The following is a 54999-nucleotide window of genomic DNA, read 5'->3' on the forward strand; positions in this document are numbered from 1 at the left end:
AACTTTGCACCCTTGGCGAAATCCGGCTTGCCCTTGCCGAATTTCGGCTTGGGCCGCCACACCGCAGCGCCCCCTTCCCCGGCGGGCGCAATGACGATGCCGCGTTCGGTGCTGCCGGGTTGTTTGAGCTGCTCGATGAAACCGGCCGCCTTGTCGGCGGAGATCTCGAAGCGCGTTTCGGTGTCGTCGATGCGGATCGAGCCGACGTCGCGCTTGGAGACGCCGCCGGCGCGGCAGATCATCGGCAGCAGCCATTTCGGATCGGCGCGCTGCTTGCGGCCGAGCGACAGCGTGAACCAGACGCCACCTTCCATGTCCGGGCGGCGCGGCTCGGCATCACGCCGGTCTTCACCTCCTCGGTCCCGGTCGCCTTTCTCACGCTTCGGCTTGCGCGCCTGCATGTCGTGGACCGGCAACGGAAACAGGTCCTCGGGCACGGGCCGGGCGGACAGCTGCTGGCGCAGAAAGGCGGCGGCGATGCGCTCGGGGCTGGCCTTGGCCAGAAGTTCGGTCACGAAAGCCGCTTCCGCCTCGTCCGGCTCGGCGGCCGACAGCACGGCATCCAGTATCTGGGCGCGATAGCGGGTCTCGATCTCGGCGATGCTCGGGGCGGCGCGCATCGTGGCCGACAGCTTGGCCAGCGCCAGCACGCGCTGGGCGGCGCCGCGCCTGGTTTCGGGCACGATGAGCACGCAGACGCCCTTGCGGCCGGCGCGCCCGGTACGGCCGGAGCGGTGCAGCAGCGTCGCCGGATTGCTCGGAACGTCGGCATGGATGACGAGGTCGAGGTTGGGCAGGTCGATGCCGCGCGCCGCGACGTCGGTCGCCACGCAGACATGGGCGCGGCCGTCACGCATCGACTGCAACGCGTTGGAGCGTTCCGACTGCGCCATTTCGCCCGACAGCGAGACGACCGAAAAGCCGCGATTGGCGAGCCGCGCCGTCAGGTGCCGCACCGCCTCGCGCGTGTGGCAGAACACCAGTGCGCTGGCGCTGTCGGAATCGAGCAGCGTGTTGATGACGGCATGTTCGCGCTCATCGCGCCGCACCAGCATCAGCTGATATTCGATGTCGGCATGCTGCTCGGTGGCGGCGGTGGCGGCGATGCGCACCGCATCCTTCTGGAAATTGCGGGCAAGTTCGGCGATGCCGCGCGGCACCGTCGCCGAAAACAGCAAGGTGCGGCGATCCTCGGGGGCAGCACCGAGGATGAATTCGAGGTCCTCGCGGAAACCGAGGTCGAGCATCTCGTCGGCTTCGTCGAGCACCACGGCGCGCAGGTCGCCCAGATCGAGCGCACCCTTGGAGATGTGGTCCCGCAGGCGTCCCGGCGTGCCGACGACGATATGCGCGCCGCTCTCCAGGGCGCGGCGTTCGCGGCGCATGTCCATGCCGCCGACGCAGGTGGCGATCCTGACGCCGGCCGCGGCGTAGAGCCAGTCGAGTTCGCGCTGCACCTGGATGGCAAGCTCGCGCGTCGGCGCGATCACCAGCCCGAGCGGCAGGCCGGCCGGCGGAAAGCGTTCGGCGCGGCCGAGCAGCGTCGAGGCGATGGCGATGCCGAAGGCCACCGTCTTGCCCGAGCCGGTCTGAGCCGAAACCAGCAGGTCGGCTTCAGGGTCGGCACCCGCCATCTCCATCTGGACCGGAGTGAGCTGGTGATAACCTTTCGCCTCCAGGGCGGAGGCGAGCGAGGGGTGGATGGGCTGGTCGGTCATGATCGTGGTTCTCTGTGTCGAGGCCGCGCATAACACGGTATCGCGCAAGTTGTACCGCAATTCTGGTTGAAACGTGCGGAAAGCGTTGGCGCCTCTTATCTCCCCCTCACCCAAACTCCGCGATCACCGACAGGAACGCCGGCCCGTAGCGGTCGAGCTTGGCTTCGCCGACGCCGGGCACGCCGGCCATCTCGCCGCGCGAGGCGGGGCGGGCGGCAGCGAGTTCGATCAGGGTCTTGTCGTGGAAGATCACATAAGGCGGCACGTTCTGCAGGCGGGCGATCTCGCTGCGCTTGCGGCGCAGGGCCTGGAACAGGTCGTTGTCCGCCTGCGGAATGGCGGACTGCGCGTTGCCGCGCACCACCTTGCCGCGCCTGGCGCGGGGCGGGGCCGGAATACGCAGCATCAGCGCCGGCTTCTCGCGCAGGAAATCGCGCCCGGCCGGCGCGATCGACAGGCCGCCATGGCCGACGAGGTCGACATCGATGAAGCGCAGCGCGATCAGCTGGCGCAGGATCGCCCGCCATGTGCGGTTGTCGTGCTCCCTGCCGATGCCGAAGGTGGAGATCTGGTCATGGCCGAACTGGGCGATGCGTTCGTTGTCCGCGCCCAGCAGCACGTCGACGATGTAAGCCTGCCCGAACCGTTCGCCGGTGCGATAGATGCACGACAGCACCTTCTGCGCGGCAATGGCACCATCGAACAGGCGCGGCGGCTCGGCGCAGGTGTCGCAATTGCCGCAAGGCTCGCAATGATCGCCGAAATAGGACAGCAGCACCTGGCGACGGCAGCGCGCCGTCTCGGCCAGTCCCAGCAGCGCATCGAGCTTCTGCCGCTCCATGCGCTTGCGCTGGTCGGGCGCCTCCGATTCCTCGATGAAGCGGCTGCGCAAGGCGATGTCCTCATGGCCGTAGAGCATGAGCGTATCGGACGGCAGGCCGTCGCGCCCTGCACGGCCGGTTTCCTGGTAATACGCCTCGATGCTGCCCGGCAGGTCGACATGGGCGACGAAGCGCACGTCGGGTTTGTCAATGCCCATGCCGAAGGCAACGGTGGCGACCATGATGACCGCCTCGCCATGCTGGAAACGTTGCTGGTTGGCCTCGCGCGCCGCCTTGTCCATGCCGGCGTGGTAGGCAAGCGCATCATAGCCGAGGCCTTGCAGCCAGGCGGCGATCTCCTCGGTGCGGCGCTTCGACAGGCAGTAGACGATGCCGCTCTCGCCTTCATAGCGCTTGAGGAACTCCTTCAGCTGCGCGCGCGGATTGTCCTTTTCCTCGATGGCGTAGCGGATGTTGGGGCGGTCGAAACCGGCGATGAAGGCGTCGGCCTCGTCGATGTCGAGATGCGACAGGATCTCGGCGCGTGTCGGTTCATCCGCGGTGGCCGTCAGCGCCATGCGCGGCACCTTGCCAAAACGCGCCACGACGGCATCGAGCTGGCGATAGGAGGGGCGGAAATCGTGTCCCCATTGCGACAGGCAGTGCGCCTCGTCGATGGCGATCAGCGACAGCTTCACACCTTCCAGCAGTTCCAGCACATCCGGCCGGGCCAGGGTTTCGGGCGCGACATAGAGCAGGTCGAGCGCGCCGGCGCGGATATCGCGCCACAGCGCGCGGCGATCGTCCAGGTCGAGGTCGGAGTTGAGCGCTGCCGCCCTGACGCCGGCCTGGCGCAGCGCCGTGACCTGGTCGGCCATCAGCGCCAAGAGCGGCGACACCACCAGCCCCATGCCGGGACGGACAATGGCCGGTATCTGGTAGCAGAGCGACTTGCCGCCGCCGGTCGGCATCAGCACGAAGGCGTTGTTGCCGGCGATCACATGCCCGACGATGTCCGCCTGCGGGCCTCGGAAGGCATCATAGCCATAGACGGTCTTGAGGATTTCGAGGGCGGCAGTGGTCATCTTGGGGTGGCGGCATGGAGAATCATGAGGAGATCCTTCATAGCAGCTTCGCCGGGCCGGGGTGGCAACGATCGGTCCGAAATCGGCATGGTTACCGCCTCGAACCGCGCTGCCGGAACATCGCAGGGCCTTCGGCGCGGCTTCACCGTGCCGGTGCGCTCGAACCCTCCAGGTCGCCGCGGAGCTTGTCGAGGATGGAGACCGCATGGGCGGCATAGCCGCTGATCCAGCGGTCGTGGATGCGCTTGATCGGCAGCGCGTCGAGATGGTTCCAGCGCTCGCGGCCCTCCCGCCTGACAATGATCAGGCCGGCGTCCTCCAGCACTTTCAGATGCAGCATGACGGTGCAGCGATCCATGTCAGCGAAGATTTCGCAGAGCATGCCGGTGGTGCGGGCCTCGTCCTTGAGGTGATCGAGCATGGCGCGCCTGCGCGGATGGGCCAACGCCTTGAAAACCAGGTCTTCCTCATGCTCGCTTGACATGTTATGTTTTTATAACATATTTGAAACGAGCACAACACGGAGCCTGCGGCCGAAGCGAAATTCCACAGCGGCGCCGTGACGTTTCGAACCGCGTCGCAAGGAGGTTACCGATGACGCTGCCCAGGATCGTCCCGGAGCAGGAGTGGCTGGCCGCGCTGCGGCAGCAGATCGACAGGGAGAAGGCTTTCACCCGCGCACGCGACGACCTGAACGCGCAGCGGCGGCGCCTGCCGATGGTCAGGATCGACAAGGACTATTCATTCGCCGGGCCATCGGGAACGGTGAGCCTCGACGACCTGTTCGACGGACGCCGCCAGCTGATCGTCTACCACTTCATGTTCGGGCCGGACTGGCAGGCGGGCTGCGACGGCTGCTCCTGGGTGGTGGATGCAATGACGCACCCCGCGCATCTCAATGCGCGCGACACCTCCATCGTCCTGGTCTCGCGCGCCCCGCTGGAGAAGCTGTTGAAATACCAGCAGCGCATGGGGTGGCGGCACCCCGGCTGGTACTCATCGCTCGACAGCGATTTCAACCTGGACATGGGCGCGACAGTGGCCGATCCGGACGATCCGACCAGGACCAGCGAACGCCACGGCGTCAGCGTCTTCCTGCGCGACGGCGGCAACATCCATCGCAGCTATTTCAACGGCGCACGCGGCGTCGAATATCTCGGCAGCCTGTGGACCTATCTGGACCTCACCCCTTACGGGCGCCAGGAGACCTGGGAAGACTCGCCGCAGGGCTGGCCCCAGACCGAACCCTACGCCTGGAACCGGCGGCATGACGAATACGGGAGCTGACCCGCACCGGGAGACCGCCGGTCCGGAGCGCGTCGCGCCTTGAACGCACTCAATCGTGTTTTTCGATCACCGCGTAGAGCACGTTGCGGTTTTCGCCGAAGAACACCTGCACGTCGACCTTGTTGCGATCGACGCTGGCGTTGACGACGTTCCACATGTCGGCCTCGGAACGCAGCAGCAGCACCCAGTTCATGAAGGTTTCACGGTAACCGGCATCCGGGTTGCCTTCCGCATAGTTGGCGAACAGGAAGGTGCCGCCCGGCTTCAGCATCTCCAGGCAGGTCTTGGTCAGCTTCACCGCGACCTTGTCCTGCAGGTAGTCGTAGAGGCCAGAAGCATAGATGAAGTCGAACTTGCCGAGCTTGTGGCCTCTCGTCAGCAAGGTGCGCACGGAACCGTCGACTGTTTCCACCGCTGTGCCGGCGAAGTCGCGCGAGATCAGACCGACGCTGAGCGGGTCCTGGTCGAGCGCGACCCAGCGCTTCAGGCGCTTTTCGCGCAGCGCGACCGAGAGGTTGGCTTCGCGCAGATGGCCGGCGGCGACCGCCAGGACCTCGGTTTCAGGCCCGCGCTTTTCGGCGATCTCGTCGACATAGCGGGCGAGGAGATCGCGTCTTTCCCGGGCGGCCACGCAGGAGGGCACGTTCTGGGTATAGGCGTAGAGCGCCTTGCCGATGTCGGACGAGTCGGCGACGGCATCGGCGACATGCGGATCGCAATAGATGTAGTCGAGCAGTTCGGCGTCGCCGGAATAGCCGCGCGGCTTCTCGAACGACCAGCGCGTCAGCGGATCTTCCAGGAAATAGTCGAGGACCGGATGGTTCTGGATGATCGGCGCCAGCGCATTCCAGGTGTCGTCATGGAGCCTGAGCCGCATCGCCTCGAGGCGCGCCATCAGCGGCTTGATGATCTCTGCCGGGCCCTTGTTGAGGGCGATCTGCTGCTGCGTGACGGACAGGATGAGCGCGAGCTCGGCGCGCGCCGTTTCGAAGGCCTCGCTGCGATCGTCCAGCCCTCTTCCGAGATTGGCCGCGATCGTTTCTTCCGTAATCAGACTCTTGCCGTCGAGGACCGTGGCCACCAAAACCCCCATGGTTAACAACTCGTTAACAACTGGCATGTTAATAGCGCGAAGCAGACCCCCTGCAAAGCACGCTGGGTGGCATTCTAATGTTATCGTTAACGCACAATTTACCGAATTCGATTGCGCCAGGGCATTTCGTTTCAGAATCCGTGGATGATTAACCCAACCTTGTGGCCTTAGGCCGCATTGTCTGCGAGGCGCCAAGATCGCCCGCGCACGTTGGAGTTGTTCTGCGTTGAGGCCGGAAGCAACAAACGGCTTACAAAAGCCCTTCCTGAGAGGTCTCTCGGCGATGAGCAACTATGCAATGTCGGCAGTGGCTGAACTTGCGCCGGTGGAGCCGGCCATCCAGGCGCAGGCCGCGCCGGACGCCAACAGCCTGCGCGCGCAATTCCACGAGGAATCCCAGGCCGCGCGCCGCATGGCGGCCCGGCCGGGGCTCTACATCGCCGTCATCATCTACCTACTGTTCGCCGCCACTGACATTCTGCTGGTGCCGGACGTCGCGGCCTACACCATCGCCGCGCGCTTCGCCGTCGGCGCGGCCGCGCTTGTGACGCTGGAGACCCTGCTGCGCTTCGGTGCCGCCACGAAATGGCTGGACATCACCTGCGCCGGCGCGATCATCCTCGGCTATCTCGGCTGGCTGCTGCCGACCGCGGCCAGCAGCAATCATGAAAGCGTTTCGTACTACATGGTCTTCGGCACCATCTTCATGATGAGCGCCAACCTGTTCTTCACGTTCCAGTTCAGCTTTTCCGTCGTCACGTCGACGATCATCCTGCTGATCCTCTATGCCGTGAACTATTTCGTGCCGTCGACGCTGACCTACAAGCTGGTTTTCGGCGCCTTTTACATCTCCTGCTTCGTCTTCACCTCCTACATCAACTGGAAGCTGAACCGCGAACGCTACAACGTCTTCCTGAACGCGCTGGAGGCGCGCAACCAGCACCGGGAAGCCACCGAACGCGGCAAGGCGCTGCTCAAGCTGTCGCGCACCGATCCGCTGACGGGCCTGGAAAACCGCCGCGCGGTCGACGAGCGGCTGCGCGACCTGTGGAGCAACTGGCAGCGCCATGGCGCCACCTTCGCGGTGCTGCTCATCGACGTCGACTTCTTCAAGCGCTTCAACGACTATTACGGCCACCAGAAGGGCGACCGCTGCCTGATGGAGGTCGCCGACAGCCTGCGCCACCTGGTCGAGCGGCGCAGCGCCTCGATCGGCCGTTACGGCGGCGAAGAATTCATCGTGCTGGCGCAGGCGAAAAACCACGAGGAGGTCATCGCGCTTGCCGAGGAAATCCGCAGCGAGGTGGAAGCGCTGGCGATCACCCATAACGAGCGACGCGACGGCACCCAGGTGGTGACGGTGTCGATCGGCGCCGCCTTCACCCGCGACGAGGCCGGCACCAAGCTCGAGAAGATCATCCAGGAGGCCGACCGGGCGCTGTATCTCGCCAAGGCCGACGGGCGTAACTGCGTGCATCTGTTCGACCCCAACGATCCGCAGACCAGCGACGAAAGCGAGAATGTCGCGGCGCTTCTGAAGATCGCCATCGAACGCGACCTGGTTTCGCTGGTGTTCCAGCCGATCGCCAACATGCGCAGCGGCAGGATCGAGGCGATGGAGGCGCTGATGCGCCTGACCATGCCGGACGGGACGGCGGTGCCGCCGAGCCTGTTCATCCCGGTGGCGGAGCGCACCGGCATGATCCTGGAACTTGGCCGCTGGGCGATCCGCACGGCCTGCCGCGAACTGATGTCGAGCGAGCACATCCGCACCATCAGCGTCAACGTCTCCCCGGTGCAGCTCAAGGCGCCGGGTTTCGCCGCTTCCGTGGCCGCCGCGCTCGGCGAAGCCGGGGTGACCGGCGATCGCCTCGCGCTGGAGATCACCGAGGGGCTGGAGATGGAGATGCATTCCGATGTGCTGCGCTGCATCAGCGACCTCAAGCTGCTCGGCATCAAGGTCTGGCTCGACGATTTCGGCACCGGCTTTGCCGGCCTGTCCTGGCTGCGGCTGATCGACTTCGACACGGTCAAGATCGACCGCTCCTTCCTGCACGACTGCGTGACGCCGCGCGGCCGCGCGATGTTCCGCGACATCGTCGGCCTGCTGAGGAACCGCGGCCCGAAGATCCTGGTCGAAGGCGTGGAGAGCGAGGAGCAACTGGAGTTGCTGCGCAAGCTCGACATCGACCACGCCCAGGGCTACCACATCGGCCGCCCCGCCCCGGCGGAACGCATCCGCGCCCTGTTCGAGGAACCGAAGCGGCAGCGGACGGCCTAGGGGCCGGCCTGAACCGCCGCCCCCATCGTTCCTGCGTGGATTGCGACACGCTCCGGTCACCCCGCTGCAACAGTCCTACGCCCGGCGATCGATTTCGTGTATCGACATCGGACCGTCCTGCCGGAACACCGCGCCATGAAACTAGCCCTCGCCGCCTTCGTCTTGATGCTGCCCGCCCCGGCACTCGCCGAATGCGCCATCACGGATGCGCTGCTTGCCCAGGCCTATCCGAAGGCCAGGCAGGGCGACAACGGCCTGCTGGTCGACGGCGGCGACTTCCAGCGCGCGATCCAGCTCGACGGCGTGGTCTGCAAGGCGTGGCCCTGGCGGCCGGAACTGATGCTGGCCGCCGTGCCGCTGCTCGAGGCAAAACCAGCCGACGAGGGCTCCAACAAGGGCGATGTCGAGATCCTCGTCACCACCCGCGCCGGCAAGCCGCTGGCCAGGCGCATGGAGCCCGGCATGGCCTTCTCCGACGCCATCCGCTTCGGCGACATGAGCCTCGACACGGCCCGCTATGATGTCGCAGACGGCCAACGCGCCTTCGGTCTGCGCACCGTCCAATCCGGCAGTTCGCGCGTCAACCCCTATGAGGAACAGGCGCTGTGGCTCTACACTTTCGACAAGGGCCGCATCGAGCGCGTGCTGGACGGGCTGATCGTCGAGCACGGGCTTGGCGAAAACAACGGCAATTGCGAGGGCGAATTCACCACGACGAAGCGCACCATCACGCCCGGCCCGAAGACAGGCGCGCGCTACCGCGCCCTTGAGGTGGAACAGACGGAGATCCTCGCCACCTCGACACGAAAAGGCGACGATTGCGTGAGCGACGAACGGCCGGGAAAGGCCGCACGGTTCGAACTGGTCCATGAGAAGGGCCGTTACGTACCGTCGGGCAAGGCCGAGATCGACCCGCTTTTCTCCACGATCGAAATCGGGGAACCGTAAGCTGGACAAGGGTGTCGTTGTCGCCCGCGCGGACGAGCGACGTCGTGACGGGTTGATCAGCCGGCGAAAATATGGTGGCTTCCCGTGCCATGAGAACAGCTTTGCTCACCGTGCTCGCGCTCCTGACGGCGAGTTCAACCGCCCACGCCCTCGACAATCGCCTGAAAGCAGGGCTCCTGAAGCTCGATCCGCAGACGCGGCTGGAGCAGCGCTGCGACGCGGAGGTGCTCGACCGCATCACGCATGACGATCCGCACTACAAGGCCGACCGCGTCGTCGCCTATGCCTTCGGCCAGCCGGAAATGACCGACGACTCGATCAAGAGCAAGGTCGCGGCCTTCCGCAGCCGTGGCGAGTGGTACCGGCTGAAGTTCAAATGCGAGACGGCGCCCGATCACATGGAGGTGCTGAATTTCAAGTACCGGATCGGCGACAAGATCCTGAAAGAGGACTGGTCGAAATATTATCTCTATCCGTGACCGCAGAAATCGCGCTTTCGCGATTGTCTGTCACCCAGCATCGCAAGCTGCAGTGGAACGAAGAGACTGATCGCCGGCGCGATGGTCGAGATCAAGCCGGCCGGAGCGGACCCGCACGACACGATCCGAGCCGCAGCCGGATCAAAGGACGCCGGCCCCTCTGAACCGCTGGAACCCTAGAGCATTTTGTAGCCAAGTGGAATCACTTGGCGTTACAAAAATGCGACGAAAACAAAAACTTAGAGCGTTTCCGCGTTTCCGTGAAAAACGGAAACGCTCTAAAGGCCGAGTGCCACCTTGCGCCCGTCATGGATGGCATAGGCGGCCTGCCGCGGCGCGGTGCAGTCGCCGATCGCCGTGAAGGCGATGCCGCGGGCCTGGAGATCGACGGCAAGGCCGTCCTCAGCCCTGTTGGTGCCGGCAAAGACGAGCGAGTCCGCCGGATGCTCCTGCCTGGTGCCGGTGAGCAGCGATGCGATCGCGGCCGTCTTGCCATCCCAGTGGACGACGGCGCTCTCGGTCAGGAAACGCACGTCAAGTCTCGCCAGCGCGCGCCGCAGTGGTGCGTCGGCAGCCATGCGCTGCAATTCCTTGCCGACGAGCGGATCGGGTGTCACCAGCGTCACCGCGTGGCCATCCTCGGCTAACCGCCAGGCCGTGCCGCAGCCTTTCCAGTTGCCGCCATCATCGAGCACGATCACCCGCTTGCCGGGCCTTGCCTCACGCGCCATCACGGCCTCCGCCGAAAGCATGACGCCCGCGCCGGGGATCGCGTCGAACTGCGGCAGCGCCCGCTGGAACGCGCCATCCGGCGGCTGCGAGCCGGTCGCGACGATGACGTGGTCGACACCTTCGCGCGCGACATCGTCGGCCTCGACATACTGGCCGTAGCGGATATCGACCTGGAGCTTTGCGAGCTGGCGCTGGTACCAGTCGATCAGATCGATGATCTGGGCGCGGCGCGGCTGCATGCCGGCAAGCCGGAACTGCCCACCAAGCCGGTCCGACGCTTCCGCGAGCGCCACCCGGTGGCCGCGCTCGGCCGCCACGCGCGCGGCTTCCAGCCCGGCCGGCCCCCCGCCGACGACAAGCACACGCTTCGGCTTCGGCGCCGGCGTGAACCGGTCGCCGCCCCACTCCCATTCGCGGCCGGCCGACGGATTGATGACACAGCTGATCCAGTAGTCGCGCGAGCGCCGGCCCCAGCACATCTGGTTGCAGGACAGGCAACCGCGAATGTCCTCGGGCCGCCCGGCGGCTGCCTTGTTGGCGAGGTGCGGGTCGGCGATCTGGCCGCGCACGATGGAGACGAGATCGGCGCGATCCTCGCTGAGCACGCTCTCGGCATTCTCAGGCGTGCGGATGTGGCTCTCGGCTGTCACCAGGGCATGGCGCACGGTGGATTTCAGCACCGCCGCCAGATCGGCGCCGAGCTTTTCCGGATAGAGGAAGGTCGGCATGATCTTGTAGAAGTCGAAATAGCTGCCCGAGCCGCAGGTAACATAGTCCATCAGGTGATCGCGGTCGTGCCGGTCGATGATCTCGGCCAGCGCCTCGCGCGACAGCGCCACCTCGACATCCGGGTCGTCATTGATGGCAAGGCCGACGATGAAATCGTCGCCGCAAACACGTCGGATGCGGCTCATTACCTCGCGGCTCATGCGGGTGCGGTTCTCGAGGCTGCCGCCCCAGGCATCGTCGCGGCGGTTCGACCACGGCGTCCAGAACTGGTCGAGCATCGAATGATAGGCGGCCCAGACCTCGACCCCGTCGAAGCCGGCCTCGCGGCAGCGCCGCGCGGCCTGGACGAAGCCGTCGATCGTCTCCTCGATATCGGTTTCGGTCATGCGGTGCGAGCCGTCGGAATCGTGGTAGCTCGGCAGGCCCGACGGCGACCAGCCGGCATGGAAGGAGTTGTCGGCATCGGCGTGCTGGCCGACATGGTAGAGCTGCTGGATGGCGACGGCGCCATTGCCCCTGATCGCCTCCGTCACCTTGCGGAAATGCGGGACCACACCGTCATCGGATGGCCGGAAATTGCCGCGGGTCAGCACCGCCGCCCGATGCACGGGCATCGGCTCGACCACGATCATGCCGGCGCCGCCGATGGCGCGCTCGGCATAGTAGCCGACATGCTGCCGGGTCGGCAGGCCCTCCACGGCCATGTTGGCGGTGTGCGCGCCAAAGACGATGCGGTTACGCAGGGTCTTGCCGCGCAAGGTGACCGGCGTGAACAGACGCCTGAATTGCCGTTCGGACATTCTGCCTCCCTGGGGCGTTGCACGCGCCGGTACCCGCTGCCATTTCGCCTGCCACGGCAGGACGATGCCGCCCATGGACCGACAATCGGGGCCGGCAGTCAATGTGAACGAAATTCCCGCGCGGTTGAGCCAGGGGCAACCGAGCCGAATAAGGGCAACCTGCCCTTCCGCATTTTTCAGGGTATCCGAGGGGTTTTCCGGCTAGAACAGGCTGAGCGCCAGGTAGGTCAGGGCGGCGATCGCGGCGGTGGCCGGCAAGGTCACCACCCGAGGCGATGACGATATTGCCGGCAATGCCCCAGCGCACGGCCGAAACGCGGCGCGCCGCCCCGACGCCGATGATCGCGCCGGTAATGGTGTGCGTGGTCGAGACCGGAATGCCGAGCCAGGTCGCCGCGAACAGGGTGATGGCGCCGCCGGTTTCGGCGCAGAAGCCCTGCATGGGATTGAGCCTGGTGATCTTGGAGCCCATCGTGTGCACGATGCGCCAGCCGCCGAACAGCGTGCCGATGGCCAGCGCGCTCTGGCAGGTGATGACCACCCAGAACGGCACGTAGAATGTGTCGCCGAGCATGCCCTGCGAATAGAGCAGCACCGCGATGATGCCCATGGTCTTCTGCGCATCGTTGCCGCCATGGCCGAGCGAATAGAGCGAAGCCGAGAAGAACTGCAGGACGCGGAAGGAACTGTCGACGGCGAACGGCGTCTGGCGCACGCACACCCAGGACACGATCAGCACAAGGACGAGCGCCAGCACGAAGCCGGTGAGCGGCGACAGCACGATCGCCGCCACCGTCTTCAAAAGGCCGCTCCAGACGATGGCGCTGAAGCCGGTCTTGGCGAGACCGGCGCCGACCAGCCCGCCGATCAGCGCATGCGAGGAGCTGGACGGGATGCCGGCGAGCCAGGTGACGATGTTCCAGACGATTGCCCCGGTGAGCGCCGCGAAGATCACGCCCGGCGTGACGATGTCGGCATTGACGATGCCCTTGCCGATGGTCTCGGCGACATGCAGGCCGAAGACCGTGAAGGCGATGAAGTTGAAGAAGGCCGCCCACAGCACGGCATATTGTGGCCGCAGCACCCGGGTCGAAACGATCGTGGCGATGGAGTTTGCGGCATCGTGCAGGCCGTTCAGGAAATCGAAGAACAGCGCGACGCCGATCAGCGCGACCAGGATCGGGAAGGCGATGGTCGGGTCCATGTCGCTCAGACGTTCTCGATGACGATGCCGCTGATCTCGTTGGCGACGTCCTCGAAACGGTCGACCACCTTCTCGAGCTCGCCGTAGATCTCGGAGCCGATCATGTAGGCCATCGGATCGGTCTTGCCGTGGCGGCGGAAGAGATCCTTCAAGCCCTGCTCATGCAGGTCGTCGGCGCGGCCCTCGACGCGCATCACCTGCTCGGCGATGGCGTTGAGCCGTGTCGCGTGGGTGCCGATATTGTTGAGCAGCGGGATCGCCTCAGCGACCAGCCTGGCCGCCTCGACGATGACGACGCCCATCTCCTGCATCAGCGGGTCGAATTCGCGCTTCTCGAACAACTTCACCGTCTTGACGGTCTTGTGCATCATGTCGATGGCGTCATCCATCGACTGGATCAGGTCCTTGATGTCGCCGCGGTCGAACGGCGTGATGAAGGAGCGGCGCACCGCCAGCAGCACTTCCGCGGTGATCGCGTCGGCCTGGTTTTCGAGCTCGACGATCTCCTTGCACCAGCGCTCGACATCCTTGCCTTGCAGCAGCTGCTGCAAGGCTTCCGCGCCGCCGACGACGGTGCGGGAATGCTGTTCGAACAGGTCGAAGAAACGGTCTTCGCGCGGCAACAGCCGCCTGAACCAGCCCAGCATGATTTCTCTCCGCATCGTCTGCAAGTCGGCAAGCCAATAACGCCTTTATGCCGGATAACGCAAACAGATAGCCGGCTTTTGAACATCCATTCGCCCACCCGGATCTGCGGCAGGCGGGACGGCTAAGGCCGCACCGGGTCATAAAATGGTCAAGTTCCGTATGCCACCATCGCTCCGATACCGAAGGGAGCGCATGCGCTCCGGCAGGCCATGGGACGGCAACGGGCCCGCCGAGGTGTCTGGCGCGAAGCACGCGCCGCAGGGCTATGGGGCTTGTCACGGAGATGAGATCCACCATGGCCTATATTCCCGGTACTGAAAAAGACGATCAGCTCTACGGCAGCAACGGCACCGACCAGATCCTCGGTTTCGGCGGCAAGGACCGTCTTTTCGGCTTTCGCGGCGACGACAGCATCAAAGGCGGCGACGGCGACGACCAGCTCTGGGGCGACGAAGGCAATGACACGCTGTGGGGCGATGGCGGTCGCGACGAGCTTCATGGCGGCGCCGGCAACGACACGCTGCATGCGGGCCTCGGCGGCGACGTGCTCGACGGCGGCGCCGGCAACGATACGGTGAGCTACGCCGACGCTCCCGGCTACATAACGCTCGATCTCGAACTGGGACGCGGTGTCGGCGACCCGTCATATTATCCCGACAGGGCCCAGGATACCTATTTGGGCATCGAGAATGTCGACGGCTCCGCCTTCGACGATTCCATGGTCGGCAGCACCGCAGCCAATGTGCTGCGCGGCGGCGGTGGCAACGACTTCCTCTCCGGCGAAGCCGGGAACGACACGCTCGATGGCGGCAGCGGGCGCGACCGGCTCTATGGCTGCGACGGCAATGATATGCTCGACGGCGGCGCCGGCGGCGACAAGCTGTGGGGCGGTACCGGCAACGACACCTATGTCATCGACAGCGCCGACGACCGCGTCGACGAAGCCGATGATGGCGGCATCCCTCCCGACGGCATCGACACCGTGAAATCGAGCCTGTCCGTCTCGCTCTCGAACACGACGATCTTCAAGGGCGACATCGAGAACCTGACGTTGACCGGCAGCGGCAATCTGAACGGCAGCGGCAACGACCTCGACAATGTCGTGACCGGCAACACCGGCGCCAACAGGCTGGATGGCCGCGCCGGCGACGACACGCTGGCCGGCGGCTTCGGCAATGACACGCTGGTCGGCGGCGACGGCAACGACACATTCGTGTTCGACAGCGCGCTCAACCCCGGTTCGAATGTCGACAGGATCGCCGACTTTTCGGTAACCGACGACACGATCTGGCTGGACAATGCCGTCTTCACCGCGCTCGGCGCGCCGGGCGCACTCGACGAGACCGCCTTCCATGTCGGCACGGCGGCGCATGACGCGAACGACCGCATCATCTACGACCCGGCCACCGGCCACCTGACCTATGATGCCAATGGCGACGCCGCCGGCGGCTTCACCGACTTCGCCGCGCTCGAAGCGGGCCTTGCGCTGACCAGCGCGGATTTCATCGTGGTGTAGTGCTTGCCCTCCGCCGCGCCGGGTGTGCCCGGCGTGGCGCTGGGAAGGACGCTCTGGACAGTTTAGCGCCGGCGAACGGGAACTCTGTCATTCCGGACGGTTTCCCGATCGCGCTCAGCCCTTCGCCGCCAGCACCAGCCAGGGCACGCCGAACCTGTCGGTGACCATGCCGAACCGCTCGGCCCAGTCGACCTCGGCCAGCGGCGTCGTCACGGTGCCGCCTTCGCCCAGCGCTTCGAAGATGCGGCGTGCCTCATCGGCGCCTTCGATGTGCAGGGAGACGTTGAAGCCCTGCATCGGCCTGTGCTGGTCGGCCCGCACGTCGTTGCCCCTGAGTGTAGATTTGCCGAGGCTGAGCTCGGCGAAGCGGACCTGGTCGGCGGCAGCGGCCGTCGATCCCGGCGGCAGCGCCTTGTCTTTATTGGCGCCGAACGTGTTCATCACCGTGATCACCCCGCCCATCAGCCGGGCATAGAATTCGAACGCCTGCCGACACTCGCCGGCGAAGGCCAGTTGTGGTGCGATGTTCATCTGCAGTTCCTCCATGTGCGGGCGGCACCGCCCTTCGCGGGTCGCCCTCGCCCGCCGCCCGCGTGCAACGTCGCTGCAGGTCGAACGCGGGGGCTAGCGCTGGGTTCCTGTTAAGTTGACCCTTCCGGGCCTTGACGAAAATCGCCGCGCCTGTTGAGACCGTGCCGGTGGAACAGGGCGGGGCAGCCGGTGAAGCGTGTTTTTCGTTTGCTCGTGGCGGCGGTCATGGCGTCCGGTGTGGCCGGCTGCACCAGCATCTCCTATTATGCGAAGTCGCTCGAGGGCCATGTGCAGATCATGGCCGCGCGGAAAAATGTCGGGACACTGATCAAGGACCCGGCGACGCCCGGGGCATTGCGCGCCAAGCTGCAATCGGCAAGCGCGATCCGGCGCTATGCGACGGAGGCGCTGGCGCTGCCCGACAACAGCAGCTACCGCAGCTATGTCGACATCGGCCGCGAGGCGGTGACCTGGGCGGTGTTCGCGGCGCCGCAGTTCTCGCTGACACCACGAACCTGGTGTTTTCCGGTGTTCGGCTGCGTGCCGTATCGCGGCTATTTCGACCGCAAGGAAGCGGCGGAAAACGCCGTCGCACTGCAGAAGGAAGGGTTCGACGTCCATGTCACCGGGGTCACCGCCTATTCGACGCTCGGCTGGTCGAGCGACCCGCTGCTCTCGACCATGCTGGGTCCGGACGACACCTTCCTGGCCAGCCTGATCTTCCACGAACTGGCGCATCAGCGGCTTTATGTGAAAGGCGATTCCGCCTTCAACGAGGCCTTCGCCGTGGCGGTCGAAACCAGCGGGGTGCGCAAATGGCTGCGCGCCGGCGGCAATCTCGCCGGGCTGCGCCGTTACGAAGCCGACCGCCGGCGCCGGGCCGATTTCCTCGGCCTTCTGGCGACGACCCGCGAGGAATTGCAGCAGGTTTATCAAAGCGCGCGAACGCCCGAACAGAAGGCGGCGGCCAAGGCCGCGACGATCGAGACGCTGCGGGCGCGCTACAGGCTGATGCGCGACAGGCGCTGGGCGGGATACCGGGGCTATGACGGCTGGTTCAAGGCCCCGATCAACAACGCCAAGCTCGCCGCCACCGCCGTCTATGGCGAACAGGTGCCGGCATTCCTGCGTCTGTTCGATCTCTGCTCCGGCGACTATCCGAGGTTCTACGCCGCCGTGCAGCGGATCGGGAACCTGCCGCAGCCTGCCCGCGGCAACGCGCTTGCGGCTGCAAAGTCGTGCCGTTGATCCGGGCGGAAGAAATCGGCAGCACTTTGTGCAAGCACGTGTGCCGTTTTAAGGTGCCGGGCGGCGGCCCTCCCATTCACGGTTCTCCCCATGCACCAGATGAGTGTCCAGAAACCAGCCGACCCCGAAAGCGAATGGCTCCGGCAGGCAAGGGCCGGTGACACATCGGCCTTCGACCAGCTGGTGAAGCCCTTCCGCAGGCGGCTGCACACGCATTGCTACCGCATGCTCGGCTCGCCCTTCGACGCCGACGATGCGCTGCAGGAGACATTGCTGGCCGCATGGCGTGGCCTGGGGTCCTTCGAGGCGCGCAGTTCGCCCGGCACATGGCTGACCAGCATCGCCACCCGCATCTGCCTGCGCATGATTGCCAAGCGCCCAAGGCGCCTGACGTCAGGCGATCGCGCCGCACCACTTCGCTCCACCGCCGAACTCGGCGAGCCGGTGGAGGGAGCCGTGTGGCTGGAACCGCTGCCGGATGGCGAACTGGCGGACGATGACGATCCGGCGGCGATCCTGCTGCGACGCGAATCCATCGGGCTCGGCTTCGTTGCCATGCTGCAGCAACTGCCCGGCCTGCAGCGCGCCGTGCTCTTGCTGCGCGAAGTGCTGGGCTACTCGGCCGCCGAAACCGCCGACATGCTTGGCACCAGTGTGGCCTCGGCCAACAGCGCCTTGCAGCGCTCGCGGCAGACGATGCGGGCCAGGACCGACATCGGCGAGAAGAAGCCCGTCGACCCGCAAGGGCTCGAACGGCTGCTGCAGGCCTTCGTCGCGGCCTGGGAAAGCCGCGACATCGCCGCGATGGTCGAGCTGCTCAGCGACGATGTCCGCTTCACCATGCCGCCGCTGCCGGCCTGGTTCGATGGCCGCGCATTCGTCGGACAATTCTTCGCCGAGCGCGTGTTCCAGACGCCCTGGCGGCTGGAGCCGCTGCGCGGCAACGGCCAGCCCGGCTTCGCCTGCTACATCAGGCAGGCAGGCGACGACCGTTTCCGGCCGGGCGGCGTCGTGCTGTTGAGCTTCGCCGGCGGCCGCATCAGCGCCATCGACAGTTTCATCGACCCCGTTGTCTGCCGCCGCTTCGGCATGCGTGACGAGATCGGCTAGGCGCGTTTCGGCTAGGATGAGGGAGGTGCCGGCACTCCCCCGCGCTTCAAAATAGAACGACCCTTGCACAACAGTCCTCATCCTTGTTCGACCGGGGAGATCGCGAACAGAGGTGCGTCCTTCGAGGCTCGCTTCGCGAGCACCTCAGGATGAGGGACGTGGGGTGAAACGGCGCTCAATATCTGAGACGTTCCAGAATTTTCACTCGAAAGGCACGACGCCCCTCATCCTGAGGTGCTCGCGAAGCGAGCCTCGAAGGACGCACCAAAAGCGGCTCTTCATTCTCCGGCCGGGCTCAGGATAGATTAGGCCTATCCAGCGGTTCGGGGTTGCCATGAGCCAGTTCGAGATGGTGGTTTACATTCTGCGCTGCATGGACGGTTCCTACTATGTCGGCTCGACCAGGCAAGACATCGAAGCCCGCGTCTGGGAACACAACAATCTGCCGATCGACAGCTATACAGCCAGAAGACGTCCGGTGACGCTCGTCTTTGCTGAAGCCTACGATCGAATTACCGACGCCATTGCGCGGGAACGGCAGATCAAGGGCTGGTCCCGCAGGAAGAAAGAGGCGCTCATAGCCCTGGCCTATGAAAACCTGCCTGAGCTTTCGCGCAGAGGGCATCTGGTTCCAAAACGACGGGATATGGATTTTTAGGTGCGTCCTTCGAGGCTCGCTTCGCGAGCACCTCAGGATGAGGGGCGTTGGGTGAAACGGCGCTCAATATCTGAAACGTTCCAGATCTGAGACGTTCAAGATCTGAGACGTTCCAGAATTTTCGCTCGAAGGGCACGACGCCCCTCATCCTGAGGTGCTCGCGAAGCGAGCCTCGAAGGACCGCTCCAGATTTTTTTGCCGCGACCGATGAGTTTCCGCATCGCGATGTCTCTAACGGAATGACAGGCCCCGAAAGGTTCGGGACTGCAGTTCTGGAAGGACATTTCCGATGGCCAAGCTCGTCGTCAGCATTCTGAGTTCCCTCGACAATCATTGCGCCGGCCCGGGTGGGCGGCTCGACGGGTTGCCGATGGGGCCGGCGTTCAGCGTCCACAACCTCGGGCTGATGCGCAGCGCCGGCACGCTGCTGTTCGGCGCCACCACCTTCCCGATGTTCGAGGGCTACTGGCCGAATGTCGATCGCGGCAGCGACCCGGTGCAAGGCGAGATCGCCGAGCGTTGCGACACGTCCCGCAAGCTGATCGTCAGCGACAGGCTGGTGGTGGCGCAAAGCTCGCCCTGGGCCGATGCCGAGGTGGTGAGCCGCTCACGCGCGCACCGGTGCATCGCCGAGCTCAAGGCGCAAGCCGGCGATGACCTGCTGATCTTCGGCAGCACCGTCCTGTTCAACGATCTGCTGCGGCACGGCCTGGTCGACGAGTTCCACCTTCTGGTGGGCAATGTCGTGCTGGGTGGCGGCGTGCCCACATTCCAGCCCGGCGTGACCGCACCGTTCAGGCTGCTCGGCCAGCGCCGGCTGCCAGGTTCGGACATCGCCGCCCTGCACTATGACTGCCGGGCGCGGTGACGGGGTTGCTGATCGTTTCTGGCGTGATCGAAAGGCGAGTTCGGCGCCCGCCAAAGCTGCCAGGGAGGATCCAGCGCGGGATGTTCTTCGGCGAAAACCGCAATCGGCGCCCAAGGGAAGCGGGCTGACGGCCCGTCTCCTCGACCTTCGATAGACTCAGAGGATGGCGTCGATCCTCACGGTCCGGCCGTTGAACTCGGCGGTATCGGATTTCTCCAGTCCGTCGATCGCCTGATAGAACGGCGCGCGCGGCGACAGGCCGGTCAGCTCGACGCCGTCGCAGGTGAAATGATCCATGGTGATGCCGATGACGAAATGGCGGCCATCGACGGTGACGATCGCGCCCGGTTCGACGGACTGCTTCGGCCCGAAGTCGAGCGTGTCCAGCGCCGCAACCTTGGCTTCGGCGGTGCGCACCATCTTCTCGAGGTCCTCGGCGAGCTCGGCCTGCGTCCAGGCCTGGGCCTGATCGTCAGCGTCGGTCGCTTCGTCCTCGAGCGGCTTGCTCGCCTGGAGATGCTCGGCATAGGCGGCCCTTGCGCCGTCCAGTTCGGCCGAGGCCAGATCACTCAACCTGCTGCGCACGCTGGCTTTGTTCATTCGCCGGACTCCCCCGGGCTGGCAACATCTGCCCACGAAGATAATGGCTCGCCGGGTTTTCGTCACCCTCGCATCCACCCCCGCCGGGCTTGCCCGCCAGCCGAGGACCAGCGGCCCGCTCCTGCCTCGCGGCAGACGCCGCAAACTCGAATGACCGGCGCACGCTTGCGCTTCCCGCGCGGGCGGCTATACTGAACTACATGGTTCAGTATTTAGATCTCCCCCTCGATCGCTCCTTTGCAGCGCTGTCCGATGCGACCCGCCGCGGCATCATCGACCAGCTTGGCCGGGCGGACGCGTCGATCACCAGCCTGGCGGACAGGTTCCAGATGACGCTGACCGGCATGAAGAAGCACGTCCAGGTGCTGGAGCGCGCGGGGCTGGTCGTCACGCGGAAGATCGGACGGGTGAGGACCTGCACGCTCGGCAAACGCGGCCTCGAGGCAGAGGCGGAGTGGATCGAGGCGCACCGCAAGCTGTTCGAGGCGCGCTTCGAAGCCCTGGACGCAATCATCAGCGAATTGAAACAGGAGGAAAACGATGGATCGGCAAGCTAGTGCCCGCACGTCAATCGAACGCAGGGGAGATCGCGAAGTCGTCGTGACGCGCCTGTTCGATGCGCCGCCGAGCACGGTCTACAAGGCGTGGAGCCGGCCGGAGCTGTTCCAGCGCTGGTGGATGCCGAGATCATTAGCCGGCGTTTCACTCGTCTCATGCGAGCTGGACATGCGCACCGGCGGGAAATACCGGCTGGAATTCGGCACGGGCGGTTCGGAGACCACGGCCTTCTACGGCAAGTATCTCGACGTGGTGCCGAACGAGCGCATCGTCTGGACCAACGACGAAGGCGAAGAGGGCGCGATCACCACCGTGACCTTCGCGGACCAGGGCGGAAAGACGCTGCTGACCTTCCGCGAGGTCTATCCCTCGAAGGAAGCGCTCGAGGAAGCACTGCAGGGCTCGCTGGCCGGACTGCCGGAGCAGCTGGACCAGCTCGACGAATTGCTTTCCGGAGAATAGCGGGAAACGCGGGGCCTGCTCTCCTATGAAACGGATACTTCCGACCGGGGACGCGCGCCCGGCCGGAAAGCGCCGCGTTTCGGCCGGTCCGCATTGCCCCGCATCCGCCGCTGATCTACTCAGGGCGCGGAACGGGGAGTTCGCCAATGGGATGGGAAGCACTGCAGCTGTGGGACGCCACCCGCATCGAGGCGCTTTCCGGCGGTGTCGCCAACGATGTGTGGAGCGTGCGTGTCGGCGGTGCGCTTGCGGTCGCCCGCCTCGGGTCGCGCAGCGATGCCGATCTCGCCTGGGAGGCCGGGCTGCTCCAGCACCTCGACCGCAACGGCATGACCGTGCCGGTGCCGATCCCGACGAGCGATGGCAGGCTGTTCGCGGCCGGCCTGACGGTGATGACCTATGTCGAAGGCGGTGCGCCCGAGACGGCGGCCGACTGGCGCCGCGTCGCCGACACGCTGCGGCAGCTGCACAGGCTGACCCTGGGCTGGCCGCAGCGCCCGGGCTGGCGCTCGTCGACCGATCTCCTGCACGCCACCACCGGCACCAAGATCGACCTGACCGCCATGCCGCCCGAAGGCGTCATTCGCTGCCGGGCGGCATGGGCGCGGCTCGCCGGGCGCCAGACCTGCGCCGTGCACGGCGACCCCAACCCACGCAACATCCGCATCACCGCCGACCGCGTCGCGCTGATCGACTGGGACGAAGCGCATGCCGACGTGCCCGACCTCGACCTGGCCTTGCCGCACAACGCCGCCGGGCTGGAAGCTGCCGCCTATGACGTTGCCGCGCAGGCCTCCGCCGCCTGGGAAGCCGCCGTGTGCTGGAACGACGACTATTCGAAAAGGCGGCTCGCCGAGGTGCGTGCGGTGTAGGGGCCGCCGCTCACGGGCTCTCCCCATGAACGACGGGGTAATCGCATGTGGCGCAAGGGCCCCCTCTCCGTCTCGGGCTTTGCCCGAGCCACCTCTCCCCCACTCCATGGGGGCGAGGAACCCAAGCTGGAAGAGCGCCGGCACCGAAACCGCGATTCCTCGCCCCTGCGAAGCGGGGGAGAGGTGGCACCGCGAAGCGGTGACGGAGAGGGGGGAACCCATATGCGAAAGCCCTGTCGTTCACTGGGTGCCCGGCAGGGCGATGAGGGCAGCGCCAACGCTGGCCGGGATGGAATGACCGGGGCCGGCCGGCTTCCGGATTGCATCGATATCCAGGGGAGCTTCACTCCTGCGGCCATGGAACAACCACGATTCCCACTGCCCCATTGCGGACGGCAGTGCGACGCCGCACTATCGGCTGTCCCGGATGAAGCGTCCGGCAAGGAGGAAACGCCATGCATGACCTTGCGATCCTGTTCTCCATCCTCGGAGTGTTCCTGCTCGGCGCCATCAGCCCGGGCCCGAGCTTTGTCGTGGTGTCGCGCATTGCAATTTCCAGCTCGCGCGCCGACGGTGTGATGGCGGCGCTCGGCATGGGCCTCGGCGGCTTCCTGTTCGCCTGCATCGCCATGGCCGGGCTGACGGCGATCCTGCTGCAGGTGGAGTGGCTGAACCTGGTGCTGCGTCTGGCCGGCGGCGCCTATCTGGTCTGGCTCGGCATCAACATCTGGCGCGCCGCGCCCGAGCCGATCGCGGTCGCCGAAACGGCGGCCGGGCGGCCGAGCACGCTGTGGAAGTCGTTCCTGCGTGCGCTGTTCGTGCAACTGTCCAACCCGAAGACGGCGATCTTCTACGCCTCGATGTTCGCAGCACTCTTGCCCTCGCCGACACCGACCTGGATGCTGTTCGCCCTGCCGCCGCTGCTCTTCCTCAACGAGACCATGTGGTACACCATCGTGGCGCTGGGCTTCTCCTCGCGCCGGCCAAGGGCCGTCTACCTGCGCTCCAAGACCTGGATCGACCGCTGCGCCGGACTGGTGGTCGGCGCGCTGGGGCTGAAGCTGATCACGGATAGTGCGCGGACGTCTTTGTGAGGGAAAGGGTTTGAGGGTACCGCAGAGCATGACCCAGCGCGGCGCCTCTATCTCCCCCTTGCGGGGGGTGAGAGGCCTGGTTCGCCGCAGGCGAATTGAAAGGTCCAGTGGATCTTTCAAAAGGCTCGAACGCCCGAGGCCATAGCCGAGGGCCGGGCGATTTCAGCAGCTTAGACGAGCACGCCCTTTAGGGCGGCGCAGGCTAAGTGCTAGAAATCGCAAGAGAGGGGATTTGCCGGCACAACTTTGGTGATCTGCTCCCCGTTGCTGAGCGGCTCTCCCTTATGAAACCCTCAGCTGAAGATCCCCTCTCTTGGATTTTCTACGATTTAGCCTGCGCCGCCCTGTGGGCGTGCTCGTCTAAGATCGTGAAAATCCTTTCTCCCCCGCAAGGGGGGAGATAGGGACAGCGCCCGGCACTACCGCCGAAACGTCAAATGAATAACCCCGCTCTCCGCCGTTTCCGATTCCACCGCATAGCCGTTCTCCAGCCCGCGCAAATCGTCCCACAGGCGGATGCCGCGGCCGAGCAGGATGGGGACGATGGCAACATGAAGCCGGTCGACGAGGCCTGCCTTCAGGAAATCGCGCACGGTGCTGGCGCCGCCCCCGATGCGCACGTCCTTGCCGCCGGCAACCACAACGGCCTGCTTCAGCGCCCCTTCCGGCGTGGTGGAGAGGAAGTGGAAAATCGTGCCGCCGGCCATCTCGATCGACGGCTTGTCGCGGTGGGTCAGCACGAAGACCGGGCAGCGGAACGGCGGCTCGTCGCCCCACCAGCCCTTCCAGTCGGGATCGTCGGGGAAATTGTGCAGCCCGAACATGCCGGCGCCCATGATCTCGGCGCCGATGTTTTCGAAATAGGCCCTGGCATAACGGTCGTCGATGCCGGTCGTGCCTTCGCCGCTGGTGTCGTGGAACACGCGCTCGCGCATCGTCTTCGTCTTGAGATAGGCGCCGACGAGGCGCATCCAGTCGGCCCCCATCGGCTGCTCGGGCGTCTGGTCCGTCGTTGTCGCGAAACCATCGAGCGAAATATTGAGATCGACGCGAACTGCCATAGGGCTCTCCTTTTTGTTTATGGGCCTGGATACTCCAGGCCCCCTCAAACGCCGGCGCGGCCCATCCGGGCCGCTTGGCTCACGCGCCAACGGGCGCGGCGCGCAGTCGCACGCTCCAACGGTCAAAATGACCGTTGGTAATGCGCCATACGCCCATCGCCGAGCTGACAGTAAGGTAGATACCTTTATGTTGGCCCGAAAGATAAGGCAAGTGCCTTTCTTTCATTGACCGCGCTCGGCGCCCGATCTAAAAAATCCGATGCCTTACCATTCAACCCCGCTCGACCTTGCCTTCCACGCGCTCAGCGACCCGACGCGGCGGGCGGTGGTGTCGCGGCTGGCCGAGGGCGAGGTGCCGGTCTCCGTGCTGGCCGAGCCGTTCGACATGGCGCTGCCCTCCTTCGCCCAGCACCTGAAGGTGCTGGAGGAGTGCGGGCTGATCACCTCGGAGAAGCGCGGCCGCAGCCGCTGGTGCCGGCTGGTGCAGGCGCGCTTCGACGAGGCGGCGAACTGGATGGAAGCGGAGCGCCGCAACTGGGCGATGCGGCTGGAGCGGCTGGATGTCTATCTGGATATGGAGAACCAATGAAAGACGAGGTTAGCCCGCTGCAGAGCTGGTCGCTCGATCGCGAGATCGTGCTGGTGAAGGTTCTGAACCATCCCCGCGCAAAAGTGTTTGCCGCCTGGACGAAGCCCGAGGCGCTGGCGGCGTGGTTCGGGCCGACCGGCCTTCGCATCGAGAGCCACGAGGCCGACATCCGCGAGGGCGGCATCTGGCGCTTCGACATGGTGGGCACGTTCGAAGGCAAGGAGCAGCGCTTCCCCAATCTGATGCGCTTCCTGGAGATCGTGCCGAACGAGCGCATCGTCATGGACCACGGCTCGGCCGACCCGAACGACCCCGACCGCTTCCGCGTGACGGTGACCTTCGACGAGCAGAGCGACGGCAAGACCATCCTGACGCTGCGCCAGCTCCACCCCAGCCGCGAACGCCGCCAGATCGTCATCGGCTTCGGCGCGGTGGAATATGGGCTGCAGACGCTGGAGAAGCTGGCAGTGTGGCTGGAGGGGTGAGTGTGGCATGCGCACACCAGCGGTGATGCCCAAGTTCCGATCGAGCGGCCGGTGCGCCTCATTGTCGCCTTCGGCAGCTAGGTTCGGACCATTGACGGCGCCTGAACAGAGCGGACACGATAACTAGGCGCCGCTCGATCTCCAGAGGCTTTCTCGCTATCTACCATTGCCTGTTTGTACTCTCCGCACAACGCGCCTTTGATGTCGTCGGATCCACGAATCTCGGAATGAAGGTCCCCTCGAATCAGGGGGGCGATATGGGATGCCAAACAAAAAGCGGTACGGGAGCCGGCAATTCAGGCCCAATTACGATGGCTTCTCCCGGCGCTAGCATTGGCACAAACTGCGCTGCACCACGATCAAGGTCGCCACATGCACGCTCGACCGTCTCGCGATCTTGATCATTCGTCAGGCGATGTACTATCAGCGTGCCAAGCTGGCTAAGAACATCCGGTGGTACGTCTCGCGGTCGCTGTGTGGCGAGCACACAAGTCAGCCCATACTTCCGACCTTCTTTTGCAATTACGCCGAATGCATCGAGCTTCACCGATGCGTATTCGTCTCCGATAATGCGGCCGAGGAATTGATGTGCTTCATCAAGGAATACTATCAATGGAGAACTGCGAAATGCTCCATTTCTTGCCTCGCCAAGCAGGAATCTGCCGATAACGTTAAGTAGAATTTCCCGAGTATTGTGCTCAAACCGCACTCCCCTAAACGATATGACAGCCACGTCACGTCGATCATCCACCAAAAACGCCTTTAACTCGTCGACCAAGGACATGCCTTGCTCACTAAACACGCATTGGAGTTCTTGCGACGCGAGTTGGGTGTTAATCCTAGCCATTAAAGTTTCGCAGAATGCCAGCGCACCAGTATCGGCTTTGCCAAAGAGCCCCGGATCACCAGTCATGTAAACGCACTCCTGCCGCACCTGCTCGGCGAGCCGATGAATGTTGAACGAACAACCAGGCACATGGAGCATCAGTGCATGATCACGCACTGCATCGAGGAACGGCTTGCGCGGCCTATTTTGCTTGACCACCAAACCTTCGCTAACATTGATCCCTTGAGGGATTATGCCAGCTAGGGCTGTAACCAATTTCAGGCTCCGAATTGCTTCGCGCAACTTCGGCCCCTGACTTTGTCCCGATGGCCGAAAAAGCAAGAAGAGGTCGTCTTCTGTCATGTGCTGATAAGGGAAGTGAACAAGTTGTTCACCGGCCTTTGCCGCATCGAACGTGTAGACCGTATCGATGCATGACATCCCCGCAAACTCACCCGTTGGATCAAAAACTACAGCCTTCCCACCTGCAGCCTTAAGTTGCTCGATCAGGGTCGCAAGCGTCCAACTTTTGCCGCCCCCCGTCGCGCCAAAAACGCCACAATGGCGACCAAATAGCTTGTCGGGCGGGAGGCTGACGTCAACGCCGTCAGCGGCATTTATACGCCCAATGCGAAGACTGACTTTATCCGAACCCGTGATCGCATTGCGAATGAGACTCGCGAGTAGACGGGGTTCAGCCAAGAATACCTCATCGCCGATCCTCGGGAAATGTGTGAGGCCTCGCTTTAGCCGGTCAGATTGTTGTTCAACTGTCGCAAGTAATTGTACTGATCCTATCGGATTGACGGCTCCCGTATCGCCAACCTTTGGCTCCACAGTTAATCTCTCGCCGTCGGGCAGACGTGTTTCTACGATCCGACCCAATACATATGATCTTTCGCAGTCGATAAATACAAAGTCGCCTACCGCACCGAGAGACGTGCCACGGTGCTCGCGTCCAAGCGCGGCATTGGGGAGATTTACGTGTATGTAGGAGGCGGTTACTCGCGTCACCGTCCCGATGTACCGGTCTGGTTCGATTGGATTGACTGGCTTCATGTATTCTGACCGCCCTTAGTATCTCGCAAGGCTCGCATACGCTGGACGTGCCTTTCGCGGTCAGTCTCGCCAATAAGGTCGGGCAGCGTGACAGCGAGGTCCTGGAAACGCCCATTCATCAGATGGATTCGCGCGTCGCCGGTATCCGCCAAACTCATAAAGGAAGCGAGGAAGCGATTCTTGGGGACAGGGAGTTTATCTAATTCGTATCCGCCTCTCTCCAACGCCTCACCTGAGACGAATGCTGGATCGCATACGACAAGCCGCAGCGACATATTCGATTCCACAGCGGACATTATCGGGCCACTTATATGATCATCATTGAAGCCAAATCCCGACACAAGCAACGCAGTGTCGGGTTCACGCAACGCCGCTTGAAAAGACGACAGCATGTCGAGATACGGCGCGTCGAAACTTTCCTGATATTTACTGGATCGTGGGTAGATGAGGACTGGGCGACCTGTCTCCTCCCTAGTTCGAAGGATTTCACCCCCCACGCGACGCCAATCAATCGAACCGTGCAATTTGTAGAACTGAAGTACGTTCTGGATGTACTCGAGCCCCTCACGTCCTCCATCTCGACGAACGATATCGAGCCCAAAATTTAGTCGATCGTATGTCTGTTCCAAACCGTGTGAGAAGCCGTCAATGAGCGTAAACCGCGTACGCCGCGCTACTTCCTCGAAGCAAAGATCGTAATTGGTCGTGAAAAGCTTCGCACGAGGTTTACGTGCTCCGCGCCGACCAATTTTCTGTATCAGTGCCGCGTGAGCGTCGAGGTTAGTGTATCGATCTACGAAATTGACGCGCGCCAGGATTGCCCGCTCAGCTTTCGGTGCGAATTCCGCTATCCGCCGATACCCCTCATCATGGCTGTCACCGTCATACAATTCTAAGTACATTCTGCACAACGAGAGAAGCTTCTCGATATTGCCGTCGACGCGCGTTTCCCCAAACATACCGACTATTCCGTCGAATGCTCTATGTCCGGTGGCCTCGCGCACAGCATCCCAAACCTGCGCCATACCAGCCGGAGTTGGTCGATCTGGCGAGTTGATTGCCGCAAATGATGAACCCGTACCGGTCAAGACAACTAGATTTGTCGCGTTAAGAAAATTCAGCAGCGCACTCGCGATCTCCTCCCCTGCCCCAATCTGAGGCTGTGTTCTCTCTTCAGTTGTGTCCTCAGATTGCAAGCTGTCGGAGTATTGCCGCCACCCTCGTCCAGGAACATAAAGTCTGATGTTAGATGGCGCCGTCGCTCTATCGACCCAATGGGACATTACGCTTCCTGATTTTAGGCCTGCTTCGGCGGCCTACCAGCCGCCAAGATAGTAGCGGCAGGATCTTTTTGCCGCGCATCTTTAAGTAGATGCACAATATCTTTATGATGCACGACTTATTTTACTTATCCACAAGAGCGCCTTTGCCAAGGCTTTTCAGTAAGAGACCCCGGAGTTTGAATGGCGAACCAACAGATTCAAAACATGACGGCGGATTTGCCGTATTCCCTGAGAGAAAATGTCAACGGCTACGTGGACGCGGTTGCTGCGGCAATTTCAGATATCGCGAGAGAAGCCCGCGTCGATATTCAGGGCGAGCGGCTAGACCAATTCCTGCTTATCGTGGCTATCCGCAGAGTCTGGTCATTCGTGAATGGTCAATACTGGATAATGACCGACAGTATAGGGGTCGCAACCCGGAGCGAGGTAAGCGCAGACGGCGTGCCGCAGGTAAGAGGCTTTCGTGTGGGTAGAGACGAAATTAGTCAAGACTCACAAGCCTTTTTGGAGGGGCGCCTTCTACGGGATGAATTATACAAGCTGATCGTGAAACTTCGGATCGAAGAACTAGTGGTCGAAACTAGTAGCCTCAGTGAGATAGCGAACAAAATGTTTGCGAGGCCGGCTTGAACGTCGTAGAAATCGAAAAATCTTTAAAAGCGTTCATTAGATCGCATTCCCTCCAATTTCATCAACTAGCTGTGCGGGAAACTGCACTTTTAGAATTGGGCGCTCTTACTATTGCATCGGAACATTATCGTCTCGCGGGATTCACTGTCACCGTCGAGAACGCAATAAACGGCTTGTTCGTAGCTAAATTATCCTCCCGCGGGCATCCATACAATTTTTCATGGTTTCAGTGTGTGAAGGGAGATGAACTTTATGAGATTCACTCGAACCTGTCTGTAATGGGCGCGCACAAAGATGGCGCCGTATATGTTGTTGATGTGGCCGTTGTAGTTGGTGCTGATCAAGTTCCAAAAGCAAAGCCGAAGAAACCTTGGATAGCACTTGATAACAGCGCGCTTGCAACTTTCGCTGAAGTCAAAAAACTCATCGTCTACCCGATGCTTCTTGCCCAATTTGTCGGAATAGTACACGAAATCGCACCATCGAAGCTTAAAAAGCCAAAGCCGGGAACGATCTCAGACGAACATTTCCCCCCGTCATTGATAACCCTGGGGTATCTAACGAAAACATCCGGCAGGGCGCTAAAGGGCTTCGCCAAAAGAAAATTCAGAATCAGTGTAGTCCACCATTTCGACATGCATCTTTCCCAAATGAGACAGGGAAAAGTAGAAAAATCTCCGTTCACTCTTATTGAAAATTTCATTTGATCAGGATGATGCACGGCAGCGTCGTCCAAAAAAAAACCATCGCTGCCTTCTACTTATAACCAACGGTAAATCGGCCAGCTATTTTCCATTCGGGAAGCTCAAGGCTGTCATCAACCAGAGGCTTATCAAGCTGTTTGGCGAACATGTTGGCCGAGCGCGCCATGCGATCGACTAAAGCGGCCTTGGCCAATCCCGGTAAGGCTTCCCACCAGTCAGGGGAGATATGAACGTTTTCGAAGTGCTCGAACATCAGCCTCACTAACGCCGCGCCAACCCCTGTATCATCGATGCGGTCGAGTGAATCGACGAACCGACGACACACGTCATCGTCCTCTGCAAACCACTGAAAAACCACGGCGCCCCTGACACCACCCCACATCGATGTCACAGTCATCGCGGCAAGACGCTCAGGTGCCGCAATGTCCTGCAACTCGTTTCCATCAAAGTCCGACGAAGGCAGCCAGCCGGCCGAGCACATGACTGGGGGCGGATCGACTGTCTCAATCACATACGCTCTAATGTCTCCGTAGTCCCCGGCCATCAGACGCGAGGCGTAGCCTTCCATCTGAGCGAGCGTATCTCTAGGCCTGCCGCAAGCCCATACTCGAACAGTTGATTCAGTGTCTGGACTTCTATTTGACGGCCAACGCCTTTGCCTCGATCGGCAAGACGGCGGAACGGCGACATGCGTGCGGAACTCTCCTTGGTATAACGTTCACGCGCCATTGCACGATAGCCGAGCAGAAAACACTGTTCTGGTGACGCAGTGAACGGTACCTTTTCCACCGGCGCAAATATCGCATCGTCGTGTACCGAGCAGAAACCGGTGAATGTTGATGCGCTGCGCACGCCAACTAGTACCGGGTCGAGCTTACCCGCGTTCTTACTAAGGTTTTCGATGGTCGGGATGAACGCATAAACGTGTCCGTTCCGTGCGATATGATTCAAGCTGCCGGATCGGGGTACCGTGTGGGCACGAATAATCCGGCCACTGCAGTGTGGCTGCCAGACTGCGGGTGCAGAGCAGGTCGGTTTCCGGAACTCGTCGCGGAATGCTTTCTCAGCTTCCCATTCTTTGATTGGCGCCTGACTTTCTCGGGCAAGATGGCACAGCTTAAATTTGCGGCCCGAGCCACACCAGCATTTCTCATTTCGTTTAACTCCTATCCCCATCGTTATGCCCCAAACCACGCAAGCTCACCTGTGGCCTTAATAAGCGCCATTTTTCGTGTCTGATGGGATCGACTAGGTAGCTAACAGCTTCCCTCCTACCCCGGCCTGAGCATCGCCCCCGAAATCGCAAACACCCGCTCCGCCCCCAGCATGTACGCCATCAGCGTTTCGCGCCTGAACAGTCCCTGATAGGCCCGGTCGAGCACATTGAGCGAGCCGGTGTAGGCGCCGAAGGCGGGCATGATGAGGCGGCCGCCGTCGCCGGCGAAGCAGCGGCGGCGGACGGAGCGGCCGCGTTGGACGATGCGGGCGCAGGGGTGGAGGTGGCCGGCGATCTCGCCTTCGATGCGCTGCCTTGACGGTTCGTGGCGGAACAGCACGGCGCCGACCGCGAGTTGCAGCACGGTTTCGCCGGGCAGGTCGGCCGGGGCTTCCGGGTCATGGTTGCCGGCGATCCAGAACCAGTCGCGCCCGGCCATCAGCCCTTCCAGCCGCTGGCGGAAATCGGGATGCAGGCGCTCGGCGCCCTGGCCGTCATGGAAGGAGTCGCCGAGGCTGACGACGATTTTCGGCTGATAGTCAGCGATCACCGCTTCCAGGCGGGCTAGAGTGGCGACGGTGTCGTAAGGCGGGATCAGCGCGCCGCGACGGGCGAAGGACGAGCCTTTTTCGAGATGCAGGTCGGAGACGGCAAGCAAGCCAAGGTCGGGGAAGAACAGGACACCGCGCGCATCGCACAGCGCACGCTCGCCGGCGACCGTTACCGGTTCGCCGCCGATGGCTTGTGCCGCGCGTGCCGCCGAAAAATTCATCGGGGTCCCATTGCCTCTTCGACCAGATCGGCCGCTTCCATCAGCAGCGATTCATTGGCGCCGCCATTCACCGATTCCTTGCCGATCTCCAGCATCACCGGCACGGCCAGCGGCGAGATGCGGTCCAGCACCTTATGCACGATTCGGCCGCGCACACGCGAGAGCAGCAGGCCAAGCCTGCTGACATCGAGCAGGCCGGTGGCGGCATCGTTGCGGGTGGCCTGCAGCAGGATGTGGTCGGGCTCGTGGCTGCGCAGCACGTCGTAGATCAGGTCGGCCGAGACGGTGACCTGGCGGCCGGTCTTTTCCTGGCCGGGGAAACGCTTCTCGATCAGCCCGGCGATGACCGCGCAGTTGCGGAAGGTGCGCTTCAGCATCCAGCTGTCGTTCAGCCAGGCGTCGAGATCGTCGCCCAGCATGTCCTCGTCGAACAGTTCGGCCAGCGACGGGTTTTTCGCCTTGAACAGCGCGCCCATGTCGTCCAGCGCCCACACGGCCAGCGAATAGTCGGTGGCGACGAAGCCGAGCGGGCGGGCATTGGCGCGCTCCAGCCGGCGGGTGAGCAGCATGCCGAGCGTCTGGTGCGCCAGCCGGCCCTCGAACGGGTAGCACACCATGTAGTGGCGGTTGCCCTTCGGAAAGGTCTCGACCAGCATGTCGCCCTTCTTCGGCAGCACCGAACGCAGCTTCTGCATGGAAAGCCATTCGGCGACCTGTTCGGGCAGGTTCTGCCAGCGCTTTGGGTCAGCCAGCATGGCGCGCACCTGCTCGGCCAGATAGGTGGAGAGCGGGAACTTGCCGCCGGCATAGCTCGGCACGATGATGTTGGCGCCGCTGCCGTTGGAAACGATGCATTCGTTCTCGCGGATGCCTTCGAAGTGCAATACCTTGCCGGCAAACAGGAAGTTGTCGCCCGGCCGCAGGGTCTCGGCGAAATACTCCTCGATCTTGCCGAGCACCGGGCCGCCGCGCCCGGCCATGCCGCGGCCCTGGCGCACGTAACGCACATTGAGCTCCGGCATCTCGACGATGGTGCCGACGTTGAGCCGGTATTGCTGGGCGATGCGCGGATGGGTGACGCGCCAAAGGCCCTCTTTTGTGCGGCGAATGCGAGCGTAGCGTTCGTAGCTCTTCAGCGCATAGCCGCCGGTGGCGACGAAATCGACGACACGGTCGAAGGTTTCGCGGGTCAGTTCGGCATAGGGCGCGGCGGAGCGGATCTCGGCATAGAGAAGGTCGGCATCGAAGGGGGCGGCACAGGCCGAGCCCAGCACGTGCTGGGCCAGCACGTCCAGCGTGCCGGCAAGCAGCGGCGGCGTGTCCTGCGCACCGAGATAGTTGGCGTCGAGTGCGGCGCGGCACTCCAGCACCTCGAAACGGTTGGCCGGGATGAGGATCGCCTTGGAGGGCTCGTCCATGCGGTGGTTGGCGCGGCCGATACGCTGGGCAAGGCGGCTGGCGCCTTTCGGCGCGCCGACATGGACGACGAGATCGACATCGCCCCAGTCGATGCCGAGGTCGAGCGTCGAGGTGGCGACGATGGCGCGCAAGGCGTTGTCGGCCATGGCCTGTTCGACACGGCGGCGCTGGCCGACCTCGAGCGAACCGTGATGCAGCGCGATCGGCAGCGCATCCTCATTGGCGCGCCACAGCTCCTGGAACAGAAGCTCGGCCTGGCTGCGCGTGTTGACGAACAGCAGCGTCATCTTGTGGCGGCGGATCGCCTCGTAGATCTCGGGGATGGCGTAGCGCGCCGAATGGCCGGACCAGGGCACGCGCTCGCGGGAATCGAGAATGGCGATGTCCGGCTTGGCGCCGCCGGCGACGGTGATGAGGCCGGCCATGGGGGCAGCTCCCGGCGGCTGCGGCACCAGCCAGCGGCGCAGCTCGTCGGGCTCGGCGACGGTGGCGGAGAGGCCGATGGCCGTGAGGTCCGGCACGAAGCTGCGCAGCCGCGCCAGGCCGAGCGCCAAAAGATGGCCGCGCTTGGAGGTGACCAGCGAATGCAGCTCGTCGAGCACGATGTAGCGCAGGTCCTCGAAGAAGCGGTCGGCGCCGTTGGCGGCGATCAGCAGCGCCAGCTGTTCGGGCGTGGTCAGCAGGATGTCGGGCGGCGCCAGCTTCTGGCGCTGGCGCTTGTGGGCGGGCGTGTCGCCGGTGCGGGTCTCGATCGAGATGGGCAGGCCGATCTCCTCGACCGGCTTGCCGAGATTGCGCTCGATGTCGACGGCCAGCGCCTTCAGCGGCGAGATGTAGAGCGTGTGCACGCCGCGCGGCCGCTCGCCGGGCCGACGCCTCGGGCGGCTGGCCAGCTCGGTCAGCGACGGCAGGAAGCCGGCCAGCGTCTTGCCGGCGCCGGTCGGCGCGATCAAGAGCATGGAGCGGCCGGCATGGGCATTGGCCAGCAATTCCAGCTGATGCGGACGCGGCGCCCAGCCCTTGGCCGCGAACCAGTGGGTGAAGGGTTCGGGCAGCAGGGTGTCGTCAGCAACGAGGCGCGGTTTGGCGGTCACCGGCAAGACCTAGCGCGGGCGCGGGCGCAGGCCAAGCGAAATATGGAACAAAAGGGGATCGGTTTGGGGTGGATGGACTTATGCTGAGTGCCAGCGCAGCGAACGGGCGCGGCGCTCGTATCTCCCCCTTGCGGGGGAGAAAGCGATTTCAGCACCTTAGACGAGCACGCCCGCAGGGCGGCGCGGACTAAGTGCTAGAAATCGCAAGAGAGGGGGTGAGAGCCTGGTTCGCCGCAGGCGAATTGAAAGGTCCAGTGGACCTTTCAAAAAGGCTCGAACGCCCGAGGCCATAGCTGAGGGCCGGGGCCGGCACGCCGCTGACAATCAGCGTTCAGAACAACAGCTCACTTGCGAACCGCTCAGCTGAAGATCCCCTCTCTTGGATTTTCTACGACTTAGACTGCGCTGCCCTACGGGCATGCTCGCTAAGATCGTGAAAATCCTTTCTCCCCCGCAAGGGGGGAGATAGAGGCGCCGCGCCAGGCGCAAGGCCGAGAAACGGGATCGTCTTTGGTGGACGGGATTGTGTAGGTTGAACACTACCGTAGCGGACAAGCGCGGCGGCTTATCTCCCCCCTTGCGGGGGAGAAAGCGATTTCAGCAGCTTAGTGAGCATGCCCGAAGGGCAGCGGAGCTAAGTGCTAGAAATCGCAAGAGAGGGGATTTTCAGCCTCGACCTTTTGCAGCCTGCAGGATCGCAGAGCATACGGCGTCGGGATTTTTCTCGACCTCGTCATTCCAGAAGCGGAGGATGTGGAAACCCTGTTCCTCAAAATGCCGGTCGCGGACGACATCTGCCTGAGAATCCGCATGCTGGCTGCCGTCGACCTCAATGATCAGCCCAGCCTCGAAACAGACAAAGTCGAGGATGTAGCCATCAAGCGGCACCTGCCGCTTGAACTTCAGCCCGTTGAGTTGACGATTGCGCAGAGCTTGCCAAAGAAGGGTTTCAGCCTTCGTCGCATCGGCGCGCATTGCCCGGGCAAAGCCACGGCTTGAAAGTGTAACTGGCTGGCGCATTGCGGGCAAATCCCCTCTCTTGCGATTTCTAGCACTTAGCCTGCGCCGCCCTGCGGGCGTGCTCGTCTAAGATGCTGAAATCGCTTTCTCCCCCGCAAGGGGGGAGATAACGCGCCTCGCGTTTCGCGCCACTCGCCTGCGCTTGCCTATTTCGCGCGGTCGAGCCGCTTCAGCGCGCCGCGGGCGAGGAAGCCGGCGGAGGCGAAGATGATGACGAAGGTCAGTGCGAAGACCAGCGCGGCCAGAACGGCGAAGGTGAGCGTGGGCGAGGCGTTGCCGACGGTCAGTTCGCGGATGACGTCCTTCAGCGCATCATGTTCGCCGGCGAGATCCAGCAGCAGGGCCGACAGCGCCTGCAGTGCTGCCGTCACGACGACCGCGACGACGGCGCCCAGCGTGGCGAGGCTCAGCCGCTCCGACGACAGCGGCGCGCGCCGGGTGTCGGTGACGAACTTCTGCATGACGAAGGCCAGGCTCGCCATGATGACGATGATGCCCATCGCCGCCGGCGTCTCGAAGCGCAGCACGGTCGTCAGCACGGCGACGACGACCTGGCAGAACAGCATCATCAACCCGAACAGCAGCGCGTATTTCAACATGCCGGTCGGCGCGGCGGTGTCGCTGGAAAAAGTCATGGTCGTCCCTCGAAAATCCGGTGCTGAAAAATCTGCAATCCCCGACCGGCTCCTAGCCGATGCAACCGAATGCCACAAGCGGGGCTTGGGCGGCGGCCGCCCTTATCTCCCCTCTTGCGGGGGCTGAGAGCCTGGTTCGCCTGAGGTCACGGGAAAGGTCGGTGAATCCGCGAGACCACAGCCGAGGGCCGGCGCCTCTTATCTCCCCCCATGCGGGGGAGAAAGGATTTTCACGATCTTAGCGAGCACGCCCGTTGGGGCGGCACAGCTAAGTCGTAGAAAATCCAAGAGCGGGGATATTCAGATGAGACGCTTCGCGGGTGAGAGCTTTCTGCCCTCGAGCAGGGCAGCTTGAAAAGCAGATTGCCAATGTCACGGCGACAAATCCCCTCTCTTGCGATTTCTAGCACTTAGCCTGCGCCGCCCTGGGCGTGCTCGCCTAAGATGCTGAAATCGCCCGGCCCTCGGCTATGGCCTCGGGCGTTCGAGCCCTTTCAAAGGTCCACCGGACCTTTGAATTCGCCTGCGGCGAACCAGGCTCTCACCCCCCACAAGGGGAGAGAAAGGCGCACTGCCCCGTTTCACCGCACAGCCGCCGCCACGGACAGCGTTCCGTCGGAGGCATCCAGCACCGCTTGCGTTCCGACCGGCACGGCGACGGGGTTGTCGCCATGGCCGAAAGGCAGGCCGCCCAGGATGGGCACGGCAAGATGGGCCAGGCGTTCGCGCAGCAGCTCCACCACCGTCACCCCTTTGGAACTGGCGAAGCCGGTGAACTGACCGACCGCAACCCCGGCGACGCCGTCGAGCGCGCCGGATTTCAGCAGCCGGGTCAGGTTGCGGTCGACATGCCCCAGCCCCTTGTCGACGTCCTCGAGCAGCAGGATGGCGCCCTGCAGACTCGGCAAGGTCCAGCCTGCCGCCGTCGCGATCATGTCGAGGTTGCCGCCGAGCAGGATGCCTTCGGCGCGGCCGGCGGTGGTCAATGCCGATGTCGGCTCGTGCGGCTCGCAATGGATGGTGGCCGCCTCGGTCGTCAGCAGCGCGCGCAGGAAGGACTGTTCGGCGCGCTCGCCATGCTGGCCGGCGCTCCAGCAGGCGCCATGGATGCCGGGAACGCCGGCGCCGTCCCACATCGCCAGATGCAGGATGGTGATCTCGCTGAACCCGACCAGCGGCTTGGGGTCGGCGCGCAGGGCGGCAAGGTCGAGCCCGTCGGCAATGCGGTAGGCGCCCTTGCCGCCACGCGTGGCGACGACCGCCCGCACCGCACTGTCGCGCAGCGCGTCGTTGAGATCGCCGAGCCGGTCCTCGTCGCGGCCGGCGAGATAACCATAGCGGTCGAAGACGTGCCGGCCGAGCTGAACCCGCAGGCCGTTGCGCTCCAGCACGGCCACCGCCTGTTCGACAGCCTGCTCGTCGGGCGTGCTGGCCGGCGAAACGAGACGCACCGCATCGCCGGGGCGGAGCACGTGGGGACGGAGCGGGGCTTCGGATCTCAAGTCGGTGTTCTCAACCATTGTCGCACAGGCGTAACGTGCCACGCGTTGCCGGCAAATCCCCTCTCTTGCGATTTCCAGCGCTGCGTCGGCGCCTATCTCCCCCCATGCGGGGGGTGAGAGCCTGGTTCGCCGCAGGCGAATTGAAAGGTCCAGTGGACCTTTCAAAAGACTCGAACGCCCGAGGCCATAGCCGAGGGCCGGGTAGCGGCGCCTCCTATCTCCCCCCATGCGGGGAGAAAGGATTTTCACGGTCTTAGCGAGCACGCCCGTCAGGGCGGCACAGCTAAGTCGTAGAAAATCCAAGAGAGGGGATTTGCAGCTGAGGGGCCGTGGGTTTGCGAGATAACTTGTTTGAGAAGTTTTTTGAAAAGCTCCTTGTCCGCGATGTGCCGACAAATCCCCTCTCTTGCGATTTCTAGCACTTAGTCTGCGCCGCCCTGACGGGCGTGCTCGCCTAAGATGCTGAAATCGCTTTCTCTCCCGCAAGGGGAGAGATAGGGGGCGTCCCGCCTTCGCACCGCCCAGTCTTTTTTGAAAGGTCCGCTGGACCTTTCAATTCGCCTACCGCCTCGCCACCACGATCAGCCCCGCGACCGGTTCGCGGCGGTCCTGGCGGATGACGCGCTCTTCGAGCGAGAGCACGGAAAAACCGTTCCCGGCGAGCACGGCGCGGACATAGGGTTCGGAGTGGGCATAGCGGCGCGAGGGCTGCAGGGCGAAGCCGCCGGCTGCATCCAGCTTCTCGACCGAGAAGGCGAACAGGCCATCGACGCCGAGCAGGCCGGCGACGGTGGCGACGATGGTTTCCAGCGCGCCGACATACATGAAGACATCGGCCGCGGTGACGAGATCGGGTGCGGTGCCCGTGTAGGCGAACTGCTGCAGGTCGGCCTTGCCGAGATGATCGTAGACGCCCTTGCGCTCGGCCTTGCGCAGCATCTCGGCGGAGATGTCGAAGCCCTCGAGGCGTTCGACGATCGGGCGCAGCCTCTCGCCCATCAGGCCGGTGCCGCAGCCGAGATCGAGCGCGAGCCGGAAGCGGCGCCCGGCCCCGGGCACAGCGCGGATCGCCTCATCCAGATATTGCGGCACGCGGTAGCCGAGCTTTTCGACCAGTGCGGTGTCGAAGTTCGGCGCGTACTGGTCGAACAGCGCCTCGACAAAGGCACTCGGCGGCGCTGAAGCCGGCGGCGCCTTGCCGATCAGCGCCAGCTTCAGCGCCGAACCCGGCCGGTCGGCGGGGTCGAGCTTCAGCGCCATCGTCCAGGCCAGTGCCGCGGCTTCCAGATCGCCGGCCGCCTCCTGCATTTCGCCGAGCCGGAACCAGCCGAGCGCCCAGTCGGGAGCAAGCTCCACCGCGCCCAGCATCAGCTCGGCGGCATCAGCATAGTCCTGCGAGGCGAACAGCGCCTCCGCGTAGTCAGCGCGGCGGTCGGCAAGCAGGTCGCCCGACGAAGCGGGTAGCGGTTTCATGAAGAGATCTCCGGCGCGCTTCGATCGTGAACCCGGCGAAAGGGGCGAGGAAGCGACGGGTTCACGCCCTAGCTGGAGAGTGGTGGCACGCGCAAGCCCCCTTGTCTGGTGGCACACCTCCCGCAAGGCGAACTGCACGACGACCCTGAGCCCTCGCGAAGCGAGCTGCACGAGGGTCCTCATCCTGAGGTGCTCGCGAAGCAAGCCTCGAAGGACGCACCTGCCGCCGTTTGGTGCGTCCTTCGAGGCTCGCCGGGCAAGGGACCGAGCTGTGCTTTCGGCTGATGTGCGGGCGAGCACCTCAGGATGAGGGCCGTCGTGCAAGACGCCTTCATTCTGCAACGCCGAAGAATTGCCCCGCACCCGCGTCCCCGGGAAGATCGCGAACGGACGTGCGAGGACACCGGAAACAGTTTTCGCCGCGAAGCTGCACAACGGTCCTCATCCTGAGCTCTCGCGAAGCGAGCTGCACGAGGGTCCTCATCCTGAGGTGCTCGCGAAGCGAGCCTCGAAGGACGCACCTGCCGCCGTTTTGGTGCGTCCTTCGAGGCTCGCCCGGCAAGGGACCGAGCTGTGCTTTCAGCTGATGTGCGGGCGAGCACCTCAGGATGAGGGCCGTCGTGCAAGACGCCTTCATTCTGCAACGCCGAAGAATTGCCCCGCACCGCGTCCTCCACCAACCGGGAAGATCGCGAACGGACGTGCGAGGACACCGGAAACAGTTTTCGCCGCGAAGCTGCACAACGGTCCTCATCCTGAGCCTTCGCGAAGTGAGCTGCACGGTGGTCCTCATCCTGAGCCTTCGCGAAGTGAGCTGCACAACGGTCCTCATCCTGAGGTGCTCACGAAGTGAGCCTCGAAGGACGCACCTGCAATCCCGCCGGCCTCCTGACAAATCTGGCAGCAGCCTTGTCAGGAGCATCTTTCATCCGGCGGGCGATGACCTATCCTGAAGACCATGCGCCCAAGCGACCTGCTCTGTTCCCGCCCCCAGGGGCTCTATTGCCCGCCCGGCGATTTCTTCATCGATCCGGTCGGTGCGGTCGACCGCGCGCTGATCACGCATGGCCATTCCGACCATGCCCGGTCCGGCCACCGCTCGGTGCTGGCGACGCGCGAGACGCTCGACATCATGGCGCTGCGCTATGGCGCGGATTTCGCCGGTACCACGCAGGCCGCCCGGCTCGGCGAGACGATCAGCCTGAACGGCGTAAGCGTCTCCTTCCACCCGGCCGGCCATGTGCTGGGCTCGGCGCAGATCGCGGTGCGCCACAACGGGCTGACCATCGTTGCCTCCGGCGACTACAAGCGCCAGCCCGACCCGACCTGCGCCGCCTTCGAGGTGGTGCCGTGCGATGTCTTCATCACCGAGGCGACCTTCGCGCTGCCGGTGTTCCGTCATCCACCCGCCGAAGACGAGATCGGCAAGCTGCTGCGCTCGGTCGAGCAGTTTCCGGAGCGCTCGCACCTGGTCGGCGCCTATGCGCTGGGCAAGGCGCAGCGGGTGATGCGGCTGTTGCGCGATGCCGGCTACGACCGGCCGATCTACATCCACGGCGCCATGACGAAGATCTCCGACTACTACCAGGGCCAGGGCATCGATCTCGGCCCGTTGGAGCCGGCCACGGTGGAGAGCGGCAGCAGGACCGACTTTGCCGGCGCCGTCGTCATCGGCCCGCCGTCGACCTTTGCCGACCGCTGGGCGCGGCGCTTCCCCGACCCGGTCTCCTCCTTCGCGTCGGGCTGGATGCGCATCCGCCAGCGCGCCAAGCAGGGCGGCGTCGAGCTGCCGCTGATCATCTCCGACCATGGCGACTGGGACGAGCTGGCGGTCACCATCCGGGAGACCGGCGCGGGCGAGATCTGGGTCACCCACGGCCGCGAGGAAGCACTGGTGCGCTGGTGCGAGCTGGAAGGGCTGACGGCAAAACCGCTGCACCTCATCGGTTACGAGGACGAAGGGCAATGAACCGCTTCGCCGAACTGCTCGACCGGCTGGTGCTGACGCCTGCGCGCAACGGCAAGCTGAAACTGCTGACCGACTATTTCCGCAACGTCGAGGACCCCGACCGGGGCTTGGCGCTGGCGGCGATTACCGGCGACCTGTCGATCGCGGCGGTGAAGCCCGCCATGCTGCGCGCGCTGGTGACCGAGCGCATGGACCCGGTGCTGTTCGGCTATTCCTACGATTATGTCGGCGACCTCGCCGAGACCGTCTCGCTGGTGTGGCCGGCCGATCCCGCCGCGCGCGCCAACCATGTGCCGACGCTCGGCGAGGTGGTGGCGCGGCTGCAGGCGGCCAGCCGCTCCGACGGGCCAAAGGTGCTGGCCCGCCTGCTCGACAGCGCCGGCATCTCGGCGCGCTTCGCCATCATCAAGCTGGTCACCGGCGGCCTGCGCATCGGCGTCTCGGCCAGGCTCGCCAAGCAGGCGGTGGCCGATCTCGGACCGGTCGACGTCTCCGAGATCGAGGAGCTGTGGCACGGGCTGACGCCGCCCTACAGCGAGCTGTTCGCCTGGCTGGAAGGCAAGGCCGGCAAACCGGAACGCGCCGCCAAGGCGCTGTTCCGTCCCGTCATGCTGGCGCATCCGGTCGAGGACAAGGATTTCGAGAAGCTGGAGCCTGCCGGCTACGCCGCCGAATGGAAGTGGGACGGCATCCGCGTGCAGGCCGCCGCCGAAGGCGGCGTGCGCCGGCTCTATTCACGCACCGGCGAGGATGTCGCCGGCGCCTTCCCGGACCTCACCGATGCGATCGACTTCGAGGCGGTGCTGGACGGCGAACTGCTGGTCGGCGCGCCCGGCGCCACCGGCACTTTCTCCGACCTGCAACAGCGGCTGAACCGCAAGAGCGTGTCGCCGAAGATCCAGGCGCAGTATCCTGCCTTCATGCGCTGCTACGACCTGCTGCAGCTCGGCGAGGAAGACCTGCGCGGCCTGCCCTTGCGCGAACGGCGCACGCGGCTGGAAGCCTTTATCAAGACGCTCGATCCGACCCGCTTCGACCTGTCGCCGCTGGTGGCGTTCGAAAGCTGGGCGGATCTCGAAGTGAGCCGCAGCAACCCGCCGCACCCGATCATCGAAGGCGTGATGCTGAAGCGCTGGGATTCGCCCTATGTCGCCGGCCGCCCGAAAGGTCCGTGGTTCAAGTGGAAACGCGACCCGCACACGGTGGACGCGGTGCTGATGTATGCCCAGCGCGGCCATGGCAAGCGCTCCTCCTTCTATTCCGACTACACGTTCGGGGTGTGGTCGGGACCGGAAGGCGCGGAAGAGCTGGTGCCGGTCGGCAAGGCCTATTTCGGCTTCACCGACGAGGAGCTGAAGAGAATAGACAAATATGTGCGCGACAACACCATCGAGCGCTTCGGCCCGGTGCGCTCGGTGCGCGCCGATCGCACCGCCGGCCTGGTGCTGGAAGTCGCCTTCGAGGGCCTCAACCGCTCGACCCGCCACAAATCCGGCGTCGCCATGCGCTTCCCCCGCATCTCCCGCCTGCGCTGGGACAAGCCGACGGCGGAGGCCGACCGCATCGAGACGCTGCAGGCACTGCTGGATTGAGGCCTCTCCTGACTATGGGACGCGGGCACGCGCTATCTCCCCCCTTGCGGGGGAGATAGCGATTTCAGCATCTTAGACGAGCACGCCCTTTAGGGCGGCGCAGGCTAAGTGCTAGAAATCGCAAGAGAGGGGATATGCCCGCAATGCGTCAGCCTGTTACGCCTTCCCATCGTGGCTTCGCCCGTTCGATGCGCGCCGATGCGACGAAGGCCGAGAACCTGCTTTGGCAATCGCTGCGCAACCGTCGGCTCGATGGATTGAAATTCAAGCGGCAGGTACCGCTAGATGGCTACATCCTCGATTTTCTCTGTTTCGAGGTGAAGTTGATCGTCGAGGTGGATGGTAGCCAGCATGCGGATTCTCAGGCAGATGTCGTCCGCGACCGGCATTTTGAGGAACAGGGTTTCCGTATCCTTCGCTTCTGGAACGACGAGGTGGAACAGAACATCGACGCGGTGTGCTCGGCAATTCTGCAAGCTGCAAGGGGCAGCGGCTGAATGTCCCCTCTCTTGCGATTTCTAGCACTTAGCTCCGCTGCCCTTCGGGCATGCTCACTAAGGTGCTGAAATCGCTTTCTCCCCCGCAAGGGGGGAGATAGAGGCGCCGCGCCTCCGCGAGCCAAGGCAACAGGCTGGCTTCTGCTGGCCGAATTCAGGTATGTTCACCGGACAGTGGACGGAGGGCAGATGCCGGAGCAATCGCGCATCCGATTGAATGTGGACCAGAGGCGCGCCAGAAAGGCGGCGCAGATAGCCGAATTCGTCTCGGCCGTGGGCCGCAGGTCCAGCGACCGCCATGGCATGGACCCCAATGACCGGCACTTCGATCCGGACTTCAGCAGGCAGTTGCGGCGCATGCCGCCTGAAGACTTCGACCGCCTGCTTCGCGAGGATGAGGACTGATCGGCTGAGCTGATCGGAGTGCGGATGGCCAGATGCGTCCTGTGCTGAAATGCCCATGAGGATTGGAGGTTCACTGTCTTGAGTGTCTTTGGTTTCAGCAAGACCGGGAAGGTCTGGGGTCTGAACCGCAGCATCACCATGCATATGATCGACTGGTGGATCGACCGGGCCGGCCCCCGTCCCTATCTCCTCGAGATCAGGCAGAGCTACGACCACGGCTACAACCATGGCGACCTGACCAAGGTCGCGGACAGCGACAAGGCCGAATTGCGTGATCTGGTGCAGTCGATGCTGGATGCCGGCTACGAGAACAAACTGGTAGCAGAGGCCACGCAGCTGCCGCGCGTGCGCGAAAGCCTGATCGAACTTCACGGGCTGCTCAACGGCGAACTGGAAGGCACACCCTTTCATCAGAGTGCCGAAAGCGCCTGACACGAGACGCTGCAGGCACTGCTAGATTGAGGCTTCTCCTGACTATGGGACGCGGGCACGCGCTATCTCCCCCCCTTGCGGGGGAGAAAGCGATTTCAGCATCTTAGACGAGCACGCCCGCAGGGCGGCGCAGGCTAAGTGCTAGAAATCGCAAGAGAGGGGATATTCAGCCGCGCCCCTTCGCAGCCTGCCGAACCGCCAAGCACACCGCGTCGATATTTTTCTCCACCTCGTCATTCCAGAAACGAAGGATGCCAAAGCCCTGTCCTTCGAAATGCCGGTCGCGGACACCGTCCTGTTGCGAATCTGCATGCTGGCTGCCATCGACTTCGACGATCAGCTTTACCTCGAAACAGGCAAGGTCAAGGATGTAGCCGTCGAGCGGAACCTGTCGCTTGAATTTCAATCGATCGAGCTGACGGTTGCGCAGCGCTTGCCAAAGAATGTTCTCGGCCTTCGTCGCGTCGGCTCGCATCGAACGGGCAAAGCCACGGCGTGAGGGCGTAACTGGCTGACGCATTGCCCGGCAAATCCCCTCTCTTGCAATTTCTAGCACTTAGCCTGCGCCGCCCTGCGGGCGTGCTCGTCTAAGATGCTGAAATTGCTTTCTCCCCCGCAAGGGGGGAGATAGGCGCGCCGTCTGCAAACAATGGCAAGAAGCGCGCTCCCGCAAAAGGACCAGGCCGCCCCCTACTCCGTCACCGACACCCGGATCTCGTAGATGTCGACCGACTTGCCCTGCTTGTCGAAGTCGGAGTTGATGGCGATGGTGCCGGCGGAGCCGGGGCGCTTGGCGGGCATCTGCACGTCGAACAGATATTCGTTGCGCTGGTTGCCGACGGCGTAGCGCTTGCGGCCGCAGTCGCCGAGTTCGCCGAAATTGCAGTCGACCGACATCTGCGTTTCCTTGCCGTCCTGGGCGCGGGCGATGATGTCGAACACGGCATGCTTGCCGGCGATCTTCTCGAGCACGCCCTGGCCGACGTCGAAGGAGACGGCCGAGCCGGAAGCGCCGGAGGTGACGCGCACGAAGGCGCCGGAATCGTCCTTCATCACTTCCGCCTTCGCATCCGAAGGCGTGGCGACCTGCGCCGGGTTGGCCGGCGAGAAGACGCTGATCCAGTTGCGGTTCTGCGTCTCGCTGGAGAGCTTCGGCTTGCCGGCCGCGTCCGGCTCATAGTCCTCGTCGGAAACCGTCGGTGTCGGCGACGGTGGCTGGCCGAGCTGTTCGCTGGTCTTGAAGGCGTTGGACTGCATTGCCCACCACAGGCCGATGCCGATCAAAGCGAGGATGGTGACGCCGAAGAACATCGCCGTCAGCGGCAGGCGGCGGCCGATGCGGCGCGGCTTGCGGTCCGGCGAGACCTGCGGTGTGCCGGCAAGGGCGACCTCCGCCGCCGAGGGCGGCAAGGCACCTTCGGGAATGATGTCGGGCACCACCGGCAGCACGCGCGAGCGCGGCGCGTCCCCGAGCGACGGCTCGACGCGGCCGCCATTCTGGCTGGGCGCAGCCTGGGCCGGTGCAGCGGGCGCACGGTCACCAAGTTCGACCCCAATATTCACATCTGGTGCAACGCCCGGCACCGCCGGCAGGAATTCCGATTCGATCTCGGCGATCTTGGCCTGCATCGCCTTGCGGCGCTTCATCGCCACCTCGACGGTGACGTTCGGATTGGCCAGCAAGGCACGGTCGAGGGCGGCGAAAGCCGAACGGTAGACCCGCTCGCGGAATGCGCGATCGTCGGGGTTGCCTTTTTCGAAGGCGTTGCGGATCGCCTTTTCGATCGGGTCCAAATCGATTTCCTTCCGGGCGGCGGTCACATTTTGCTGATGGTTAGCCGCCGGAACACGATCAATCAACGGTCGGCTGCCGCCATTTGCCCCTAAGCAGCGTCTATTATTCGCATTTTTGCCGCCAACCGTGGCTTTCGGGAAGCAATCTCTGCAGGTTTCCCGTCCCGCCCTGCCAAAATCGATGGCAAATCCGGAGCCGATGGCCGGCGCGCCCCTGCTTATGCTTCGGGTTCCGGCGCGTACCGGTGACACGTTGCGCCAGTTGCAAAACCCTGTTGATTTTCGGGCGGGCGCGACGATTGCGGAGGTGTCCGGCTTGCGCTATGAAATTGACGTTTACGGAAACGTCAATTTCAAGGGAGGCTGACGCGTGGCGCTGCCAGACATTCTCACCAGGACCGTCCGCATACCGGTGGTCGGCTCGCCGCTGTTCATCATCTCGCATCCGCCGCTGGTGCTGGCGCAGTGCAAGGCCGGCATCGTCGGCTCGTTTCCGGCGCTGAACGCGCGCCCCGAAGCCCAGCTCGACGACTGGCTGGCCGAGATCACCGAGGAGCTGGCCCGCCACGACGCGGCGCATCCCGAACGGCCTTCCGCCCCCTTCGCCGTCAACCAGATCGTGCACAAGACGAATGGCCGGCTGGAGCACGACCTCAAGCTCTGCGTGAAATACAAGGTGCCGGTGGTGATCACCTCGCTGGGTGCGGTCGAGGAAGTGAACCAGGCCGTGCATTCCTATGGCGGCATCGTGCTGCACGACATCATCCATGACCGCCATGCGCGCAAGGCCATCGACAAGGGTGCCGACGGGCTGATCGCGGTGGCGGCCGGCGCCGGTGGCCATGCCGGCACGCTGTCGCCCTTCGCGCTGGTGCAGGAGATCCGGCAATGGTTCGACGGGCCGCTGCTTCTGTCCGGCGCCATCGCCAATGGCGGCGCGGTGCTGGCGGCGCAGGCGATGGGCGCCGACATGGCCTATATCGGCTCGCCCTTCATCGCCACGGCCGAGGCGCGCGCGACGGACGGCTACAAGCAGATGATCGTCGACTCCAGGGCGGCCGACATCGTTTATTCCAACCTGTTCACCGGCGTGCACGGCAACTACCTGAGGGGCTCGATCCGCGCGCAGGGCATGGACCCGGACAACCTGCCGGTCTCCGACCCCTCCAAGATGGATTTCGGCAGCGCCAAGGCCTGGAAGGAGATCTGGGGCTGCGGCCAGGGCATCGGCGCCGTCGACGGCGTGGTACCGGCCGCCGAACTGGTCGAACGGCTGGTGCGCGAATACGAGGCAGCGAAGACCAGGCTGGCGGCCTAGGGGCGCTTTCCTCCTATGGATCGATGCGAGTCGCTGGCCTCGCCTCATTTCTTCCAGCACCCCTCATCCGTCCCGTCGCTGCTCCGGCGGCAAAGCCGCCGTTGCTGATCCAGCTTCTCCCGCAGGGGGAGAAGGCAACACCATTGTCGCACCATCGCAACGGCCGTCGGCAACCCCACGGCTTTCGCATAAAATCGGCGATGACCCATCTTGAATTTGCCGGGGCTTGCGGCTATCACGCAGCCATCTTGCGGGCTTCGAGCCCGCCGGGCCGCTTTAGCTCAGTCGGTAGAGCACATCATTCGTAATGATGGGGTCGCGTGTTCGAGTCACGCAAGCGGCACCACTTCTCCCTCGGGTCTGCCATAAGATCGGCCGCTTGACTTGAGGTGGAGATTTATCTGTCCACACATCAATCCACCCCGCGTTTCCGCTAGAGCGGTCCGCTATTAAAAGGGGTTCCAGACGTGAAGCGTTGGCGCATGCAACCATTAAGGCGCCAAAACCAAGAGCCGTGACAATATTTCGCAAACAGGAAGACTAGTGCGGAATTCTGAACCGCCTATGCAACAAATTATCTATAGCTGAAACCAGATCTTCCAACACAGATTCTAGCTCCTCACGATCCTCCACGGCCTCACCGAAGCGACAAAATTGCCTCTCATCTATATATGAACGAATTAGATCTCTAAACAATTCGATCTCACCGACTCCGATATCCTCGAGAGATATCGAATTATACCCGAAATCATATTGCTTCTTGAAATCCAGCAAGAATTCTCTGTTCCCATTTATTCTTATCGAATATTCTAAAATGTCGTATATAAGTCGGCTCGATGCGCCCCATACTTCATTTCCGTCTATTTGAATAACACTCATTGATCAAACCCGGAAAGATCAATCCTCAAGATCCACCCAGAACCTTCAGCAAGGTCGTGCCCGGTGGGCAGCGCTCCTCACCGTGATGGATCAGCGACACCGTCTCGAAGACGATTTCGAGCGTCACATCGTTGAAGGAGATAACCCAGAACCGCGGATCGAGCACCTGCCACCTGGTTGTTTCCTCGGCGCCGACGACCTCGTTGAAGGCCCAGGGCGCAACGGGGTATCTGAATGTCTTCAAGCCTTCGACGGTCTCCGGATTCATCCGGAAATCGATCACGTCGCCGAATTTCAGGACAACGTTCCCAGCCTCCGCGCGCTCGGACGTCCGATAGCAGACGAAAGCATCCTCGCCGTCGAAGAAGACTGCTGGGTTCAAGACTGTCCCGATCCTCGGAAAGGCTTCGTGAGCGATCGATACCTGCATGATCCGTTCCATCGCGTTCGCTGATCTCGTCGCCACCTTTTCGACCTCCCGGAAAGAAGAGACAAAGGCGAAGACAACAAGGCTGAGACCATACGTGGCCAGCCCAACCAATATTGCTTCGGAAGCTGGACGAGGCGATCCCGTCAGCATGCCAGGCCTGAACTGAAAGGCTTGCATGGAGAACAGCAAAGCCAGGAAAGTCGACAGGAGCCCTGCCAGGGAGGCGTAGAAAACACCTCGCAGCGTGTCCGGCCCGATCTTGTGGAACAGATCGGAGATCGCAAATATGCCGCCGAACAATGCGGAAAAAACGATCGCGAAAACGAAGGACATCGCGACGCCGTTTTGATCCTGCAGCAGCAGATTGAACAGCGTCGCGGCCAGCCAAAAGCAGAGGTTTATCACGAGGACGCGAACCGTCGCCTTCTTCACCCGCGAAGGTTCCATCTCAACCCTCTGCCGGCGTTGCCGCCGCGAGCCAGCATGCGCTTGCACACCTTGCCACCACCTCGACCGTACACTCCAGGCTGAGCAGCACGAAATGCTGGCAGTCGTTGAAAAACAGGCCCACCCATTCGGAATTTTCGATTCTTATGGTTGGCCAGCGATAGGAGTCGCCGTCCAGCATCGGCAGAGCCGACGTGTCTCTCACGGTCATGCCCATGCCGAGCATATCGTTGGTGGCCGAAATCCGCTCCAGGCCAGCGAATTGAATCTGCAGCGTGCGGTCGTCGCCGACGAATCTGCCTTCGACGACGGCCTCGAAATCATTGTCCGTCCTCACCCTCCACACGTGGCAGGGACTGTGAGGCACGTCGTCCACCGGCAGCCATTTGACGGCCCGTTCGCGATCCGGGTTTTCCATGATCCTCCCTCTACGGCACAGGTTTGCGGCTTGCAGGCAGATACTCGCCGGCCTGGGGCTCGCCAGCCCATGGTCCGGTGTCGCTGCCAGCCGCGAGGACCGCAAGCTGGTGCTCAAGCAGCGTTTCCAGATCCCAGTCCAGCGCCTGGTACTGGTCGATGACGCCGAATTGCGTCCATGGCGACCGATTGAAACCGTTCTCCAGATGGTTGTAGTAGAGCACGGTGGCGCCGATCAGGCCGACGACCCAGCACGGCTCATAGCCGCGCAGCTGCCACAGGGCGGGAGGGATTTTCACCGTGTCCCACAGCTTCCGTTGCGGCACGGACATGCGATCCCGGCCCTGGTTGAGTTCGTCCCACAATCCTGCTTCCGAAAAGACCATCTGAAACCCTTCTGGCTGGCTTTTGCCATGGCCTGGAAGACGCTGCACGCGCCAAAGACAAGGTGGACCGGTTCAGCTCGTTTCGATGTTGAAGATCACCTGCAGGCCGATCCCGAGCAGGTTCAGCCCGCTGCCAATGGCCAATATCCAGTTCGTCACCAGCGTCGCCAGGTGCTGCTTTCGACGGATGCCGAGCAGGACCCAGGCGAAGCCAAATGTGATTGCCGTCCCAACGAGCGCCGAAAGCAGCAATTTCATCAGCGCCTGATTGGCGGTGTATCCTTGCGCGAGGGCATCGAAGCTCTGCGTCAGGCCGAACAACAGCGCAAACGCATAAAGTGTATGCGTCGATCTCATATACTCGTTCATGCCGTCCGCCCCCGAACCATACCCAACCACCTATCACCCCGCGCGCAGCCGGAACAGCCGTCGCGACTGCCTGCGCTGACCATCGGCCCGCGTCTAGCGCAGGATCGGATGGAGGATTTGCACCGTTCTTCAAATGAACGTGCGTTCAGCAGACGTATCTTCGCCTGCTATACGCTCCCACTCCTTCTCAAATTCAAAATCGCCAAATCCCAAACCTCATTAAATTCGGCTTCAGAAATCTCCTTCGCTTCGAATTGAGTATCCTTGTTAATTTGCTCCAGAGCAGGAAAATAATCCCCCGAAATCCATTTCTCTCCAGTTTCTATATCCGGTCCGGCAATATCCATTTTTCCACAAATGTATCTTTCAACTTTTCTATTTTCTACCTCATCATCATCTATCTCGTAAAACATATCGGCCGGCCTATGCTCACCGTATAGCCGCCAATGCACGTGAACATACCTCATTTATTTTCCCAAAATTTGAAAGCTTTACTTTTCATTCAGCACGATACACTGTCTATCATAAGAAATAATTTCGATCTTTTCATGCCGGATACTCAGCCGGCAGATCGACGACCAGGAAGCGTCTGGCGCAGTATCGGATCGAGGATTTCCACCAGTTCGCGCGGCAATGCATCCGAGGAAGCGTGCTTCATCTCCCGTATCTCGGTGCCGCCATCGAAAAACCTGTAGAATTCAAAGCTGTCTGCAAACACCTCGATCGCGATGGGATCCGGCTCGATGTCCCAGGAGAAGTTCACGGTCGGCCAATAGCCCGGCCCGACCTCCGTGGGCGGCGGATAACGACCCTCGCCGAACTCGACCAGCAGCATCGCATTGGCCACGGCGCCGGCGTCGGCGACGCCATCCGACAACAACTGCGAGATGGTTGATCCGATCCGCTGCCAGCCCTTGTCCAAGTCGGTGTCTCTGCTGTGGTTCGCGCTCGGTGCCCTGCCGGGTGCAAGGTCAACCCTGTTGCCGATGGCGCATCCCGGCTCCGTTACTTGCCCGCTGCAGCGGAATGGCGAAAGGGTCAGCCTTCCAGCGCCGCCAGGCAGAGTGCACCGTCGATCCGCCGACTGTTGACGGCCGATGCGGGCCGGAAAGCCTCCTGAACGTCCGGTGAGGCATATGCTGTCGAGCATGGTTCTGCCGGCTGTGACAATATGCAAAATGCAGGCGAACACCACCAAGCGCTAGACTGCCGGACATGAGCAGCGAAAATCCCCTCACCGACCCCGCTCATCCTGACATAGACGAGGCGCTGATCGCCCGTCTTGTGCGCACGTTCTACGAGCGTGCCCGCGCGGATGACCTGATCGGCCCGATCTTCGCCGCAGCCGTGCATGACTGGGACGAGCACATCGCCAACATCACCGCCTTCTGGTCATCGGTGATCTTGCGCAGCGGTCGCTACAATGGCCGCCCGATGCGGCCGCACCTGACCCTGCCGCTCGAAAACGAACATTTCGACCGCTGGCTGGCACTCTTTGAGGCGACCGCGAAAGAGCTCTGCTCACCCGGGGCCGCGAACGCCTTCATCGTCCGGGCGCGCCGGATCGCCGACAGTTTCGAAATGGCGATCGGTACCCAGCGCGGGGAAATCCGCCGCCCGCGCCACTCGCGGATGTAGCCGGCGCGGCATTCGCCCGGCTGACAGCTTGCCGACAAGTTCCGGCGGTTGCGCGTCGTCGTGCAGTTGCCTCGCTGCTGCAGCCTAGCCCGTCCATAGCGTCGAACGGAGCAGTGCCTGCGTGTGCTGCGGCAGGTCGAGTTCGCCCCGAGCCTCGATCTCCAGAAGGTAGGCGGCCTTGGCCAGGCGGTCGCCCTCGCTGATCGCAGGATAGGCGCAGACGGCCACCAGCGCCTTTTCTTCAATCCGACAGGCATTGTCGAAGAGGCTGCCGCGGCTGCCGATTTCGTCGACGGTTCTGCGCAGTGCCGCGTATGCCGCCCCGTGCGCCTTGATCAGCGCAGCCAGTTCAGCGCTTGGTTCCTGATGTGGAGCATCACGGGCGATCGCTTCAACGGTCGTCGCTATAACGACGCCACCTGACTGAAGCAGCAATGTGCGGCGGTTGATCCTGGACGTGGTGAAACCCTCCTCTGACGGCAGGTGCTTGACGAATTGATGCACCTTAACACGAGGACTTGCGCATTCCTGTCAGGAGCCTGGCCTGTCACGAGCCTGGCCTGTCGCGGGCATTGGCCCATCGGGAGCGGTCGACACGCTCGATCAAGGCAGCATCAAGGCTTCAGCGTCACATGGAAATGTCCGTCGCGGATCGTCGCCTTGCCGTTCAGCGATTCCATGTCGGCGGAGAACGTGCCTTCGATGGCGTTGCCATCGACCCTGGTGATCCTGAGCAGCGCAGGCTGTTTCGACGCGCGGTCGATCAGGAATTCATGGCTGTCGCGGCTGAGTTCGATGCAAGGGCCATTGGCGTTGCAGTCGCGCGCCAACGTCTGTTCCTGCAGCGAGGTCGCGTCGAACTGCAGCTTCAGCGTGGTGAGGTCGATGTCGTCGCCTTGTACCGAGGGCGTGGTCTGGACCAGCAGGACGTTGCCCAGGGCAACGGCGATCATGCCGGTTCCGGACGACGACCAGTCCTTGTCGCCGATCCTGGCGCTGATCCTGTCACCGGGTTGCGCGGTGGACTCGATCTTCTGTTCGGCGGTCTTCGGCGCCTGTGGCTTCGCCGGCGGCGTCTGCTCGGCCTGTCTCGGCGGCTCGGCTTGCTTCGGCTGTTCAGCTTGCTGGCCTGGATTGGCGCCCGGAGGCGTCAGCTCGAAATTGAACACCTGCCATTGGCCGGCCTCGTTCTTGACCAGATTGACGGTGGCCGGCAGCGTGACGTCGCCTTCCAGCGTCACGGTTCCGACGACCTTGCCGCGGCCGCTCTGCATCTCGCGTGTCGGCCACGACGCGCTCTTGAACCTGGCAAGGCCGAGACGATCGGCGATGGCCTCGAACTCCTGCTCCGAAACGGCTTGCCGAAAGCCACCCGCCGCCTTCCTGTAACCGGCCGCGGCACCGGAACTGGCGGTGGTGGCGAAGAAGTCGGTCGCGGCGTCGCTGATGCCGCTGGTGAAATAGAACACCGTGCCGACAATGACGGTGGCCACCACGGCGACAGCGGCAAGTCCGATCAGGAGCTTTTTGTAGAAGGGCATTCGGATCACTCTCCGAGAATCAAACCGCCCGCGCGGACCATACCGGCAGGGGTATGGCGGAGCAACCAAGGATGGCCGATGCTCGATATCCGGCCCCGGCTCCCAACTGATCACTTCCGCACCAGACGGGCTTGGATTAAAGCTATCACCAGGGGGACTTCAGATGATCCGTTTCGCGACTTTCATCGGCATTGTCCTGTGCGTTGCCGGATGCACTTCGACACAGCCGCGCACGACGCCGGAGAAATGGCAGGGGCTGCAGACCAAGCTGCGTACCGACCCCGCATTCAGAAAAGCTGCGATCGAGGACTGCGCGGGCAATGTCGACCGCAACACGCCGCAACAGGACAAGCATCGCATCGCTGCCCTCAACCACATTCCCTTGAACAGCTTTTCGAAAACACTGTGCACACGCATCTGGAACGGCGTCGCCGAGAACCGCATCAAATACGACGTCTATCTCAAACTGCGCGGTGACCGTTCCACCTGGAGCTATCACAAGGCTCTGCAATCGATGAAGTAGCCGAACCATGACATTCACGCTCGCACAGTCGCGAGCGGGTCGACGACGAGCTCCGGTTCAAAGTGAATCCAGCGAAGCCGCCATCGCCAGGCTGTATCAGGCGCAAGGACACCAGACTATCATCGCGTGGCAGCTTCGCATCCAGTGCACCGCCCGCCTGATCAGATGACCGCGATGATCGCCGCGGTATCGAAATAGAACGGCGTGCCGTCGAGAAGCAGCCCGTTCCTGAAATGCAGGACCTCGGCGAAGGGCTGCTCAATGACGGCGCCGGTGGCGCGCGAGGTAAGCCGCAGCGTGCAGGACATGAAGACGGTGTCCTCGACGCGGGCCGCCGTCATGTCCGCGACCGCCATGTCGCTCCAGACCTCGCCCATGCGGCCGAGCAGGCCGGCAATGCCTTCCAGCCCCCTCCAGTCGCCGGCATAAGGCAGGGAGGCGGGTTCGTGGACGACCACATCCGGGTGGAAAGCCCTGCGCCGGCTTGAAACATCCTTCTCGTCCGAATTCACAAACCCCAGTTCGACTTCGAACATGCGCTCGAGAAGCGGCATGGCATCGGTACAATCACAACTCATCTTCAGGCAGGCTCCATCATCGGTTTTGCGCGCGATGTGTGCCGGCCGGAGCCGATCGCCGCCACCCGTTTCCCGCCGACGACCTTGATCGCGATCGAGGTCGCTGCCATGCACCGCGTCGCCGCAAAACCCCTCCGTTCATTCACGGAGACTTCCCCATGCATTGCCTCAAGATCGCGTTCCTCATCTGCCTGACAGCCTTTCCGGCCCAGGCTTCCGTCGGCTTCCGGCATTTCGAATTGCCGCAGGCCAATCACCGCACGCTCGACGTCGCCGTCTGGTATCCGTCCGATACGACCGGCACGCCAGTCGTCCAAGGCGAGGATGACAGTTTCATCCTGCAGCCCGCGCTGCTCGACGCTGCCGTCGCACCGGGACGCCACCCGCTGGTCGTGCTTTCGCACGGCTATGGCGGCAACTGGACGAACCAGGACTGGCTGGCGGCCGACCTGGTGCGCCAGGGTTATGTCGTGGCCGCAGCCAGCCATCCCGGCACGACATCGTCGAACATGGACCCGGCCATCGGCGGACGCCTGTGGGAGCGCCCACGCGATGTCTCCGCGCTTATCGACAGGCTGACCACCGATCCGACCTGGGCCGGTGCCATCGATGCCGGCCGCATCGCCGCCATCGGTCATTCGCTCGGCGGCTGGACCGTCACCGAGCTGGCGGGC

At 63.4% G+C, this 54999-nt stretch carries 57 protein-coding genes, 1 tRNA gene and 2 pseudogenes (2 of these 60 only partly in view); 28 read left to right on the forward strand and 32 right to left on the reverse strand.

Features of this window, described 5'->3' with window-relative positions; translation table 11 throughout:
• The 3 genes from ACFJIU_RS21360 to ACFJIU_RS21370 form a co-directional block, all read right to left on the reverse strand.
• A protein-coding gene (locus ACFJIU_RS21360) for a DEAD/DEAH box helicase (protein WP_379063291.1) crosses the window boundary here: on the reverse strand, positions 1-1718 show its 5' portion. Its footprint begins 94 nt before the window's first position; the window shows 1718 of its 1812 coding nt (coding positions 1-1718); it begins with the start codon at positions 1716-1718; its stop codon lies beyond the left edge, outside the window.
• Positions 1719-1824: 106 nt separating this feature from the next.
• Positions 1825-3624, reverse strand: a complete 1800-nt coding sequence (gene recQ, locus ACFJIU_RS21365) for a DNA helicase RecQ (protein ID WP_379063293.1) — start codon at positions 3622-3624, stop codon at positions 1825-1827.
• A 142-nt stretch (positions 3625-3766) separates the two neighbouring features.
• Positions 3767-4108, reverse strand: a complete 342-nt coding sequence (locus ACFJIU_RS21370; protein ID WP_379063295.1) for an ArsR/SmtB family transcription factor — start codon at positions 4106-4108, stop codon at positions 3767-3769.
• Positions 4109-4218: 110 nt separating this feature from the next.
• On the opposite strand from ACFJIU_RS21370, the gene ACFJIU_RS21375 reads away from it, so the two are divergent.
• Complete coding sequence (locus ACFJIU_RS21375) at positions 4219-4911, forward strand: DUF899 domain-containing protein (RefSeq protein WP_379063297.1); 693 nt, start codon at positions 4219-4221, stop codon at positions 4909-4911.
• A gap of 49 nt (positions 4912-4960) precedes the next feature.
• Here ACFJIU_RS21375 and ACFJIU_RS21380 read toward each other — a convergent pair whose 3' ends face one another.
• Positions 4961-6004, reverse strand: coding sequence for a class I SAM-dependent methyltransferase (locus ACFJIU_RS21380; RefSeq protein ID WP_379063299.1), 1044 nt, complete (start codon positions 6002-6004; stop codon positions 4961-4963).
• A gap of 283 nt (positions 6005-6287) precedes the next feature.
• Between ACFJIU_RS21380 and ACFJIU_RS21385 the strand changes: the two genes are divergently transcribed.
• The 3 genes from ACFJIU_RS21385 (at position 6288) to ACFJIU_RS21395 (ending at position 9712) form a co-directional block, all read left to right on the forward strand.
• Positions 6288-8285, forward strand: coding sequence for a putative bifunctional diguanylate cyclase/phosphodiesterase (locus ACFJIU_RS21385; protein WP_379063301.1), 1998 nt, complete (start codon positions 6288-6290; stop codon positions 8283-8285).
• A gap of 135 nt (positions 8286-8420) precedes the next feature.
• A complete protein-coding gene (locus tag ACFJIU_RS21390) occupies positions 8421-9233 on the forward strand; it encodes a hypothetical protein (RefSeq protein ID WP_379063303.1) in 813 nt (270 codons plus the stop codon).
• Between the two features lie 89 nt (positions 9234-9322).
• On the forward strand, positions 9323-9712 hold the full coding sequence (locus ACFJIU_RS21395) for a DUF930 domain-containing protein (RefSeq protein ID WP_379063305.1): 390 nt from the start codon (positions 9323-9325) through the stop codon (positions 9710-9712).
• A gap of 278 nt (positions 9713-9990) precedes the next feature.
• Here ACFJIU_RS21395 and ACFJIU_RS21400 read toward each other — a convergent pair whose 3' ends face one another.
• The 3 genes and pseudogenes from ACFJIU_RS21400 to ACFJIU_RS21410 form a co-directional block, all read right to left on the reverse strand.
• A complete protein-coding gene (locus ACFJIU_RS21400; protein ID WP_379063307.1) occupies positions 9991-11973 on the reverse strand; it encodes an FAD-dependent oxidoreductase in 1983 nt (660 codons plus the stop codon).
• A 201-nt stretch (positions 11974-12174) separates the two neighbouring features.
• A pseudogene (locus ACFJIU_RS21405) lies at positions 12175-13177 on the reverse strand (anion permease).
• Positions 13178-13182: 5 nt separating this feature from the next.
• Entirely contained in the window at positions 13183-13824 is a 642-nt protein-coding gene (locus tag ACFJIU_RS21410) for a DUF47 domain-containing protein (RefSeq protein WP_144378042.1), read from the reverse strand.
• A gap of 296 nt (positions 13825-14120) precedes the next feature.
• Here ACFJIU_RS21410 and ACFJIU_RS21415 point away from each other — a divergent pair, with 296 nt between their 5' ends.
• Positions 14121-15341, forward strand: coding sequence for a calcium-binding protein (locus tag ACFJIU_RS21415; protein ID WP_379063309.1), 1221 nt, complete (start codon positions 14121-14123; stop codon positions 15339-15341).
• A gap of 114 nt (positions 15342-15455) precedes the next feature.
• Here the strand turns inward: ACFJIU_RS21415 and ACFJIU_RS21420 are convergent, their stop codons facing one another.
• Entirely contained in the window at positions 15456-15872 is a 417-nt protein-coding gene (locus ACFJIU_RS21420) for a VOC family protein (RefSeq protein ID WP_379063311.1), read from the reverse strand.
• A 189-nt stretch (positions 15873-16061) separates the two neighbouring features.
• Here ACFJIU_RS21420 and ACFJIU_RS21425 point away from each other — a divergent pair, with 189 nt between their 5' ends.
• The 4 genes from ACFJIU_RS21425 (at position 16062) to ACFJIU_RS21440 (ending at position 19756) form a co-directional block, all read left to right on the forward strand.
• Positions 16062-17120, forward strand: a complete 1059-nt coding sequence (locus ACFJIU_RS21425; protein ID WP_379063313.1) for an aminopeptidase — start codon at positions 16062-16064, stop codon at positions 17118-17120.
• A 90-nt stretch (positions 17121-17210) separates the two neighbouring features.
• Entirely contained in the window at positions 17211-18230 is a 1020-nt protein-coding gene (locus ACFJIU_RS21430) for an RNA polymerase subunit sigma-70 (protein WP_379063315.1), read from the forward strand.
• Positions 18231-18564: 334 nt separating this feature from the next.
• Positions 18565-18888 (forward strand): GIY-YIG nuclease family protein, encoded by a 324-nt coding sequence (locus ACFJIU_RS21435; RefSeq protein ID WP_379063317.1) that lies wholly within the window; start codon positions 18565-18567, stop codon positions 18886-18888.
• Between the two features lie 289 nt (positions 18889-19177).
• Positions 19178-19756, forward strand: coding sequence for a dihydrofolate reductase family protein (locus tag ACFJIU_RS21440; protein ID WP_379063319.1), 579 nt, complete (start codon positions 19178-19180; stop codon positions 19754-19756).
• 156 nt (positions 19757-19912) lie between these two features.
• Here ACFJIU_RS21440 and ACFJIU_RS21445 read toward each other — a convergent pair whose 3' ends face one another.
• Positions 19913-20356: a hypothetical protein gene (locus ACFJIU_RS21445; RefSeq protein WP_379063321.1), complete on the reverse strand. Its 444-nt coding sequence runs from the start codon at positions 20354-20356 to the stop codon at positions 19913-19915.
• A gap of 200 nt (positions 20357-20556) precedes the next feature.
• On the opposite strand from ACFJIU_RS21445, the gene ACFJIU_RS21450 reads away from it, so the two are divergent.
• The 4 genes from ACFJIU_RS21450 (at position 20557) to ACFJIU_RS21465 (ending at position 23342) form a co-directional block, all read left to right on the forward strand.
• Positions 20557-20913 (forward strand): ArsR/SmtB family transcription factor, encoded by a 357-nt coding sequence (locus ACFJIU_RS21450; protein ID WP_379063323.1) that lies wholly within the window; start codon positions 20557-20559, stop codon positions 20911-20913.
• Positions 20897-21376, forward strand: a complete 480-nt coding sequence (locus tag ACFJIU_RS21455) for an SRPBCC family protein (RefSeq protein WP_379063325.1) — start codon at positions 20897-20899, stop codon at positions 21374-21376. The genes ACFJIU_RS21450 and ACFJIU_RS21455 overlap by 17 nt, the downstream gene beginning before the upstream one ends.
• Before the next feature lie 146 nt (positions 21377-21522).
• Entirely contained in the window at positions 21523-22248 is a 726-nt protein-coding gene (locus ACFJIU_RS21460) for a phosphotransferase (RefSeq protein WP_379063327.1), read from the forward strand.
• Positions 22249-22703: 455 nt separating this feature from the next.
• On the forward strand, positions 22704-23342 hold the full coding sequence (locus ACFJIU_RS21465; protein WP_379063329.1) for a LysE family translocator: 639 nt from the start codon (positions 22704-22706) through the stop codon (positions 23340-23342).
• A gap of 419 nt (positions 23343-23761) precedes the next feature.
• Here ACFJIU_RS21465 and ACFJIU_RS21470 read toward each other — a convergent pair whose 3' ends face one another.
• Positions 23762-24403, reverse strand: coding sequence for a dihydrofolate reductase family protein (locus tag ACFJIU_RS21470; protein WP_379063330.1), 642 nt, complete (start codon positions 24401-24403; stop codon positions 23762-23764).
• Positions 24404-24662: 259 nt separating this feature from the next.
• On the opposite strand from ACFJIU_RS21470, the gene ACFJIU_RS21475 reads away from it, so the two are divergent.
• Together ACFJIU_RS21475 and ACFJIU_RS21480 are read left to right on the forward strand one after the other, a co-directional pair.
• On the forward strand, positions 24663-24992 hold the full coding sequence (locus ACFJIU_RS21475) for an ArsR/SmtB family transcription factor (protein ID WP_379063332.1): 330 nt from the start codon (positions 24663-24665) through the stop codon (positions 24990-24992).
• Positions 24989-25477: an SRPBCC family protein gene (locus ACFJIU_RS21480; protein WP_379063334.1), complete on the forward strand. Its 489-nt coding sequence runs from the start codon at positions 24989-24991 to the stop codon at positions 25475-25477. The genes ACFJIU_RS21475 and ACFJIU_RS21480 overlap by 4 nt, the downstream gene beginning before the upstream one ends.
• A gap of 244 nt (positions 25478-25721) precedes the next feature.
• Here the strand turns inward: ACFJIU_RS21480 and ACFJIU_RS21485 are convergent, their stop codons facing one another.
• On the reverse strand, positions 25722-27362 hold the full coding sequence (locus ACFJIU_RS21485; RefSeq protein WP_379063336.1) for an ATP-binding protein: 1641 nt from the start codon (positions 27360-27362) through the stop codon (positions 25722-25724).
• The gene (locus ACFJIU_RS21490) at positions 27359-28645 is read right to left on the reverse strand and encodes an SIR2 family protein (RefSeq protein ID WP_379063338.1); all 1287 of its coding nucleotides are present in this window, start codon (positions 28643-28645) and stop codon (positions 27359-27361) included. Before ACFJIU_RS21490 ends, ACFJIU_RS21485 begins: the two co-directional genes overlap by 4 nt.
• A gap of 180 nt (positions 28646-28825) precedes the next feature.
• Between ACFJIU_RS21490 and ACFJIU_RS21495 the strand changes: the two genes are divergently transcribed.
• Together ACFJIU_RS21495 and ACFJIU_RS21500 are read left to right on the forward strand one after the other, a co-directional pair.
• Positions 28826-29275, forward strand: coding sequence for a hypothetical protein (locus ACFJIU_RS21495; protein WP_379063340.1), 450 nt, complete (start codon positions 28826-28828; stop codon positions 29273-29275).
• On the forward strand, positions 29272-29982 hold the full coding sequence (locus ACFJIU_RS21500) for a hypothetical protein (protein WP_379063342.1): 711 nt from the start codon (positions 29272-29274) through the stop codon (positions 29980-29982). Before ACFJIU_RS21495 ends, ACFJIU_RS21500 begins: the two co-directional genes overlap by 4 nt.
• Before the next feature lie 49 nt (positions 29983-30031).
• Here the strand turns inward: ACFJIU_RS21500 and ACFJIU_RS21505 are convergent, their stop codons facing one another.
• From ACFJIU_RS21505 to ACFJIU_RS21545, 9 genes and pseudogenes are all read right to left on the reverse strand, one after another.
• Positions 30032-30547 (reverse strand): hypothetical protein, encoded by a 516-nt coding sequence (locus ACFJIU_RS21505; protein ID WP_379063344.1) that lies wholly within the window; start codon positions 30545-30547, stop codon positions 30032-30034.
• The gene (locus tag ACFJIU_RS21510; RefSeq protein WP_379073281.1) at positions 30523-30930 is read right to left on the reverse strand and encodes a hypothetical protein; all 408 of its coding nucleotides are present in this window, start codon (positions 30928-30930) and stop codon (positions 30523-30525) included. The genes ACFJIU_RS21505 and ACFJIU_RS21510 overlap by 25 nt, the downstream gene beginning before the upstream one ends.
• A gap of 177 nt (positions 30931-31107) precedes the next feature.
• Positions 31108-31155: pseudogene (locus tag ACFJIU_RS21515) on the reverse strand (SEC-C metal-binding domain-containing protein); the annotation flags it as partial.
• Between the two features lie 95 nt (positions 31156-31250).
• Positions 31251-31967: a ligase-associated DNA damage response endonuclease PdeM gene (gene pdeM, locus ACFJIU_RS21520; protein ID WP_379063346.1), complete on the reverse strand. Its 717-nt coding sequence runs from the start codon at positions 31965-31967 to the stop codon at positions 31251-31253.
• On the reverse strand, positions 31964-34480 hold the full coding sequence (locus tag ACFJIU_RS21525; RefSeq protein WP_379063348.1) for a ligase-associated DNA damage response DEXH box helicase: 2517 nt from the start codon (positions 34478-34480) through the stop codon (positions 31964-31966). The genes pdeM and ACFJIU_RS21525 overlap by 4 nt, the downstream gene beginning before the upstream one ends.
• Positions 34481-35146: 666 nt before the next feature.
• Positions 35147-35500, reverse strand: coding sequence for an endonuclease domain-containing protein (locus ACFJIU_RS21530; RefSeq protein ID WP_379063350.1), 354 nt, complete (start codon positions 35498-35500; stop codon positions 35147-35149).
• Positions 35501-35646: 146 nt separating this feature from the next.
• Positions 35647-36135 carry an ABZJ_00895 family protein gene (locus ACFJIU_RS21535; protein WP_379063352.1) on the reverse strand — a complete coding sequence of 163 codons (489 nt, stop codon included), beginning with the start codon at positions 36133-36135 and terminating at the stop codon, positions 35647-35649.
• A 581-nt stretch (positions 36136-36716) separates the two neighbouring features.
• The gene (locus ACFJIU_RS21540; protein WP_379063354.1) at positions 36717-37637 is read right to left on the reverse strand and encodes an LD-carboxypeptidase; all 921 of its coding nucleotides are present in this window, start codon (positions 37635-37637) and stop codon (positions 36717-36719) included.
• Positions 37638-38198: 561 nt separating this feature from the next.
• A complete protein-coding gene (locus ACFJIU_RS21545) occupies positions 38199-39110 on the reverse strand; it encodes a methyltransferase domain-containing protein (protein ID WP_379063356.1) in 912 nt (303 codons plus the stop codon).
• Between the two features lie 958 nt (positions 39111-40068).
• On the opposite strand from ACFJIU_RS21545, the gene ACFJIU_RS21550 reads away from it, so the two are divergent.
• The 5 genes from ACFJIU_RS21550 (at position 40069) to ACFJIU_RS21570 (ending at position 44005) form a co-directional block, all read left to right on the forward strand.
• On the forward strand, positions 40069-41079 hold the full coding sequence (locus tag ACFJIU_RS21550) for a ligase-associated DNA damage response exonuclease (protein WP_379063358.1): 1011 nt from the start codon (positions 40069-40071) through the stop codon (positions 41077-41079).
• Positions 41076-42671, forward strand: a complete 1596-nt coding sequence (locus ACFJIU_RS21555; protein WP_379063360.1) for a cisplatin damage response ATP-dependent DNA ligase — start codon at positions 41076-41078, stop codon at positions 42669-42671. The genes ACFJIU_RS21550 and ACFJIU_RS21555 overlap by 4 nt, the downstream gene beginning before the upstream one ends.
• 143 nt (positions 42672-42814) lie before the next feature.
• Positions 42815-43168 (forward strand): endonuclease domain-containing protein, encoded by a 354-nt coding sequence (locus tag ACFJIU_RS21560; protein WP_379073187.1) that lies wholly within the window; start codon positions 42815-42817, stop codon positions 43166-43168.
• Positions 43169-43357: 189 nt separating this feature from the next.
• Positions 43358-43573 carry a hypothetical protein gene (locus ACFJIU_RS21565; protein ID WP_379063362.1) on the forward strand — a complete coding sequence of 72 codons (216 nt, stop codon included), beginning with the start codon at positions 43358-43360 and terminating at the stop codon, positions 43571-43573.
• Positions 43574-43651: 78 nt separating this feature from the next.
• A complete protein-coding gene (locus ACFJIU_RS21570; protein WP_379063364.1) occupies positions 43652-44005 on the forward strand; it encodes a hypothetical protein in 354 nt (117 codons plus the stop codon).
• Between the two features lie 166 nt (positions 44006-44171).
• Here ACFJIU_RS21570 and ACFJIU_RS21575 read toward each other — a convergent pair whose 3' ends face one another.
• Both ACFJIU_RS21575 and ACFJIU_RS21580 read right to left on the reverse strand, forming a co-directional pair.
• Positions 44172-44561 carry an endonuclease domain-containing protein gene (locus ACFJIU_RS21575; protein WP_379063366.1) on the reverse strand — a complete coding sequence of 130 codons (390 nt, stop codon included), beginning with the start codon at positions 44559-44561 and terminating at the stop codon, positions 44172-44174.
• 134 nt (positions 44562-44695) lie between these two features.
• On the reverse strand, positions 44696-45799 hold the full coding sequence (locus ACFJIU_RS21580; protein WP_379063368.1) for a hypothetical protein: 1104 nt from the start codon (positions 45797-45799) through the stop codon (positions 44696-44698).
• Between the two features lie 199 nt (positions 45800-45998).
• Here ACFJIU_RS21580 and ACFJIU_RS21585 point away from each other — a divergent pair, with 199 nt between their 5' ends.
• The 3 genes from ACFJIU_RS21585 (at position 45999) to ACFJIU_RS21595 (ending at position 47463) form a co-directional block, all read left to right on the forward strand.
• The gene (locus tag ACFJIU_RS21585) at positions 45999-46166 is read left to right on the forward strand and encodes a hypothetical protein (RefSeq protein WP_379063370.1); all 168 of its coding nucleotides are present in this window, start codon (positions 45999-46001) and stop codon (positions 46164-46166) included.
• Positions 46167-46169: 3 nt separating this feature from the next.
• Entirely contained in the window at positions 46170-47117 is a 948-nt protein-coding gene (locus tag ACFJIU_RS21590; RefSeq protein ID WP_379063372.1) for an NAD(P)H-dependent flavin oxidoreductase, read from the forward strand.
• A 270-nt stretch (positions 47118-47387) separates the two neighbouring features.
• Positions 47388-47463: transfer RNA gene (locus tag ACFJIU_RS21595), tRNA-Thr, on the forward strand.
• Positions 47464-48021: 558 nt separating this feature from the next.
• Here ACFJIU_RS21595 and ACFJIU_RS21600 read toward each other — a convergent pair.
• From ACFJIU_RS21600 to ACFJIU_RS21625, 6 genes are all read right to left on the reverse strand, one after another.
• Positions 48022-48873, reverse strand: a complete 852-nt coding sequence (locus ACFJIU_RS21600; RefSeq protein ID WP_379063374.1) for a hypothetical protein — start codon at positions 48871-48873, stop codon at positions 48022-48024.
• Position 48874: 1 nt separating this feature from the next.
• The gene (locus ACFJIU_RS21605; RefSeq protein ID WP_379063376.1) at positions 48875-49291 is read right to left on the reverse strand and encodes a hypothetical protein; all 417 of its coding nucleotides are present in this window, start codon (positions 49289-49291) and stop codon (positions 48875-48877) included.
• Between the two features lie 10 nt (positions 49292-49301).
• The gene (locus tag ACFJIU_RS21610; RefSeq protein WP_379063378.1) at positions 49302-49676 is read right to left on the reverse strand and encodes a hypothetical protein; all 375 of its coding nucleotides are present in this window, start codon (positions 49674-49676) and stop codon (positions 49302-49304) included.
• A 72-nt stretch (positions 49677-49748) separates the two neighbouring features.
• Positions 49749-50045 (reverse strand): hypothetical protein, encoded by a 297-nt coding sequence (locus ACFJIU_RS21615; RefSeq protein WP_379063380.1) that lies wholly within the window; start codon positions 50043-50045, stop codon positions 49749-49751.
• A 167-nt stretch (positions 50046-50212) separates the two neighbouring features.
• Positions 50213-50458 carry a DUF6881 domain-containing protein gene (locus ACFJIU_RS21620; protein WP_379063382.1) on the reverse strand — a complete coding sequence of 82 codons (246 nt, stop codon included), beginning with the start codon at positions 50456-50458 and terminating at the stop codon, positions 50213-50215.
• Between the two features lie 146 nt (positions 50459-50604).
• Positions 50605-51243 (reverse strand): hypothetical protein, encoded by a 639-nt coding sequence (locus ACFJIU_RS21625; protein ID WP_379063384.1) that lies wholly within the window; start codon positions 51241-51243, stop codon positions 50605-50607.
• A 17-nt stretch (positions 51244-51260) separates the two neighbouring features.
• On the opposite strand from ACFJIU_RS21625, the gene ACFJIU_RS21630 reads away from it, so the two are divergent.
• A complete protein-coding gene (locus tag ACFJIU_RS21630; protein WP_379063386.1) occupies positions 51261-51683 on the forward strand; it encodes a group III truncated hemoglobin in 423 nt (140 codons plus the stop codon).
• Between the two features lie 84 nt (positions 51684-51767).
• Here the strand turns inward: ACFJIU_RS21630 and ACFJIU_RS21635 are convergent, their stop codons facing one another.
• On the reverse strand, positions 51768-52187 hold the full coding sequence (locus ACFJIU_RS21635; protein ID WP_379063388.1) for a hypothetical protein: 420 nt from the start codon (positions 52185-52187) through the stop codon (positions 51768-51770).
• A 110-nt stretch (positions 52188-52297) separates the two neighbouring features.
• Positions 52298-53224 (reverse strand): hypothetical protein, encoded by a 927-nt coding sequence (locus tag ACFJIU_RS21640; RefSeq protein ID WP_379063390.1) that lies wholly within the window; start codon positions 53222-53224, stop codon positions 52298-52300.
• A gap of 163 nt (positions 53225-53387) precedes the next feature.
• On the opposite strand from ACFJIU_RS21640, the gene ACFJIU_RS21645 reads away from it, so the two are divergent.
• Positions 53388-53747, forward strand: a complete 360-nt coding sequence (locus tag ACFJIU_RS21645; RefSeq protein ID WP_379063392.1) for a hypothetical protein — start codon at positions 53388-53390, stop codon at positions 53745-53747.
• A gap of 161 nt (positions 53748-53908) precedes the next feature.
• Here the strand turns inward: ACFJIU_RS21645 and ACFJIU_RS21650 are convergent, their stop codons facing one another.
• Positions 53909-54325, reverse strand: coding sequence for a nuclear transport factor 2 family protein (locus ACFJIU_RS21650; RefSeq protein ID WP_379063394.1), 417 nt, complete (start codon positions 54323-54325; stop codon positions 53909-53911).
• A gap of 158 nt (positions 54326-54483) precedes the next feature.
• On the opposite strand from ACFJIU_RS21650, the gene ACFJIU_RS21655 reads away from it, so the two are divergent.
• Positions 54484-54999, forward strand: partial view of an alpha/beta hydrolase family protein gene (locus tag ACFJIU_RS21655; protein WP_379063396.1) — the 5' portion only. Its footprint extends 501 nt past the window's final position; 516 of the gene's 1017 nt are visible here — the first part of the coding sequence; it begins with the start codon at positions 54484-54486; its stop codon lies off the right edge, out of view.

This window comes from Mesorhizobium sp. UC74_2, from assembly GCF_042701485.1.
Taxonomy (GTDB): Bacteria; Pseudomonadota; Alphaproteobacteria; order Rhizobiales; family Rhizobiaceae; genus Mesorhizobium.

What these genes read in the sequence shown, in the direction of transcription:
- ACFJIU_RS21465 (WP_379063329.1), top strand. Translation starts at nt 22,704, where the DNA reads ATGCATGACCTTGCGATCCTGTTCTCCATCCTCGGAGTGTTCCTGCTC.
- ACFJIU_RS21415 (WP_379063309.1), top strand. Translation starts at nt 14,121, where the DNA reads ATGGCCTATATTCCCGGTACTGAAAAAGACGATCAGCTCTACGGCAGC.
- ACFJIU_RS21640 (WP_379063390.1), bottom strand. Translation starts at nt 53,224, where the DNA reads ATGCCCTTCTACAAAAAGCTCCTGATCGGACTTGCCGCTGTCGCCGTG.
- ACFJIU_RS21430 (WP_379063315.1), top strand. Translation starts at nt 17,211, where the DNA reads ATGCACCAGATGAGTGTCCAGAAACCAGCCGACCCCGAAAGCGAATGG.
- ACFJIU_RS21535 (WP_379063352.1), bottom strand. Translation starts at nt 36,135, where the DNA reads ATGACTTTTTCCAGCGACACCGCCGCGCCGACCGGCATGTTGAAATAC.
- ACFJIU_RS21490 (WP_379063338.1), bottom strand. Translation starts at nt 28,645, where the DNA reads ATGTCCCATTGGGTCGATAGAGCGACGGCGCCATCTAACATCAGACTT.
- ACFJIU_RS21630 (WP_379063386.1), top strand. Translation starts at nt 51,261, where the DNA reads ATGAGCAGCGAAAATCCCCTCACCGACCCCGCTCATCCTGACATAGAC.
- ACFJIU_RS21530 (WP_379063350.1), bottom strand. Translation starts at nt 35,500, where the DNA reads ATGCGCCAGCCAGTTACACTTTCAAGCCGTGGCTTTGCCCGGGCAATG.
- ACFJIU_RS21565 (WP_379063362.1), top strand. Translation starts at nt 43,358, where the DNA reads ATGCCGGAGCAATCGCGCATCCGATTGAATGTGGACCAGAGGCGCGCC.
- ACFJIU_RS21585 (WP_379063370.1), top strand. Translation starts at nt 45,999, where the DNA reads ATGGCCGGCGCGCCCCTGCTTATGCTTCGGGTTCCGGCGCGTACCGGT.
- pdeM (WP_379063346.1), bottom strand. Translation starts at nt 31,967, where the DNA reads ATGAATTTTTCGGCGGCACGCGCGGCACAAGCCATCGGCGGCGAACCG.
- ACFJIU_RS21550 (WP_379063358.1), top strand. Translation starts at nt 40,069, where the DNA reads ATGCGCCCAAGCGACCTGCTCTGTTCCCGCCCCCAGGGGCTCTATTGC.
- ACFJIU_RS21435 (WP_379063317.1), top strand. Translation starts at nt 18,565, where the DNA reads ATGAGCCAGTTCGAGATGGTGGTTTACATTCTGCGCTGCATGGACGGT.
- ACFJIU_RS21460 (WP_379063327.1), top strand. Translation starts at nt 21,523, where the DNA reads ATGGGATGGGAAGCACTGCAGCTGTGGGACGCCACCCGCATCGAGGCG.
- ACFJIU_RS21505 (WP_379063344.1), bottom strand. Translation starts at nt 30,547, where the DNA reads ATGGAAGGCTACGCCTCGCGTCTGATGGCCGGGGACTACGGAGACATT.
- ACFJIU_RS21555 (WP_379063360.1), top strand. Translation starts at nt 41,076, where the DNA reads ATGAACCGCTTCGCCGAACTGCTCGACCGGCTGGTGCTGACGCCTGCG.
- ACFJIU_RS21395 (WP_379063305.1), top strand. Translation starts at nt 9,323, where the DNA reads ATGAGAACAGCTTTGCTCACCGTGCTCGCGCTCCTGACGGCGAGTTCA.
- ACFJIU_RS21650 (WP_379063394.1), bottom strand. Translation starts at nt 54,325, where the DNA reads ATGAGTTGTGATTGTACCGATGCCATGCCGCTTCTCGAGCGCATGTTC.
- ACFJIU_RS21610 (WP_379063378.1), bottom strand. Translation starts at nt 49,676, where the DNA reads ATGGTCTTTTCGGAAGCAGGATTGTGGGACGAACTCAACCAGGGCCGG.
- ACFJIU_RS21420 (WP_379063311.1), bottom strand. Translation starts at nt 15,872, where the DNA reads ATGAACATCGCACCACAACTGGCCTTCGCCGGCGAGTGTCGGCAGGCG.
- ACFJIU_RS21440 (WP_379063319.1), top strand. Translation starts at nt 19,178, where the DNA reads ATGGCCAAGCTCGTCGTCAGCATTCTGAGTTCCCTCGACAATCATTGC.
- ACFJIU_RS21390 (WP_379063303.1), top strand. Translation starts at nt 8,421, where the DNA reads ATGAAACTAGCCCTCGCCGCCTTCGTCTTGATGCTGCCCGCCCCGGCA.
- ACFJIU_RS21400 (WP_379063307.1), bottom strand. Translation starts at nt 11,973, where the DNA reads ATGTCCGAACGGCAATTCAGGCGTCTGTTCACGCCGGTCACCTTGCGC.
- ACFJIU_RS21470 (WP_379063330.1), bottom strand. Translation starts at nt 24,403, where the DNA reads ATGGCAGTTCGCGTCGATCTCAATATTTCGCTCGATGGTTTCGCGACA.
- ACFJIU_RS21370 (WP_379063295.1), bottom strand. Translation starts at nt 4,108, where the DNA reads ATGTCAAGCGAGCATGAGGAAGACCTGGTTTTCAAGGCGTTGGCCCAT.
- ACFJIU_RS21600 (WP_379063374.1), bottom strand. Translation starts at nt 48,873, where the DNA reads ATGGAACCTTCGCGGGTGAAGAAGGCGACGGTTCGCGTCCTCGTGATA.
- recQ (WP_379063293.1), bottom strand. Translation starts at nt 3,624, where the DNA reads ATGACCACTGCCGCCCTCGAAATCCTCAAGACCGTCTATGGCTATGAT.
- ACFJIU_RS21410 (WP_144378042.1), bottom strand. Translation starts at nt 13,824, where the DNA reads ATGCTGGGCTGGTTCAGGCGGCTGTTGCCGCGCGAAGACCGTTTCTTC.
- ACFJIU_RS21615 (WP_379063380.1), bottom strand. Translation starts at nt 50,045, where the DNA reads ATGAACGAGTATATGAGATCGACGCATACACTTTATGCGTTTGCGCTG.
- ACFJIU_RS21380 (WP_379063299.1), bottom strand. Translation starts at nt 6,004, where the DNA reads ATGGGGGTTTTGGTGGCCACGGTCCTCGACGGCAAGAGTCTGATTACG.
- ACFJIU_RS21475 (WP_379063332.1), top strand. Translation starts at nt 24,663, where the DNA reads ATGCCTTACCATTCAACCCCGCTCGACCTTGCCTTCCACGCGCTCAGC.
- ACFJIU_RS21445 (WP_379063321.1), bottom strand. Translation starts at nt 20,356, where the DNA reads ATGAACAAAGCCAGCGTGCGCAGCAGGTTGAGTGATCTGGCCTCGGCC.
- ACFJIU_RS21645 (WP_379063392.1), top strand. Translation starts at nt 53,388, where the DNA reads ATGATCCGTTTCGCGACTTTCATCGGCATTGTCCTGTGCGTTGCCGGA.
- ACFJIU_RS21480 (WP_379063334.1), top strand. Translation starts at nt 24,989, where the DNA reads ATGAAAGACGAGGTTAGCCCGCTGCAGAGCTGGTCGCTCGATCGCGAG.
- ACFJIU_RS21485 (WP_379063336.1), bottom strand. Translation starts at nt 27,362, where the DNA reads ATGAAGCCAGTCAATCCAATCGAACCAGACCGGTACATCGGGACGGTG.
- ACFJIU_RS21605 (WP_379063376.1), bottom strand. Translation starts at nt 49,291, where the DNA reads ATGGAAAACCCGGATCGCGAACGGGCCGTCAAATGGCTGCCGGTGGAC.
- ACFJIU_RS21450 (WP_379063323.1), top strand. Translation starts at nt 20,557, where the DNA reads ATGGTTCAGTATTTAGATCTCCCCCTCGATCGCTCCTTTGCAGCGCTG.
- ACFJIU_RS21620 (WP_379063382.1), bottom strand. Translation starts at nt 50,458, where the DNA reads ATGTTTTACGAGATAGATGATGATGAGGTAGAAAATAGAAAAGTTGAA.
- ACFJIU_RS21455 (WP_379063325.1), top strand. Translation starts at nt 20,897, where the DNA reads ATGGATCGGCAAGCTAGTGCCCGCACGTCAATCGAACGCAGGGGAGAT.
- ACFJIU_RS21375 (WP_379063297.1), top strand. Translation starts at nt 4,219, where the DNA reads ATGACGCTGCCCAGGATCGTCCCGGAGCAGGAGTGGCTGGCCGCGCTG.
- ACFJIU_RS21560 (WP_379073187.1), top strand. Translation starts at nt 42,815, where the DNA reads ATGCGTCAGCCTGTTACGCCTTCCCATCGTGGCTTCGCCCGTTCGATG.
- ACFJIU_RS21495 (WP_379063340.1), top strand. Translation starts at nt 28,826, where the DNA reads ATGGCGAACCAACAGATTCAAAACATGACGGCGGATTTGCCGTATTCC.
- ACFJIU_RS21385 (WP_379063301.1), top strand. Translation starts at nt 6,288, where the DNA reads ATGAGCAACTATGCAATGTCGGCAGTGGCTGAACTTGCGCCGGTGGAG.
- ACFJIU_RS21545 (WP_379063356.1), bottom strand. Translation starts at nt 39,110, where the DNA reads ATGAAACCGCTACCCGCTTCGTCGGGCGACCTGCTTGCCGACCGCCGC.